Origin of the sequence: Actinoplanes xinjiangensis (assembly GCF_003148685.1) — a bacterium.
In the GTDB taxonomy this organism is placed as follows: domain Bacteria; phylum Actinomycetota; class Actinomycetes; order Mycobacteriales; family Micromonosporaceae; genus Actinoplanes; species Actinoplanes xinjiangensis.
Window position 1 is genome coordinate 70,434 of record NZ_QGGR01000030.1, and the last position, 46,098, is coordinate 116,531.

Consider the following 46,098-nt stretch of genomic DNA (forward strand, 5'->3'; position numbering starts at 1 on the left):
TCACCCCCGCCAACTACCGCCAGACGACGATCGAGCTCAAGAACGACGGCGCACCACTGGCCTTCGTCGTCAACTCGATGATGCCCGCCACCGACATCGACCAGATCCCCGACGTGATCGCGTCGATCACCGACGGCCTCGACAAGAACACCAAAGTCGCGTTCGTCCTCGGCATCAACACCACCAGCGAAACCCCCGACCAGAACTTCCACGACACCATCGCCGAAGCCACCGGCATCATCCAGAACCTCGACGTCCCCATCGCCATCAACGGCTACGCCGTCGGCACCAAGAACGACAGATTCCCCTACGGCCGTACGCGCAACCAAGTCATGCGCGACCCCGACACCACCGCCGCCATCCAAGGCCTCGCCGCCGACAACACCTACCCCTACCTCTCCATCCAGGACTTCGACACCGGCGCCCGCACCCTCACCAACGGCACCCACGTCTTCGACCACCTCAACACCACCACCCGCCGCGACACCGACTCCCCCACCCGCCCCCTGATGATCTCCGGCGGCTACCGCGTCGGCGACCCCCACAACCTCGTCGAACGCACCCGCGAACGCCTGGAGAAACGCGTTCTCGATCACGAGACGAAGATCGCCGAGCTGGAGGCGCAGGACGATCCGGAGTCCCGCAAGGAACTCACCGTCGAGCGGCAGAAGCTGCGCGGGGTCGAGAAGGGCATCGAGAAACTCGCCACCGACGCCGGACGGGAACAGTTCGTCCGGGACTTCACCACCGCCGTCGACGAGGACATGCGCTCCCGTGACCGGCAGGCCGCCACCCACCCCATGCTGCCCTACTCACCGGAACCCAACCTCTTCATCGACGGCCTGCTCACCCTCGGCCGCCCGAACATCCGCTTCGGCGACGCCGGAGCCGAGTTCCTGATGCTCAGCGAGACCCTGCACGACACGTACGGTCTCGAACTCGCCAACGCGCACGGCGCCGCGACCCTGGCCGACCTGAACGACGACGTGCTCACCACCGATGTCCAGGTCGACTCGCAGAACAACCGGCACCCCGACCGCGACCAGGCCTTCCGCACCGACTTCGTCGGCTCCGCCACCCCCACCGACCTGTCCCGCCTCGCCGCCGACTTCGCCGCCGGCAACTTCCTGCCCCAATCCCACGCCGTGCCCACCACCGTCAACCGGCAGCTGTTCAACACCGAGGGCACCGGATTCAAGGAGTACAAGGCCGAGCTGCGTAATCCGCGGAAGGCGCCCGCCACCCCGTTCACCACACCCGCGAGCGACTCCCGGACGTGGCAGCGGTCGCTCTCCGAACGTCAGCTCAAGCAGCTCGGCGCGCAACCGCACAACCGGATGCTCCGCACCATCTCGCAGCCCGCCACCGAGCCCGTCGGCACCGGGCCGCGGAAGAAGGGTTTCGCCGTCGATCCGGACCTGGATCCGGCGAAACCCGCCCGGACGATCGGTGTGCCGGACAGTCAGCGGCTGGTCGCCGCGCACCTGGTCGCCACCTCCAACGACTCCGGCACCATCCAGCAGGAATTCGACGCGGCGGCGGTGATGGCCGACCGTGGTGGGCTCAGCCTGCAACCGGACTCGCTCTACCACGCCATCACGACCGTCCGGCCCGGCACCGATCCGAGCGTCCTGCGCACCGACACGATCACCGCCGGCCGCGACCGGATGCCGTTGGAGACCGCTGTCGAGATGCGGCAGAGCGCCCCCTACGACAACGCGCACTTCGTCCGGGCGGTTCTGGCCCCGGACGTCCCGGTGAACAACCGGCGCGCCGGCCCGCTCGACGCGGCCGAGATCGCCCGGATCGCCGCCGCACACGACGTCGTCGAACTGGCCGCCGCCACCGGCACCAAGGTCCAGCTCACCATCCACGACGACAGCGGCAACCCGCCACGGACGTACCCGGTCAAGGGGGCCCGGCCGCTCGGCAGCCTGGAGCTCGAGCGCACTATCGACGCACAGGGGCGGGTCTCCTACTCACCGGTGTCCCCCGTGCCGAGCCCGGGCCCCGGACGGGATCTGCCCGACGGCGCCGCGGACCGCGATCCCGGCCGATACCGGTTCGCGCCGGACCCGGCCACCGAGACGCCCGCGGAGGTCTCGCCGCGACGGGTCGGCGCCGGCCTGCTGCTGGCCGGCCCGGACGACACCGCCACGCCGACGATCGCCGCGAAGTTCCCGGCCGCCGCGGACCGCTTCCACGTCTTCGCCCACGCCGACAGCACCAGCCTGCACGTCGGCGCCGAACGGGTGAGCCCGGAACAGCTCGCCGCGATGATCCGGGCGAACCCGGACTGGCGCGGGCAGCCGGTCGTCCTGGTCGCCTGCGACACCGGTGCGGACGCACGGGACGGTTTCGCGGCACGGCTGGCGAGACAGCTTCCGGGCACCCGGATCGTCGCGCCGCGAGGCACCGCCTTCGCCGGCGCCGGCGGCCACGTGGTGGTCTCGGACCCCGACACCTACGACGAGTTCGGCCTGCCGGCACCGGGTGCGGTCACCGCGGACAGCCGATGGCTGTCGCTGGTCGCCGGCACCGGCCCGGACACCGGGGTGACGGTCACCGAGCTCGGCCAGGTGCTGAGCCCGGCCACCCCGATCGGTGAGCCGGACCCGGACGGTCTCACCGCGGTGATCGACGAGTACGCCGCTCTGACCGTCGCCGACCTGGACGAGCTCTCCCCGGACGCCCAGCGGATCGTGGACCGCATCGGCCCGGTCCTGCCGTTGACCGAGAACGCCCGGCAGTGGCACGGCGAGGCGACCGAGATCGCCGCGTCGGCCGAGACGATGCTCTCCGACATCGGCACCGCCATCACCGGGATCGACCGGCCCGGCAACGCCCGCCGGGACCGGACGGTCCAGCGGTTCCTCACCGAGGCACGCCACGAGCGCGACGTGGTCGGCGGCTTCCGGGACAGCGCCGTCCAGGCCCGGACCATGACCGCACGGACGCTCGGCGTGCTGGAGTCGCTCGGTGAGGTCAGCCGGCGGTTCAGCCATCTGCTGACCCAGAGCCGCCGGTATGCGGCACAGGCCGCCGAGGCCGCCCGCACCGCGCAGCAGGCGCGCCGGGAACTCGCCTCCACCGCAGCCGACCAGACGCAGCAGCGTGCCCTGCTGCACCTGACCATGGCCGAGGCGTTCGCACGGTCCAATTTCGCCGCGGCCTCCGCCCGCCAGGCTCGCGACGAGGCCGTGGCGCTCGCCGTGCAGTTCCGGCACGGACCGCTCGCCGGGGCGGCGGACACCATCGCCGACCAGCTCGGGGACACCCGCGCCGTGGTCACCGGCACCGTGGAGCGCGAGTCCGCGGCCATCGGCGCCTACGAGCGCGCGGTCCACCGTATCGAGGACGCCGCCGACCGGCTGGCCGATCTGGACGCCCGCCCGCCGGCACCGGCCCCACAGCCGGAGACCGCCCCGGAACTTGAGACCGCCCCGGAGTCCACGCCGGCGCCCGCGGTAACCCCGCAGAAGGACACCAGCCTCCCCACACCGGCCGGGATCCGCGAGAAACTGCCGCAGTATCTGCTCGACAGCAGCACCCTCGGCATCGCCGAGCAACTGCGCGCCACCGAGAACCTGGCCCTGGACGCCGCGCTGCGTACCCTCGGCGCCCGCCTGCCCGACGACGTGATCCGCGACGTGCAGAACGACGCCGTCGACGACGTGGACCAGTTCCTCGGCGAGGGCCGGCCCTATCCGGTCACCGTCGACGGCCGCCCGGCCGAACTACGGGTGACGGCCGTCCTGGACTTCGACGCCATGAGCGTCGACCGGCTGCGGGACAAGCCCGGCAAGTTGAGCTCCAAGGTCCAGGAGACCGTCACCCACACGCTCAAACACAACCGCGACCGGCGGCTCGAACCGAAGGCGATCGTCAGCGCCGCCCCCGGCCTGGTCATCGGGGTGGGTGGGGCGGTGCCGCTCGCGCCGTCGGTCGACCACTCCACCGCCCACAAGAGCAAGTACACGTCCACCACCACGGTCAAGGTCGCCGACCTGGCCGAGGTCGAGGTGCCGGTCCGTTTCGTCGCGCGGTTGTCGGTGCCGGGACAGCCGGTGTCCGATCCGGTCGAAGCCACCGGCACCGTCGCTCTCGGCGTGCCGTCGGCGTTGACGAACCCGCCGCCGGACGGCCTGCCCGATCACACCGCGACGCTGAGCGCGCCGGTCCCGGCGCAGTTCGGCGTGGAGAGCGTGCAGAGCCGGCACAGCCTGCCCGGCGAGACCTTCTTCGACCAGGTCGAGGCGCTGCTCATCGCGGACGGCATGGGCGACCTCGTCCGCATCGGCGCGCCCGGCCGCCCGGCGATCCAGCAGCTGTTCAGCGCGGCCGGCTTCTCGGGCAACCTGCCGAAGATGGTGGTGACCGATCCGGACGACCGGCACGGCGGCTGGGTGCGCTCCGGTGCGCTGCCGCGGGCCGCGGAGAAGGGCTGGAGGCGGTACTTCCCGGGACGCAGCCAGCAGATCGAGGTACGGCTGGTCGCCCGCAGCCTGGACGAGGTGCAGGACACCGACGACGCCTCGCACACCGACACCTCCGCACTGTCCGGGGAGAGCACCGACACCAACGCCGCCAAGCGCCTGTGGAATCTGTGGGGCAGTGTCGGCGGCGGCGTCGACCTGCCGCCGCTCAGCCTCGTCATCGCCCCTCGGCTGGCCGGAACTCAGGAACGCGGTTTCACCCAGTCGATCGTCCAGCAGACCGGCGCGAAGCAGACCCTGACGGCCACCGCCCCCGGCGTGCGCTACCGGGGCCGGTACGGCGTGCAGGTACGCGTCCTCGGCCGCCGGCCGACGATGCTGTCGGGCGTGGTGGAGACGTTCCAGTGGACCACCAGGGACAGGCTGCGCGACACCGCCCTCGACCCGGACGTGCGCCGGCGGGCCGAGGCCTGGCACGGACGGACCGGAGAGAACCGCACCCACTACGCGCCCGCCCGCATCGAGCGGGGCGAGTCGTTCGGCGGCGCGTTCATCACCCGGCTCGGTGACGGCGGGCTCTACGACGCCGTCGTGGACGCCGTACGGTCACAGCCCGGCACTGGTGGCTTCCGGCTGCCCAGCCCGGACGAGTTGCTGCGCCACTTCGACGACCCGGAGTTCGCCCGCGGACTGAGTCCGGAGGTGCAGACGGCGCTGGCCCGGGACGCGGAGACCCGTACCCAGCTCTCCCCCGACCAGCTTCGTCATCTGGCGAACCGCATCGTCGGCCCCGGTCTGAAGATCCCGCTGATCCGTACCGGCACGTTCGTCGATCACACCACCGTGGTCACCATCCAGGGTCAGCTGACCAGCCTGTCCGACGGTGACGTGATCGATCGTGGCACGGCCGGGATGTCCGACAAGAAGCGCAGCAGGTCCACCGTCACCGGCGCCGTGGACACCAGCCGTTCGGTGGAGCTGAGCCTGGAGGCACGCGTGCTCGGCCCGCTCGGCCGGGCCGCCTCGACGCTGCTCGGCGGACCCCGCGCCGGTGTCAGCTGGGGTGACACCGACGAGCACGGGCTCACCGGCGGGTACGCGACGGAGAGCGGCCACGGCCCGGCACTGGACGACAAGGGCAAGCCCACCGGCATCCAGCTCCGCGAGTTCGCCGGCAGTCTCGACATCACCGTCACGACGCACACCTTCGCCCGGGCCAACCAGACCGGCCGGTTGCTCTCCGTCGGCTCGTACGGCCGTGGAGTGCCCACCACCATCGGCAGCATGCGGCAGGCGCCGCGAACCCGGCGGCTCGACGTCCGCATGCTCGTTCCGGAGAGCCAGGTCTCCCGGCGCCCACCGGAGGCCCGGCCCGCGTCGGCCTGGCGGGAGGCGGAGCGCATCGAGCACCCCCTGCCGATCGGCCTGCTGACCGGCGGCTATCCACACCGCCTCGACAACCGCCGGGTGGTGTCGTTCCTCGGCGCCGACCATCTGCAGGACGCCGTGATCGAGGCGCTCGCCGAGGCGAGCGAGGATCCGATCTACACGTTCGAGGACGGCCGGATCTCCACCGTCATCGCCGACGAGCTGTCGCCGGAGCGCCTGACCGGCGACGCCGAGCTGTTCAGCCGTCCACTGACGCTCAGCAACCTGTGGCACGGGCGCCGGGCCGAGGACGCCGGCGCCGAGGTGCGGATACGGCTGACGCCGACCAGACCCACGGTGCTGGACGAGACCGAGTTCGCCCGGATCAAACGGACCTTCGCCAGCGGCTCGTCCAGCAAGAGCAGGCACGGGCGCTCGATCGAGCTCAGCGCCTCGCTGTCCGGGACGGCCGTGGCGCGAGGCGGCCCCCTAAACCACGGCGGCAGCACCGGCACCCCCGGCGCCGTCGTCACGCTCGCGGTCACCCCGTGGCGACGGGTCTGGGGCACGGTCCGTGAGCACAGCCTCGCCGGCGTCTCCAAGCTGCGCGTCACCGGCCGGCCGGAGCGTGAGCTGTTGGTCCAGGTCGACGTGGACGCCGAGATCGTCGTCGAGGCGCGGCACGACAGCAACATGCCGCTGCGGCTGTGGCCGGCCTCACCGACCCGCCGGGCCGGTCGCCGGGTCACCCTGACCCGGTCGGCGATCATCCCGATGACCACCGCCGAGCTGACCGCGCTGCAGGACCACGACCGGCTACGGGACCAGCGGATCTCCGACGTGCGCCGGCAACTCCAGCACGCGGAGCGGGCGGAGGCTCAACGCGCGGAGCACCACGAGCAGCGCACGCGCCTGTCCGAGGCACAGACCCGGGAGCGCCGCAACCTGCTCCGGCGCCAGCGCGCCGAGGCCAACGACGCCACGGGGCACCCCGGGACCACCGACCTGCCCGCCCGTCACCGGCAGGAACTGACCCGGCAGGCCGCCGAGCACACCGAGGCCACCCAGCGCCTGTACGAGGCACAGGCGCGGGAACGCGACGTCCTCGCCACCCACCAGCAGGGCGAGCGGGACCTGGTCCGCCAGGCGCGGGAACAGCAACAGCAGGTCAGCGAGGCGGCTGCCGCGGACGCCCCGGCCGAGGCGGTCCAGCCGGAGTTCCGGCCGGGACCGCAGCGGTCGCTGGGCATCGGCGGTGTCGTCACCCCGGTCGACCTCAGTGGCCGTATCCCCCGGCTGCGGCGCCGGCTGGCCGAGGCCTCCAGCGAGGACCTGGCCACCGCCCTCTTCCCCGTCGAACTGGGGCGCAGCGCGTACGACAACGTCCGGGGCCTGACCGCCGGCAGCTTCATCGGCGCCGCGAACCTGCACCTGGGCAGCGCCCTCAACGGCGGCCGGACGCAGACGGTCCGGATGGAACGGCGCTTCCGCGGGGCGACCTACCGGGTGACGTTGACCGCCGAGCCGGTGCACGAGCCCCGGTTCACCGGCATCACCCTGGTCGACGAGCTGTCGATCACCGACCGCACCACGATCGGCGAGTCGGACACCGCATCCGGATCCCGGACCGTGGGGTCGGTGACGGTGGGCGTCCGCGCGCAGGGCACCGAGACCGACCGGGTCGACGGTGACGCCGCGAACACCACCGGGCACGGCCCGACCAGCGTCACCGTCGGGGGCGGCCTGACCGGCACCGCCAACCTGGACGAGCGTGCCACCAAACAGACCCGCGGACACGAGCGCACCGTCGAGCAGTCGCTGACCGTCACCGGGCCGGTGCCGACCTACCAGGGCGGCATGCGCTTCACCCTGACCGTCGAGGGCCCGGGCCTGCCACCGGAGGGCGTGTCGGTTCAGGACGTCCACGAGGTCACCTCGCTGTCGGCGTCCGAGGGCCGTCCGCTCGCGGTGTCCGACCCGGTCACGTCGATCCCGCTGACGCAGACCTCCGACCCGGCCCGGCGGATGTGGCGCGAGGCCCACGGCTTCGACCGGCTGCCCGAGCCCGGCCGTTTCGCGGTCGAGGACGTGCTGGTCAACCTGCCCGACCTGCATGAGGCCGCCGCACAGGCGCTGGCCGCCTCGGGCGTACGGGTGAACGACGAGATCCGCGCCGCCATCCGTAACGGCCTGACCGTCACCCAGGCCAAGGCCCTGCCGGCCATGCAGGGCGGTGTCCTGCACCTGCCGATGGCGGCGTCGCTGGGCCGTGATCTCTTCCTCGACGCCCGGCTGGTCGCCCGGCCGAAGGTGCTGCGCACCGACGCCGACGTGAAGATCGGCGGCACGGCGAAACGTGTCCGCGACGACAAGTTCGAGAACACCGCCGGGCACTCGTTCACGCTGCGGATGACCGGGCCGATGGTCACCGCCGGCGCCAACCACCCGGGCGGCGCGAGCCGGGTCGGTGAGCGGGAGACCTTCAACGCGGTCAGCGGCACCACCTTCATGGAGCAGCCGCTCTACCGCACCGACGCGGCCTCGGTGGTCAAGGACGAGGGCAAGCTCGATACGGCCAAGGCCACACAGCAGCCCGGCGAGCGTACGGACGACGACAACGACCTGACCCAGGTTCTGGAGTACGGGGTGGAGTTCCGCTTCGTCGCCCGCTCCCGGGACCGGGCCGGCAGGCATCGAGCCGGCACCGAGGTACGGGTCCCGGGTGGCTACGTGATCCGGATGGACGAGGCGTCCGCCACCGCCCGTACCGGCCGGGAGGTGCCTGCGGCCGTGCGCGCCACGGCGGGCGCGGTGGCCGCCGCGGGAAAGACGTGGACCGAGGCGGCCGCGAGACTCGACGCCGTCACCTCGCGCCGGGAGACGCCGACCGAGGCCGAACAGGCGTACCGGGAGGCCGAGCGGGCCTGGTGGGAGGCGTACCGGGCGCACGAGGCCGCGGTGGCCGGACCGGAAGACCCGGAGCTGCCCGCCGCGCTGAGCATCGACGACGTGGTGACCGTCCCGCTGATCAACGCACGCGGTGAGCTGGTCGGGCACGGCTTCCCCAGTCGCGACGGCGACACCACGACCATGCCCCGGTTCGCGGCCGCGGTGGACGACGCCGACCTGGGAACGTACCGCCGCTTCGAGGAGGGGCCCGGATCCGGGCACACCGACGAGGCGACCCCGTGGACCGGCCGGCCGGTCTACTTCGACGTGCACGGTGATCAGCGCGGCTTCACCGTCAGGCTGCACGACGGGCGCGAGCTCAGCCTCTCCGGCACGCAGTTCGCCCGGCTGGCGGCACAGACCACGTCGCTGCGGGACGCCCGCAACGGCCCCAGGTCGCCCGTGGTGCTGCTCTCCTGTGACGTGGCCGCGCTCCAGGAACAGGGTGGCGCCGCCTTCGACTTCCGGGAACAGCTGAGGGAAAGTCACCTGGGCGAGACGTACGCGTCCACCACCCGCACGTACACCAACCCGGTCGGGCAGGGCCAGGTGCACCTGGCCGTCGGCGACGGTGGCCGTTTCGTCCGGTTCGGCGACGCCCCGCGCCGACGGGTCGGATTCGCCGCCGAGGCTCCCCGGACGGCCACGTCCGCCGACCCCGCCGAGGACGTCTGGACCGATCGGGCCCGGCCGTCGATCCCGCCGGACCCACGACTGCCGATCGTCGACAACGTGTCGATCCACGATGTCATCCACGACAGCCGGCGCGACCGGTACGGCGACACCTTCGGCCTGTTCTTCCCCTTGGATGTGCCGACCGATCGATGGATGCGGCGGGCCGCCGGCTATGCGTACGCCGACGTCCACCACGTCCCGAACCCGTACTACCCGGGCACCTACGACCGGGTCACGGTGCCCTGGGTGGGTTTCACCGTGCCACCCCGGACGGTGAACGCGGTCAGCTCCGGCTCCGGCTTCGCCGTCATCCGTCTCCACAGTGGCCGTCTGGTGCAGGTCAGCGGCGCCACCCTGGCCCGGCTGGCGGTCGAGGCGGGACTCTACGACGGGCCGGGCGGCACCGACGCGTCGATCGTGCTGTGGGGTGGCTTCCAGGGCCGCGACCACTTCCCGGGCGGTCTCGCGAACGACTTCGCCCAGTACGTGTACGAGCAGGCCGGTCACGAGGCGCCGGTCTTCGCGCCGGACGCGATGACGGACTTCACCGGTTTCGCCGGCGTGGTGCTGCCGCAGGGCGGCTCGTTCCAGCGCTACCGGCCGGCCGCGTTCGACCTCGAGATCGAGAGCGTCACCGCGACCAGCGTCGTCTCCGACTCGCCCAGCGACGACACGATCGTCCCGGAGGTCCCGGTCGAGCCGACGCCGCCGTCGCGCGTGCTGTCCGGCCCGGCCGGGAACCCGGCGGTCTTCTCGGCCGTCACCGACCCGCAGCTGTCGCGCGAGGTCACCGCGTTCGCCGGGGACCTGCGGGACCCGGGGATGCGGCACATCGTCCTGGAGACGTCACTGGGCGGCGGGCAGGTCGACCGGCAGATGCTCGGCTCGCCGTGGGGCGCCGAGGCGCATCGCGAGGCCGGGCGCCCGGTCACGGTGTTCCTGCAACGCTCGGCGGACGGCACCGGTTTCTCGGTCAGCTCCCCGGACGGCACGCCCCGTACGGTCCGGCCCCGGGACCTGGCCCGGCATCTGGCAGGCGACCCCGGTTTCCGGTCCCTCGACGCCTCCGCCTTCAACCGGCCGCTGGTGCTGGTGGTGCTCGGCCGTAACGGCGGGCTGACCGGCACCGAGGCCGAGCAGATCCTCGAGGGCCAGATCGAGACCGGCGGCTACCGGCGGATCTTCTGTCCGCGCGGCGCCGACGTGACGGTGCGCGTGGGCGTACGGCCCTCCGACGGCACTGTCCTGACCCTCAGTGAAGGGGCGTTCGCCCTGGTCCGGCCCCCGAAGCTGCACGACTTCGAGGTCGCCACGATGCCCGGCGACCGGGGCATCGTGCTGCCGACCGGTCAACCCGGTGATGTCACGGCCGGCGCACTGCTGCACCCCGGGCCGCGCGGTGAGCGGGACTTCGGCATCGCGGTGAACGGCGACGGCACCCGGGTGTGGACCAGGCCGCCGCAGGGCCGTCCGGTCGAGCTGACCGGATCCGAGCTGGGCCGGATGCTGGCCACGCATCCGTCCGTCGAGCGGATCATCGCGACCGAGCCGGACACCGGTCTCGTCGTCCTCTCGCCGCGGGCCGGCCGCGTGGACCTGCCCGGCAACGTGGGCCGTGACGTCGCCGACGCGCTGCCGATCGACCCGGAGATCCGCGCGGTCTGGGCGGTTCCCGGTGACGTACGGTGGCACGCCGGCGGCCGTCTCGACGTCTCCGGTGACGCCCGCCCGGTCCGGGTGGCCGCGGGACGGTTCGGCAACGGCAGCGGTACGACGGACTTCGACTCCCGGCCGTCGTCGTCCGCGCCGCCGCCACCGGTGTCCCCGCCGACCCCGGTCGGCGGCGCGCCCGCCGTCGTCCCGTTCGGTGCCCGCCGGCTCAGTGACCGTTCCGGCACCACGTTCGGCTACTCGGCGGTCACCGCCGAGCGGCACGCCGAGGTGACGGCGTTCGCCGATCACCTGCGCCCCGGCGGGCTGAGCTCGATTCTGCCCGCCGGCACGCCGTGGGCGGCGGACACGGACCGGCCGGGCGCCCGGCCGCTCGCCGTCTTCGTCGAGCGCGCGCCGAACGGGCGGGACTTCCTGATCCCCGGCGCCGACGGCACTCCGCGGCGGGTCCGGCCGGCCGACCTGATGCGGCATCTGCACCGGGAGACCGGGTTCCCGGCGATCGACGACCCGGAATGGGCGGCGCCGATCCTGCTGGTAGTGCTCGGTTCCCCGGGCGGGGTCAATGACCGGGAGGCCGCCGAGATCAGCGACGGCCAGCTCGAGGAGGGCTACCGCCCGATCTACGCGCCCACCGGCGACCGGGCACGGATCACGCTGACGTCCTCGCCCGGCGGATCGCCATTGACCGTGACCGACGGCCGGTTCACCCTGCTGGCCGAGCCCGGGCTGCCCGACCTGGACATGCGCCGGCTGCCCGGCGGCCGTGGCCTGGCGATGCCCCTGCACCGGCACCCCGGCGACCTGGTGCCGCCGGCCATGGTGTCCGGCTCCGGGCGAGGACGCGCGCCGTTCGTGGTCGCGGTCAACGGTGACGGCGACCGGGTCTGGGCGATGACCTTCGGCAACCGCAAGCTGGAGCTGACCGGTGCGGCGCTCGGCCGGGTCGTGGCGCGGCACCCGGCACTGCGCCAGGCGCTCGCCGACGACCCCGGTCTGCGGGTCCTGCTCGCCTCACCGGACTCGGCGCAGGCCGGCCTGGGCCGCGACTTCAGCCTGGGCCTGGGGCTGGACCCCGCCCGCAATCAGGTGCTCGGCCTGCCCGGGCCGGTCGTCTGGAACGAGCACGGCCATCTGGAGGACGACACCGACCTGGCGCCGGTCCCGGTCGACGGCAGCACCCCGGCACCCGTACCGGCCCCCGCGCCCGAGCCCGCCGAGCCGGACACCACCCCGGGCGAGATCCTTCCGCCGGTCGAACTGCGGGACTCCACCGGCCGGGTCTTCGGGGTGAGCTACGCGAGAGACAGCGGGCCGGTCACGGCGTGGGCGGGCAGCAAGCCGCTGGAGTCCCACGGGACTGTCGACACCTACGAGGGCACCGCCGGCCGGGGCACGCCGGAACGCGGCGCCGCCGGCTGGGCGCCGAGCCGCGGGCGCAAGCCGTTCGTCGTCCACTTCGACCGCTCGGACGGCGTCGAGGCCTCGGTGCCCACGGCCGGTGGCGGTCGGCGCGCGCTCCGCGGCGAGGACGTCATCAAACTGGTCAACGGCACCGGCCTGCTCGACGTGCGGGGTGCCGCGCCGGCCACCTCCCTGGTCCTGCTGTCCGCCTTCCCGGGCTCGCACACCGAGCCGGGCAACCTGGGCTACGACCTGATGGCGGCGGCGCAGCGTGTCTACGACTACCGCGGTGACCTGTACGCCCCGCAGACCGCCCCGTCGTTCACCGGCGGCCGGCTGGCGCTGGACTTCGGCGGCGACTTCGCCCACTTCTTCGCGGCCCCGCCGGGCTTCTCGCCGGACTCTGCCGCAACCGACGAGGCGCCGGAGGCCGAACCCGAGTCGCGGCCCCGCGCCGACCAGGAGGCCGACCTCCGCGCCGGTCTGGAGATCCTGGACGAGGAGCGCCGTTACGACCCACCGCTGTACACACCGGCGGACTTCCAGCATCCGCTCCAGGGCCGTCCCCCGGCGCCGCCGTCCTCGTCGATGGTGGAGGCGCGGCCGGTCCTCGACCCGCTCGGCGAGGTCTTCGGCATCTCCCTGCTCACCCGCGCCGAGGACCGGGACAAGCTGCGCCTGTTCGCCCAGGACACCAGCTACTACGCGCTCGACACCGTGCGCGCGGCCGACAACAGCAAGGACAAGGCCGTCCTGGCGCCCTGGGCCCGGGACTCGCCCCGTGAGGGCAACCGGCCGCTCTTCGTCTTCGTGCGCAACGGCTACCTGAGCCAGGACTTCCAGATCCCCCGGCGCGACGGCACCGACGACCTGGTGGCGCCGCGCGATCTGGCTCGCGAGCTGGCCCGTGACCCGGACTGGCAGAAGGTCGACGCCGGGCCGTTCAACCGGCCGATCGTCCTGGTCCTCGTCGGTGCCCTGGGCGCCCCCTCTCCCAGGCAGGTCGCCGAGGAGTTCCTGGACGGCATGATCGCCGTCAGCGGATACCGCAAGGTCTACTACCCGACCGGTACGGCGTACCTGCCGAAGAACCACAGCGCCAGCCATCTCTATCTGGAGAGCGGCGAATACCGGATGGCCCGCGGCCCGCGCCCGGAGGACCTCACCGTGGAGACGCTGCCCGGCGGACGGGGCATCGTGCTGCCGCTGCCCGGTGACCCCGCCGACGTGGCCCCCGCGGTACGGTCCGCCTCCGCCTCGGCACAGGGCGGGGCCTTCCTGGTGGGCGTGGCCGGTGACGGTCACCGGGTCTGGGCGGCCACCGGCAACGGGCAACGCCGCGTCGAGCTGGATGGCGACGCCTTCGCCGAGGCGGTGGCCGGTCACCCCGCGCTGTCGCAGGCCCTGAGCCGGCCGCCTTCCGGAGGCATCCGGCTGGTCTCGCCGCTGGCCGGGGCCCGCAACGAACGGAGATACACCGGTTACGACTTCGCGATCGGGCTGAAGGCGCCGGGCGGCCCCGTCACGGTCACCGCCACCTCCGGCGTCCTGCCGGCCTCCGGACCGGCACCGCGGGTGGCCGAGGTCCGGTTCGAGGAGGTCCGGTCCATTCCCCTGGTCAGTGGGCAGTCCTACACCGGCCCGGTGGGCGCGTTCTTCCCGACCCCGGACGAGTACCACATCATCCTTCCGACCGAGACGGACAAGTGGCTGGCGAACGTCAGCGACTACTCCATGGAGGTGTGGGCGAACGAGGCCGGTTTCGCCTCGCCGGACAAGACCCCGTGGGGCAACGCGCTGCCCGCCGTGGTCCGGTTCGGCTCGGGCGACGACCAGACCATTCTGGTACGCGACGAGGACGGTCTGGGCCGGACGATCACGGTCGCCGCCGCCGACGCCGGCCGGCTGGCCCTGGCCTCCCAGGCGTTCCTCGACGCCGCGGCGGAGGACAACGGGCACCTGATCACCAGTGCCTCGGCCACCGGCGCCAACCTCCGGCAGGTCCTGGTGCTGCTCCCGGCCGGCTTCTCCGAGACCAGCGCGAACCAGGTGGCCGACAGTGTGCGCGACGACCTGCGGCGGCACGGCCTCTACCGTACGGTCCACACCGTCGTCGGCTCCCGGATGACCGAATGGGGCCGGCTGACCCCGCCGAGCTGGATCCGTACCGACCAGCCGGCACCGCTGATGCCACGCGACGTCGAGATGCGGCCGCTGTACTACGCGGACGGACAACTCGCCGGCGTCTCGCTGCCCGCGACGCTGGACGACCCCGCCCTGGACCGGCAGTTCGTCTACAACACCCGCCCCGGCGGACCGCTGACATACACCAGCTACATCGGCAAGAGCAGCGTCGGCGCACCCGAGTACGACCTGCGCCGCAAGGACGAGAAGTGGGACGCGCTGATCCTGACGCACGGCATGAAGGCCGCGTTCTGGATCCAGATGCGCAACGGGCGCAAACCCGACCGGTTCGGTGTCAACGGCGACGTGCTCGCCGACCTGCTGAACAACGGCCGCTACCTGGCCCGGTTCTCGCCGGACAAATTCCGGGGATACCTCGGCGTGGTCTGCCACATCGGCAACCAGCCGTGGCCCGACGGCCCCGCCTCGGCCTTCGGGCGGCGCCTGCACGAACTGGGCGACAAGCGCAGCATCACAGCCGGCAGCGACACCGTGTCGATGGGCTTCGTCCACGGCACCCTGGGCGTCTACCGCGACGGCAGGTACTCGGCGTTCCCGCCCGCCGGTGTGGTGCACCCAACCGATCCGGCACAGCCGGGCATCCTTCCGGTGCTGCCGCCGATGAAGCGGCTCGGCCCGGCACCGGAGAACCAGAACGAACAGATGCCGGGCGTACGGTGGCGCGACGGTCTCACCCTGGCCGATCTGCGGGTCATCGAGTACCTGGACGACGCCGGACGGGTCAACGCCCTCGGCTTCCCCATCGGTGACGACATGGCGCAACGGTTCCGGACCCTCTCCGAGGGGGCCAGCGCGCCGGCCTACCGGTCCTTCCCGGGACGCTTCGACGAGGGCTCGCCGGTGGTCCGCCCGGTTCCGTGGGCCGGGCAGCAGCCGCACTTCTCGCTGTTCGTGCCACCTTTGCGGACCGGCGCCGGCGTCCGGGTGCTGCACCGCCGGGACGGGATCATCGAGATCCCCCGTGCTCAGCTGGGCGCGGTTCTGGTGAAGGGCGGCCTGTTCCGGATGCCCGGCGTCAACGCGTACACGCCGTTCGTGGTCTGGACCTCGCTGGCCGGCGCCGACCCGGACTCCGGGCCGATCCAGGAGATCGGCGACGCCCTGCGCGAGGGCGGCCACCGGGGACAGGTCTTCGGCCCGGGCACCGCCCTGAAGATGAGCGGGACCGGTGCGGCGCTCAGCGACGGCGGACGGATGCGGGCGTACGGGCGACCGCCGGGCGACGAGGCGGTCCCCGGACCGGAAGCGGTCATGATGCCGCCGGTGGAGACGGCCGGCGACGACACGGAGGAGCAGGACTATCCGTGGCGTGCGGATGCCGCGTACCGGCCCACGCCGGTGCACACCCCGGAGACGTCCGACGACGAGACCGCCTCCGATGACGAGAGCGACGACGCATCCGCGGCCGGGCTGACCTACCCGGACGAGCCACCGGCCCAGTCGATCAACTACAACCCGCCACCCCGGCCCGCCACCCCCGCCGACGACAGCGAGCCCGAATCCGAGGACGAGGCGGACCAGAGCGAGCCTGAGGACAGCGACGAGGACGACAGCGAGGAGGATGCGGCGAGCAGCGCCGGCGAACCCGCGGCGCCGCCCGTCTTCCCGGACGAGCCCCCCGCTCAGTCGATCAACTACAACCCGGTTCCGCAGCCCGCCCCGCCCGCGGACGACGAGATCATCGTCGAGGTGGAGGACAGCGACGACGAAACCGGCGACGAGGAGGCCCCGTCCGTGGCGAGCGAGCCGGCGCCCGTCGCTCCCCCGGCGCCCCGGCACCAGGTCGTGCGGGTGGTCGACCGGCACGGCCGGGCGTACGGCTTCGGCATGCCCTACGGCGACCGTGACGCCGCACAGATCGGCGACGAGGTCGGCAAGATCGACAGCGAGCGGCTCCAGACGTACGCCCGTCTGGACCGGCGCGGACAGATGACCACGTCCCGGGTGGTCCCGTGGGCCGGCCGGAACACGACCCGGCCGTTCTGGGTGGACACCCGGAACATGCTGCGTGACAGCGACCCCGACATGGACGTGGTGGCCAACTCGGCGAGCGGCGCCCAGGTCGCCGACCTGCTCGTCAACACCGTCCCGGAGCTGGCCGCCGACTACCGGCGCAAGCCGATCGTGCTGCTCGTCGGCAACGCCGGGCACGGTGACGACGACCCGGGCGCCCCGGCGCGGCGGTTCATCCGGCGGCTGCGGGAGCTGGGCCATCTCGGCACGGTCTACGGTCCGACCGGTGATCTGCGGTTCAAGCCGTCGTCGCGGCACCCGGAGAACTGGCTGCGCATCCAGGACGGCAAGTTCGTACGCCTCGCGAAGGAGCCCGAGCCGCCGCGAGGGACAAGGAGGTAGGAAGGTGTGCCGTACGGGCAAGAGCCCGCGGTGAGCGACCGGGTCGGTGGCCCCGGTGTGGTCGAATACGTTTCCGACGGGTCAGGGCCGAGGGGTGAGGAGAACGATGGTCGACCACGATGACGCCGTGGCGCGGGCCCATCGGGCGCTTCTCGGGCTCGCCGGCCGGGTGCCGGACGAGGCGCTGGCCGCCGCCCGGTTCCGGCTGGCCGAGGGTGTGCTCCCGGACCTGCGGGAGTCGGTGGTCACCCCGTGCTCGTTCGCCGCTTCGACCGATCCGGGCGGTCCCGCGCTGCTCGACCTGTCCGCCGGTGACCTGGATCCGGTGGACCGGGCCGCCGCCGACGCAGCCGCCGGCGAACCCGCGGCACGCGCGTTGTGGCGGGCGTGGCGGATCCCGATGCCGGCCGCCCCGCCGGTCCGGGTCTACGTCCTCGAAGCGGGAGCCGACGAGGCCACGCTGCCACGGCTGACCGCGACGGTGATGACCGCGCTGCGCGACGTGGGACTGACCGCGCCGCAGGTGGAGACGTACCGCATCGGTGTTGATCCGCCGCCTTATCAGCACGCCGCGCGCGGAGCCTCCGCCCTGATCTGGACCCGTGGTGAACGGCCGCCGCTGCGGCTGGCGCGGGTCTTCGACCGGGGTGGCGCGGCCGGGGTGGGGTTCGACCCCGGACACGAGCGACTGTCCGGTGCCGAGAAGGACCGGGTCGCCGCCTATCTGGAGGGTGGTGAGCCGGTCCTGGTCACCACGAGAAGTGCCACCGACGTCGTCTCGCCGGAGCGGGGCACGGTCGTGCCCTTGAGCTTCCGCACCGACGGCCGATGGATCTGGACCGAGACCGTCACCTACTACCTGCGGGAATACTCGCTGGCCCCGGACCGCGAGCTGCTCGGCCACATCCGCGCCAACGAATACGCCGCCGTCGACGTGGACGCGGCCGCGGAGCACCGCGCGCTCGCCCTGCTGCTGACGCGCGCCTGATCGGAGAATCATGACTGACCAGCCGGAAGAGTCGTATTTCCTGCTGATGGATCCGGAGTGGGAGCGGCGCGAGGGTGACGAGACGCCGCCGATGCGGTCGGTGGTCGGCCTGTGGCCGATGCACGCGGACGGCTCGATGGGCCGGTTCCGCAGCAACCCGGAGTATGTTCCGCTGCGCCCGGAGTCGCCGACCGACCCGATCGACGCGCTGCTGCGCCTGGCGATGCGCGGCGACGCCCGGATGGAGCAGGTGCAGCTCGTGCTGCGGGACACCCTGATCGACCTGGCGATGAACGGTGACGGCCGCCCGCTGGTCGTCCGGTCCCCCGACGACGTGCCGTGCGTGGTCATCGCCACGTCGGGGCAGCACCAGCAGCGCGTGTTCGCGCCGGAGTGGCACCGGATCGAGCTGGAGACGCTCGTCGAGCGGCTCGCCGACGGCATCGACGTCATGATCAACCCGAACGGGCCGGCGCCGGTCCGCCTCACCGGCGGCTTCCTGCGGCACACCGCACAGCTCAGCGAGGAGCAGGTCGCCGAGTTGCAGGAGGTGTTCCGGGACTCCGAGGGCGTCACGGTGGTCCCCTGGGAGATGGGCGCCCGATGAGCACGGAGAACTACTTCCTCCTGATGGATCCGGACCGGGCGCCGGACGGGCCGGGGACGATCCCGGCGTTCGAGGCGGTCATCGGGGTCTGGCCGGTGTCCGGGGACGGCACCGTCGGCGCGTTCCGCGGCAACCCGGACTATCTTCCGCGCGACCCCGACGCGGTCGCCGACCCGCTGGACGCGCTGTTCCGGCTGGCCATTCAGGGCAGGGCCGGGGCCGAACAGATTCAGCTGGTCCTGCGCGACTCGCTCTTCGAGGCCGCCCTCAACGGCGACGGACGCCCCCTGATCATGCGCTCGCCGGACGACGTGCCGTGCATGGTGATCGCCACCAGCGGTCCCCGGCGGGACCAGGCCACCGCGCCGCAGTGGCGCCGGATCGATCTGACCGAGCTGGTGTCGCTGCTGCCGGACCGGGTGGACGTGCTGTTCAACCCGGGCAGCGCGGTGCCGTTCCGGCTGATCGGCGACTTCGTCCGCGAGGCGCTGCTGATGAGCGACGAGGAGATCACCGAGGCGTACGAGGCGGTCCGCGAGTCGCTGAGCGACCAGCGCCTGGAGGTGGTGCCGTGGAGTCTCTGAACGGCGGCTCCCCGGCCGGCGAATTCGTGCTGCTCGTCGATCCGGAGTGGGAGAGCGAGGAGGAGGGCGGCGAGCCGCCGTTCGAGGCGGTCGTCGGGATGTGGCCGATCGGCCCGGACGGTACGACCGGCCGGTTCCGCAGCAACCCGGAGTACCTGCCCTTCTTCGAGGAGTCTCCGTCCGATCCGATCGACGCGCTGCTGCGGCTCGCCCTGGACGGCGAGACGGAGATGGCGCGGTTGCGGGCGGTTCTGCGTGACTCGACGTTCGAGCTGGCGATGAACGGGGACGGTAATCCCCTGGTGGACCGCTCCCCCGACGACGTGCGCTGCGTGATCGTCGCGACCAGTGCGCCGCATCGGTCGCGGGTGGCCGCGCCGGACTGGAGGCTGACCGACCTCGATCAGCTGCTCGTCCTCACCGCCGGGGAGGGGTACGACGCGCTGTTCAACCCGGGCGGACCGGCCCCGGCCCGGCTGACCGTGGACTTCCTGCGGGAGACGGCCGGATGAGCGCCGGAATGCTGCACCTGCTCTGCCTGCGCGCCGCCGGCCGGATCCCCGACGACGAGCTGGCCGAGCTGCGCGTGATGGTCGCCGACGGTGACGAGGTCACCTGTGCCGCCCGTCTTCTCGGGGCCTTCCCGCAGGCGGCGGAGGAGATCACCGCACTGGCCGGGCTGCTGCCACCCGGCACGCCGCTGCCCGCCCCGGCCGCCGACGACGAACTGGACGCCGCCGTGGCGACGCCCTTCATCCCGTTCCCCCCGGCCGACCTGCCGTACTACGCGGTGTCGGCTCCCACTGTCGTCGACGAGACCACGGGCGGTGTGGTCGACGACCTCGACCACGCCCTGCTCGACGTGCTGGACCTCCGGCGTACGACGGGAGTGTGGCGCTGCTGGCGGATCACCGTCGGGCCGGGCGACGAGGCGAGCGCGGTCCGGGTCTACCTGGTCGAGACGATGGAGTCCGTCGAGGAACTGCCGGCGGTCGCCGTCCGGGGACAGCGGGCGCTCGCGGCCGCCGGTCATGCCGCGCTGGTCGAGGTCTTCCAACCGGGCCTGCCGCTGCCGTCCTACCAGTGGGCGGCCCGGTCCCGGGCCGCCCTGATCTGGGCCCCGTGGCCGGCCGGTGAGGTGCGGCTGGCCGCCGACGGCCCGGCCTCGGTGCCGGTGGACGACGACGACATCCTGCCGCTCGTCACCTATCTGCGGTCGGCGCCCGCCGTGGTGCCCGGCCTGCACACCGACGGCGAGTGGGTGTGGCCGGCGTCGGCGGCCGACCGGGTGCTCGACGAGGCCGCTCTGACCGATCCTGATCTGCTCAGCCACCTGCGGTCCCGCCTGCGCGAACCGCACGACCCGGCGGACGCGGTCGCCGTCCACCGGGCGCTGGCCTCGCTGATCCGGGCCGGAGTGGTCACCTGATGTCCCCCGGCGACCGGGTCCTGCCGCGCCTGCATCTGCTTCTGCTCCGGGTGGCGGGCTGGACCTCCGACGACGTCGTCTGCCTGCTGCGTGCCCGGCTCGCCGAGGGCCGGCTCTCCGAGGTCGCCCGCTCGCTGCTGGGCGCGGTGCTCGCCGACCGGATCCCGATCCGCCCCGAGGACGCCGGGCTGCTCGCCCGCATGCTGCCCGAGGTCCCCGAGATCGCGCTGCTCGCCGGCGCCGTGCCCGCGAACGGGGCGCTGCGCCCGGCGCACATGTTCGCGCCGGTGCTCGCCCCCGCCCGTACCCCGCCGACGGTTCTGGATCTGAGCGCCACCGACACGGTGAGCCGAGCGGATCGCGCCGCGCGGGAGGCGCTCGGCCAGGTGACCCACCCCCTCGGCCTGTGGCGTTCCTGGCGGTCCACCGCCGGCGGCCGGGACGTCCCGGTCTACCTGGTGCACACCGGTGCGGACGCCGCGAGCCTGCCCGGCGCGGCCGACTGGGTGCAGGGCGAGCTGGCCCGCGCCGGGGTCACCGACCCGCAGGTCGAGGTGTGGGGTCCCGGCGTCGGCCTGCCGCCGTACCAGCGTCTGGCTCTGGGCCGTTCGGCCCTGCTGTGGGCCGCCGAGCCGGCGCGGCCGGTGACCGTGGCACGGGTCTTCGACTCCTGGGATCCGGTTGCGGGCGGCCGGTTCGACGCCGGTCATCCGCTGCTCGGCGCCGGTGACGAGATGGCCCGGGTGCTGGATTATCTGCGGCAGGGGCGGGTGCTGACCACCACCGCCGTCACCGAGCCGGACGTGTTCGATCCCGGCGCCGGTGGGATGATCCCGATGACCTTCCGCACCGACGGCACGTGGATCTGGACGGACGCGGTCATCCACTATCTGAACGCCTACGCGCTCAGCCCCGACGAGGACCTTCTCACGCACATCCGCGAACGCGACCATGTCTTCACCGAGCCGTCTCCGGTCGCCGAGCACCGCGCCATGGTGGCGCTGACCGCGCCCTCTCCCTAGCCCCAGCCCTCACCCTCACTCGCGTGAGGCCGGGGCCGGGTACGAACGGGACCGCTTGCGGTCCGTAGGGGCACAGCGCCGCGCCCGGGTCCGCACGGTCGCGTACCGGCGTGGTCGAATGCCGGGATGACCGACCAGGACCAGCTCCACACCGCCTTGCTGAACCTCGGCGGCCGGGTCCCCGACGCGATGCTGGCCGAGGCCAGGCTGCGGCTGGCCGACACCGGCACGGTGTCGCTCCCCGAGCCGGAGAGCACCCTCGAACTGGCGTTCACCTTCTCCGTCTCCCAGCCGGGCAAACGTGCTTTCGGCGGGCAGGCGCCGCCGCTGACCGATCTGATCGGCCGGGCCGGCCTGATGGAGGAGCCCGACCGGGTGGCGGTACAGACCGTCGCGGGCCTGCCCGGGGCGGTGGCCCTGTGGCGCAGCTGGCGGATCGCCCCGGACTGGGCTGCGCAGGTGATCCCGCCAGCCGCGGTCTACGTCCTCGAGACGACCGGCTCACCGGCCACGGCGGCGGCCACGGTGATGCGTGCGCTGGCCACGGCCGGGATCACGGCGCCCCTGGTCGAGGTGTACGTCACCGGGGACAAGCTTCCGCCGTACCAGGCCGCGGCCCGCAACTCCAGCGCCCTGCTGTGGGCCGACCGGGACACCGAACCGCTCCGGATCGCCCGGGTCTTCGACGTCGTGGACGACGCCGGGGCCCGGTTCACCGACGGGCACGAGCGCCTGTCCGGTGAGGATCTCGCGCGGGTGGTCGCCTACCTGGACGCGGGCGCCCCGGTACTGGCCACCACGTCGCGTACGCCCGACGTGGTGCGACCGGATCGCGGCCCGGTCGTCCCGATGACCTATCGCACCGACGGCCGGTGGCTGTGGCCCGAGTCGGTCGCCTACTACGCCCGGGAGTACGGTCTGGCGCCGCAGCCGGAGCTCACCGAGCACATCCGGTCGCGGGGCCGCCTGCTCCCGGTGACCGACCCGGCCGACGAGCATCGCGCCCTGGCCGTGCTGTTCCAGTCGCACGCGATGGTGGCGGTGCCGTGACGATCTTCGTGGCCATCGCGTCGTACCGCGACCGGGAACTGGTCCCGACGGTGCTGGACTGTATCGCCAAGGCGGCGAGGCCGGACGAAATCCGCATCGCGGTCTGCTGGCAGCACCTCGGTGACGAGGACATCTCCGCGATCCGGGACCTGCCCCAGGTCGACATCCAGGAGTACGACGCCAGGGAGAGCCGGGGCGCCTGCTGGGCCCGCGACAAGACGTTCCAGCAGTACCGCGGCGAGGAGTGGCTGCTGCAGGTGGACAGCCACACCCGGTTCGCGCCGGGCTGGGACGCGCGGATGCTCCGGATGGCGGCCGAGACCGGTGCGGCGAAACCCGTCCTCACCGCGTACCCGGCCAGTTACGAACCGGATCAGGAGTTCACCGGCGAAGGGCAACCGGCCGAGATCATCGTCAACGACTGGACGGCTTTCGGGATACCCATGTTCGGTCAGCGCCTGATCGATGGCGCGGCACCGGGTGTGCCACCCAAACCCGCGAACTTCCTGGCCGCCGGTTTCCTCTTCGCACCGGGCTCCTTCACCGTCGAGGTCCCCTACGACCCGAACATCTACTTCCACGGCGAGGAGATCACCCTCGCGCTGCGGGCTTTCACCCGGGGTTATGACCTGTTCCACCCGACCGAGGTGCTGACCTGGCACTACTACATCCGCGAGGACAGGCCACGGCACTGGAGCGACCATGCCGCCGAGGACTGGGCCCGGCTCGAGGAGCTGAGCCGCCGGAGGGTGCTCTACATGCTGCACACGCCACCGGTCGATCGGCTCGGCATCGGCACGGTGCGCACCCTGCAGCAGTTCGTCGAACATTCCGGGTGCAACTTCGTCCGGCGTACGTGGACCGACACCCTCACACAGGAGCTGGTGCTGCTCTGACAAGGCACGGGTGATCGGCCGGCGCAGATTCCTGGGCCCCGATGGACGGACCGCCCGCACACAGGTCCGGCGACCGCTTCCAGGCCGGCGCCGTTCGTGAAGGCGATCCTGGTGGCGCAGGCATGCCAGGCGCATCCCGTCGTGGTGAAGCGCGTACTCATGCCGCTTGAACAGCCTGGATGACATTCTCGGCACCTGCAGGCCTGTCAGCCGATGAGTGCCCGGACGCCGGCCGGTGGCAGGACGAAGAAATAGCCGCCGCCGAACGGCAGCAGATACCGCTCCATCGCCTCGCCGGCGAGGCGGCGCTGGATCGTGGTGAAGCCCTTCTCCACGTCCCGCTGGTAGCAGATGAAGATCTGGCCGGTGTTCTCCGCGGACAGCCGGTAGGTGTAGCCGTGCCGCAGGATGCGGTGGGCCATGCTGTCCGGCGTTCTCGGGTTCGCCAGGCGGATGTGGGCGTCGACGGCGATCGCCTCGCCGTCGAGGTCGGGTTCGTCGGTCTGTCGTTGCCCGCTCAGGGGAGCTCCGGTGTCCTTGTACCGGCCGATCACGCGCTCCTGCTCGGCGACCGGATCGGAGTCCCAGGTCGGCATCGCCATCTGGATGAGCCGGACCACTTGATAGGTGCCGCCGGTGCACCAGGCGGGTTCGCCGTCGCCGGGCTGCACCCAGATCAGGTCTCCCATCAGCTGCCGGTCGGCGGCATCCGGGTTGCCGAGGCCTTCCTGGAAACCGAACGCGTTACGGATGCCGGGTCCGGGCGCGCTCGGGTGGGAGCCCTCGATGCTCCATCGCCGTCGCAGGCCCGGCACGGAGGGGCGGGCCGGCCCGCGCAGCTGCTCGAGGTCGTCGGCGACAGCCTGGACGAGCAGATCGCCGTGGCACCACTGTGGGTCGGGCACGTCGGCCCGGAAGGCCGGCATCTCGCTGAGCAGCCGGGGCCTGTCGATCGGGAACCGGCCGTCGAACAGCGACGCCCCTACCGCGATCGTGGCGGCCGTGCCGCGCAGGCGTTCCTCGAGGGCGGACAGTGGCGCCGCCAGTTCGGCGGCGGTGACGTCGTACGCGGTCAGGACCGCGGCCCGGCGGACGGGCGCGACCACGACGGGGTTGCCGGTGAGCACGCTGGGGGCGGTCTGCACGGGTGGAGGAGCGGGATCGGAGCAGCCGGTCAGGCCGGCCGCCGCGCTCGTGAGCCCGGCGGCCAGCACTGTCCGGCGACGGGGGCCGGTCATCGGCGGCGGAGGCTCTCGACCGGTGGATGCTCGACGTGGAGCAGCCGGTTCGGTGAGCCGAGAAGCGTGTCCGCGCGCAGCGCACCGGGAGTGGCGCCGGCGGTCAGCGCGGCGGCCACCTGGGCCGGCGTCAGTGTCGGCTGGTCGGCGAGCAGCAGTGCAGCAGCCCCGGCGACGTGCGGTGCCGCCATGGAAGTGCCTTTGAGGACGCGCGTGGCGTTGTCGGTGGCGTTGTGGGCCGACCGGATCTCCTGGCCGGGGGCGAACAGGTCGACGCACGTGCCGTAGTCCGAGCCGGACTGGGTGCCACCCCAGCCGGTCGCGCGCTCCCCGATCGAGTTGCTCGCCCCGACGGTGATCGCGCCGGGCACCGCCGCCGGGCTGTAGTCGCAGGCGTTGGCGTTCCAGTTGCCGGCCGCCACGACATAGGTGAAGCCGGCGTTGATCGAGTTGGTGACAGCGGTGTCCAGTGCGGTGGAACGCGAGCCGCCCAGGCTCATGTTGACCACCGCGGGGTGGACGCCGTTCTGCGTGATCCAGTCCACGCCGGCGATGATCTCGCTGTAGAGGCCCGCGTTGTTGCAGCCGAGCACCCGCACCGAGACCAGGGACACCCGTGAGGCGATGCCGAACGTGGCTCCGCCCACCGTGCCGGCCACGTGGGTGCCGTGCCCGTCGACGTTGCAGTCCTGGCCGTTCCAGCCGTCCTGCACGGTGTCCGCGCCGATGGTGGCGCGCCCGCCGAACTGGCTGTGCGTGGTGCGGATGCCGGTGTCCATGACGTAGGCGGTCACACCGCTGCCCGCCGAGTCCGGATAGCTGTACATGTCGTCCAGCACGGACGAGCGCTGGTCGACCAGGTCGAGGTTCCACAACGGGTACGGCCGCGACGTCGTCCCGTACGCGACGGCGTCGGCCTCGACCCGGGCCACCCGGGGGTCGGCCGCGAGCCGGCGGGCCTGCGTCTCGGTCGCCCGCAGCGCGAAGCCGTGCAGAGCCGTGCCGTACGAGTGGACGACCTCCCCGCCGTACCGGTCAGTGACCGAGTCCGACGCGAGGGCCGCGGGTCCCGCATCGTCCTTGAGCGTGACGATGTAGCGGTCCTTGACGGCCCCTCCGGCCGGCACGTACACCGGGCCGGTCAAGGGCGCCGCCGCCGCGCTGCCGGCAGCACCGGTCAGCGTGACGGCGACCGCGGCAGCGAGCACCGTTCCGGCGAGTCGCCGGGTACGTCTTCCCATCGTGTCCTCCCCCATGTGCGTACTCGTGGTCAGCGCTCGCCGACGGTGAAGCCGGCGCACCAGAAGGAGGCGATCCCGTACTCGGGGTCGGTGACCCGCCAGCGCAGGTCCTCCCAGCCGTCCGCGGCCATGTCGACGATCTGGAGCCCGAGCGGCAGGTCGCCGGCCTCCTGGTGGAACTCGAGCCCGGTGACTCCGGTGAAGCGGAGCACCGGTGCCTCTCCTGCCCCGGGGGCGGTGGCCCGCGCCTGGATGGACAGGCGCAGGCCGTCGGCGGCGTTGTCGATCTCGACCCGCCCGATCACCCACGCGGCGCGGGCGAGCAGGGCGTCGTAGGCCGCCAGTGGATCGATGGTCATGGCGTGAACTCTCCCGGTACGTGTTTCTCGATCTCGTGGCCGTTCTTTCCGGGGCCGTACACGAACCGGTGGTAATGGGTGTCCGGGATGCCCTGGCCCGGCAGTCCGGCGTTGTAGTCGGTGCGCCCGATGAGCCGGCCGTACTGATCGTAATGAGCGGTCCACGGTTCCTGCCGTTCCCCGCCGGGGCCACGGTTGTTGTTGTAGGTGCCCTCGATGATCCGGGTGCCCGGTGTCGTCTGTTTCGGCGCCTTGAAGCCCTTGTCCAGCAGGTAGTAGCCGGGGATGTAGCCGTCGTCGCCGGTGCCCCCGGAGCCACCGCCCGGGTTGGCCGGCTTCTCGCCGGTGGGGTCGGTCAGCAGGGTCGGCTGGTTGCTGACGTAGGCGTACAGGTTGAGGCCGCCGGCGAAACCGATCGGGTCCTCGCTGAGGAACCGTTGCAGAACCGGGCTGTAGTACCGCTCGCGGTAGAAGTAGAGTCCCGTGCCGTCGTCCTCGCGGCCGGTGTAGCGGTACGGGTTGCCGTTGTCGGTGCCGGTGACGGTGGTGGCGCCGAACGGCTCGTAGGAGTACGCCGCCCCGGCCCCGGTCGTGTCGACCAGGCCCACCGTGCTGCCCAGCGCGTCGGTGAGGTAGCGCCGGGTGGTGCCGCCGCTCTCGCGCAGCTGGAAGCCGTCGGTGCCCGCGCTGGTCATGGTGGCGGTGACGGCACCGTTCACGCTCTCCTGCAACGGGTTCGTGCCGTCGTAGAGATAGGTGGTGGTGGCACCGTCGACGGTTCGCCCGGTGCGGCGCCCGTCGGTGGCGTACGTGAAGGATGCGCTCCGGTCCGCGCCGGACAGGGCGGCGAGTTCGCCGCGCGCGTTCCAGGTGTAGGTGGTGACGCCGTCGGAGGTGATGTTGCCGTCGGCGTCGTGGGTGACCGCCGTGTCGGCGACCTTCTCGATCCGATTCGCGGCGTCGTAGGTGGCCGGGCCGAACTCCGGCGGCAGGGCGGTCCGCGAGTACGTGCCGGTGACGCGGATCGGCCGGCCGGCGGCGTCGTACTCGTAGCCCAGGTCGCCCAGCACGGTGGTGCCGTTGCGGTAGGTGATGGTCTTGACCTGGCCGGCGTCGGTGTACGCATAGGTCTGGCTGATGCCGGTGCTCGGTGCGCCGGCCCGCTCGGCGCGGCCGGTGACGTCGCGGCCGACGGTCGTCACCGCGGTGCCGCCCTGCTGGATCTCCTGCAGGGCACCGTTGGCGTCGTACAGGTGCCGGGTCGCGGTACGCCCGGCGACGGTGAGGGTCCGATCACGAACCGCGGCGGTGTAGCTGTAGGCCACGCTGCCCTGCGGTGTGCCCTCGCCGGTGATCCGGTCCAGATCGTCGTAGTCGGTGGTGACCACGCCGGACACGCTGTCCTCGGTGCGGCGCAGCCGGTTCCCCGCGTCGTAGCCGTAGGTGATCGTGCCGCCGCCGGTCACCGTGCGCTGTCGGAGCCGGTCGAGCTCGTCGTACGCGTTCTCGGTGACCACGCCGCGGCGGCTGGTGTGCTTGTCCGCGTTGCCGTTGAGGTCGTACTCGTAGGCCTCGGACTGCCCGGCCGGATCGGTCACCGTCTCGACCTGGTCGCGGGTGTTGTAGCCGAAGTGGGTGGTGCCGCCGCGGGCGTCGGTCACCTCGGTGCGGTTGCCGTTGGCGTCGTAGTCGAAGCGGGTGGTACGGCCGAGGCCGTCGGTGACGGCGCGGACCAGGCCGGCCGCGTCGACGGTGGTGTCGGTGCGCACACCGAGCCCGTCGGTGGCCCGGACCGGACGGCCGATCCCGTCGTACGCGGTGCGGCTGACGTTGCCGGCCTCGTCGGTCGTCTGCACCGCGTCGGAGCCGGCGTACACCGTGGTGACCGCCTTGCCGGCCGGGTCGGTGAGCCGGGTGACCTGGCCGGCCGCGTCCGTCGTGACCAGCGACTTGCGATTCTGCCGGTCGGTGACGCTCTTGAGGTATCCCTTGCCGTCGATCTCGTAGACGGTCGCCTTGCCGTAGCCGTCGGTGTGCCTGGTCAGCTCGGCGTAGGGCCCCGTCCAGTCGAACGTCTCGCTCCGGGCCTGGGCTGTGCCGTCCAGCACGGTGATCTTGTTGACCTGCCCGGCGGCGTTGTACGTGTAGGCGGTGCGCCGGTTCAGCGCGTCGACCGTGGCGGCGCGGCGGACGCCGGACGTGTCGTAGGTCGTGGTCGTGGTCTGGGCGAGGCCGGTGCCGTACGCCTTGGTGTCGGTGAGGACCTGGCCCTGCGCGTTGAAGGTGAAGCGCCGCTTGTTGCCCTCCGGGTCGGTCATCGTCGTCTCGGTGACCGAGGTGCCGGAGGTGACGTAGTCGAAGGTGATCAGACCGCCGTCCGGGCCCTTCTGGGTCTTCACCCGCTTGTTCGCGTCGTAGGTGTTGACCAGGTACTCGGTGCCGCGCGGGTCGGTGATGCTCTTGAGCAGGCCGTTCTCCCACGTGTAGCGGGTGACGCCGCCGCGGGTGTCGGTGACGGTGGACAGCCGGTTGCCGGTGTCGTAGGTGTAGCCGACCTTGCGGCCGATGTTGTCCTCGATGGACGTGATCTTCGGCGGATTGGCCTGGTCGTAGCTGAACTTCACCCATCGGCCGTTCGGCGAGGTGATCTGGGTGACCGCGCCGTTGAGGCGGACCTTGCCGTCGGTGCCGGGCGCGGCGGTGGCCCGGGTGATGGTGGTGGTGTTGCCGAACTTGTCACGGATCTCCTGCACCGGCGACTCGTCGCCGAGCACGTACACGGTGCCGTCACGAAGTTTGACGTCCCAGCCGTCGCCGTTCCAGGCCACGGTCGAGCCGTCGTACCGGGTCGGTGTGGGGTCGGCCTTGAAGATCGCGCCGGCGTAGTCGTTGCCGGGGGACGTCCGGGAGTAGTGGATCTTGCTGCCGTCCGGTTGGACGAGATCGAACTGCTGGAAGTCGAAGTTGCCGATCTGCCCCGGCGACCAGGGGAACAGCCCGTAGTCGAAGTTGGTGCCGACGCCGAACGCCCGGGTGTCCACGTCGCCCTGCTGATAGGTGCGCTTGATCTCGATCGGCACGATGTCGTCGACGGTCAGGTCGACGGCCTCGTCCACGAGCAGGCCGGTGGACGGGTCCACCGGGTCACCGACCCGGGCGCCGTTGGGCCGGGGTGCGTTCTGGGCGGGGTTCATGCCCGGCACCGCGGTCATCGCGCCGGTGAGCCGGTAGAACTTGACGTCCGGGTCGGGGACGATCTGCTTGCCGTCCGGGGTGACTGTGCCCAGGCCGTACAGGTGCCAGCCCTTGACGTCGGGGTCGTAGTTCCAGAACTGCGTCCGGGTGCCCGGCGCTTCCCTGGTGTAGTTCGGATAGACGATCCGCGCGCCCTCCGGGAAGAGGACCCCGCCACCGGGTTGGACGGAGAAGTACACCGGGACGCGGGTGGGCGGCAGGGGGAACGGCGGCCGGTCGATCGGGATCGGCGTCAGGCTCAGCTCGTGGGCGACGTTGCCGTCGGCGTCGCGGATCACGGTGCCCTTCGGGATGTGCACCTCGAGGCCGGGAATGGCCTTCGTGGTCAGCACGATCTCGCGGGTGGTCGGGCTCGGCACGGAGACCGTGGCCCGGACGTCGATCTTCGGCAGGAAGACCGTGTACGGCAGGACAAGCACCTCACCGTGGGTGACGTCCACGCCGATGTCGAAGACCCCGTACGTCCCGCGGGCGGTACCGGTGGTGCCCCGCCCGTCGACACGCAGCGCGAGATGCCCGGACGGGAGACCGGCGAGGGCGAACCGGCCGTCCGCACCTGTCGTCGTAGTCTTGCCGCGGGCGCTGACGGTGACACCGCCCAGGGGGTTGCCTCCGGTGGCGAGCACCCGGCCCACCACACCGGTCACGCCGGCGGGGAACTGCAGCGCCCGTTCCCGGGTGGGCGCCGGCGCACGGCGGGTGGACCAGTCCACGCCGGCCAGGTTCTTCGCGTCGGGCGTCCATCCGGTGTCCTCGCACGCCTGCGCGGTCGCCGGTGGCGGCGCGGGAGCCGCAGCGGGCTCACCGGGCTGCTGCAGGACGGGAGCGCTCAGCGCCGGTTTCTGCTCGGCGCCGGTGGCGCAGCTGGGCAGAACCGCCCCGGCCGTGCCCGGCTCCTCCTTGAAGGGCGCCTTGGTAGCCGCCGCGGCCGCCTTGCGGTGCACGGCCATGTCGAACGATCCGGTCGCGCCGTTGCCCGGGTCGAAGATCAGCGTGTACGTGCCGGTCGTCGGCAGGCTGGGCAGCAGCTCGGTGAAGTAGTACATGCGCCAGCGCCGCGCCAGCACCGCGCCGGCCGGGTCCAGGACCGTGAAGTAGATCGTGTTGCCGCCCAGGTTGAGGTTGGACAGCGTGATCTGGGTGGTGACTGCGGCCGTACCGTCGAAGGTCATCAGGCCGTTCTGGCCGGGCCGGGCGATCGGGAAGCTCTTGGCCGCGCCGCCGACCTCGGCCTTGCCGAGGTTGAGTTCCGAGGACAGCAGGAGGTTGTACGCGCCCGTGGCCGCGTTGTTCGGGGTCAGCTCGATGCGGTAGGTCCCGGCGGCCGGCAGCGCGGGCAGGTCGATGCCGTAGCGCAGATCGATGGTTCCCCAGAAGTCGAGCTGGGCGTTGTCCGGCTTGTAGATCCGGGTCAGCACGAAGTCGATGTCGCCCGTGGCGCCGAAGGACAGCCGCTGGCCGGCGGTCCCGGTGAACGTGGCCACGATGCGCTGACCCGGCAGGGCGACGTCCGCCTTGGTGGCGGGCGCGTCCGGAGTCAGCGCGCCCACGTTGCGCGGCTCGGCCGCAACCACGGCGAGTGTGCCCTTGCCGGCGGACTCGGGATCGACCTGCAGCCGGTACTTGCCGGTGACCGGCAGCGCCGCGATGTCGATGGAGCGGCCGCTGCCGAGCGACACCAGGAACCCGTCCGGCTTGTAGAGGCGCAGGTTCACCTCACCGGGCAGGGACCGGTCCGTCGTGCCGAGGTAGAGCGGCCGGCCCTGCACCCCGTTGAAGTCGAGCCACACGTCGCGGCCGGGCCGGTCGACGGTCACGGTCTTCATGGCGTTGACCGGCAGCTCGCCGCCCTCGGCCCGGGTGGACAGCCAGGCGTTGAGGCCGCCGACGGCGTGCCAGCCCGTGACGAAGATGCTGTGCTGCCCGGTCTTGCGCAGCGTGGGTATGTCCCGCGACTCGGCCCACCCGGTCTCGAGGGTCACCTGGACCTCGTCGGGCTCCACCATGATCGCCGCCGGGTACGCGGGCCGGTCGTTCTGCTGCAGCGTGTTGTCGGTGTAGCCGAGTTGCAGCACTTGACCGGTCGTGCCGGCGAACGGCAGTCGTACGGACTGCCCGGGACGCTGGATGGCGACCGGCACGGAGGAGCCGTTGACGGTCATCGTGGCGCCGTTGATGACGGTGGACAGCCAGACCCGGCCGAAGCCGAGCTCGTTCGCACCGAAGGTGATGGAGAGCTTGTAGGTGCCGGTCTGCTTGGGCTTGAACACCATCGTGGGCGTGTAACGGGTCAGCGACGCCTGCCACGTGAACACCGAGTTGTCGGGCGCGGTCACCTTGACCACGTACGTGTTGGCCGGCTCGCTGAGCTCGGTGAGGCCGAAGCTCATCCACTGGTTGGCGGTGGCCGCGAACGTGGTCTGGAACGGCTGTTGGGGCACGGTGATCTGGAACGGGACCCCGGAGCCGTCGGCGGTCAGTGCCGTTCCGCTCAGCGTGTTCGACGCGGTGATGCGCATGCTGCCCGACGCGCCGTCGTTGGGCTTGATGACCATGGCATAGGTGCCGGTCGCAGTCAGCTTCGGCAGGTCCTGGCTGAGCGGGCCGCCGGACCACAGGTCGAGGGGATCGCCGAGCACCCCGCGGGCGAAGTTGCCGCCGTAGGGCTGGTAGAGCCACAACGCCGAGCGCTTGGGGACGGTGTTGCCGTCGAACTTGAGGTTGAGGTTCTCGCCCGCGACGCCGTCGATCAGCACCAGCGCCGCCTTGCCGGCCGGCACGGTCACCGTCAGCGACGGGCTGCCTGCCTTGATCCGGCCGCTGGGCACCAGGTTGCTCATCACGAAGCCCCGCGGAGCGACGTAGAAGTCACCCGCGCTCTCCGCGGTGCCGCCGGCCGTACGCACCGACACTTTCCCGGACTGCGCCGCCGCGGGGACCCGCACCTTGAGCGTCGTGGCGCTCGCCTCCTGCACCCGGGCGGTGGTGCGGTGGAACATCACCACGTTGCGCGCCGGGTCGGTGTCGAAGCCGGTGCCGGTGATGGTCACCAGGTCGTTCTTGTTGCCCCGGTCGGTCGACAGGGCGGTGATGCCCGGCACCGGCGCGCCGTCCTCGACCCGGAACGGCCGGGGGCTCGTGGCGGAGTGGCCGCCGACGCTCACCTTCACCACGCCGTCCGTGGCGCCGCTCGGGATCTGGATGCGCAGCCGGCCGGTGGTCGCGCGGCTGACCGCGGCGGCGATGCCGTCGACGGTCACCTCGTTGGCGCTGGTCGTCGCGCTGAACCCGGCACCGCCGATCTCGATCGACGACCCCGCCGGGCCCCGCGCGGGGACCAGCGCGAACACAGCTACCGCGCCGGGTTCGATCCGCTCGGTGCGCAGCAGATTGCCGGCATCGTCGTAGCGGTAGGCCGCCGACCCGGTAGCGGGATCGGTGACTCCGGCCAGCTGTCCGGCGGCGTCGTAGAAGAACTCCCGAGGCCCGGGCGCCGCCGCCGCGTTCGCCGCCGCCGCGTTCGCCGTCGCCGCGTTCGCCGTCGCCGTCGCCGCGTTCGCCGCTGGCGGATGCTGCCCTGGCGGAGCGGTTTGAGCGGCCGCCGCGGCCGGAAGGCCGGCGACCGCAACGGTCACGGCGACCGCGACGTGGATCAGATGAGCAGGCAGACGGAACCGCATTGATCCCCCCGAAAGATCAGACCAATGGACCAACCCATCGATCGCCGTCAACGTAACCGAAACGATCCGCCCGCCGCCGCCCCCCTTTTCTCCGCCACCGGCGTCCGGCTGCCGACCCAGCTGCTGAAACCCTCAAACATCAGTAACCAAGGTTTAAAAATTGACACATGACGATGAAAATCTGACGGGTACGGGGCACCGGCCGGGAACGCGCCGGGCTACGCTGCGGCTGTGCCCGCACACCGCCGGATCGCTGCGTTGCTGATCTCGTCCTGCCTGTCGCCTCTGCTACTGTCGGCCGCCGCCTGCTCTTCAGACAGGCCCGACCGAGCCGCCGTGGTCGCAAAGATCCGGGCCGACCCCGACATGGCGGACGCCCCAGCAGCGGTGGTCGACTGCATCGCGGACTGGTACACGACCGACGCACCCGACAAGGCCCGCGAGGCGTTCCTGGCCGGAGAAGCCCCACCCGAAAGCGCCGGGCCCGAGATCCTCGAATGCCTCAAGAAAGCGACCTGACCCGGGCGTCATCCCATTCGCGATGAGGCGCACCTCGGCTCTCGAACGCTCCCCGCTACGCCCGGTTGACCTCGTCCGGCACCGGACCGCACGAACAGCACCTGGGCGACGTTCCTGCGCTCCCAAGCCCAGGCCGTCATCGCGGCGGACTTCTTCGAGACCGTGACGCTGACCGGCGCCCGCCTGTACGTGCTGGCCGTGATCGAGCACGCCACCCGCCGGGTCCGGGTTCTCGGTGTCACGCCCCATCCGACCGCCGCCTGGGTCGCGCAGGCTGCCCGGAACCTGGTCATGGACATCGAGGACCCCGGCGGCCAGGTGAAGTATCTGATCCGTGATCGAGACGGCAAAGACCCGGCCCTGCTCGACGCGATCCTGTCCGACGCCGGTATCGAGGTCGTGCTCACCGGGGTCCGGATGCCCCGGATGAACTCGATCATGGAGCGGTGGATCCAGTCCTGCCGCCATGAGCTACTCGACCGGACCCTGATCTTCAACCAGGCGCATCTGCTGTACGCCCTGCGCGAGCACGAACGCCACTACAACGACCACCGGCCGCACCGGGGCATCGCCAACGCCCGACCACACGCACCGCTACCCGAACCAACCACCGACCCGGCGACCCTCGGGCGGCTCCGCATCCACCGACATGATCGGCTCGGCGGACTCCTCCACGAATATGAGCATGCTGCCCGACCAGCACGGATGGCATTATCGGCACCCGCAGCGCTCGCCGGAGCTTCCGGCCAGCGCCTCCCAGAACCGTGGCGGCAGACGCCGAGCAGCTCGCCGGTGCGGTGCCCGAGGGGCTCGGGATACTCCTCATCGCCGGGGTCGGTCAGCGTGCCGGAGTAGCCGAAGATCACCGCGCGCATGGCCCACACACGGACGCGCCGGAGACCCCCATGGTGCGAGGGCCTCCGGCGAGGCGGTTACGTGCGGTGGATCAGGATCCGCGAAGGATCAGGTTGCCGTTGCCCGCGGCGCAGCTCTGCGAGCCGCTCACTTCGCTGGCGCGTTGTGCGGCGCCGCATTCGCCACGGCTTTATCCGGCTGGCGTTTCGTTCAATCCCAAACCACGCAGGATGTTATCGCGGTTCGCGTTTGCGCGCAGCGCGGTCAAGGAATTCAAGCGGCCCAGCAAAGTCGTGGAAGATGCAGGGCATTTCAAGTCTTGAATCGCGGACAAGGTTCTTTCGAAACGTTGGATGCGGCTTTCGAGGTCCGTTCCACTCGGAAGGTTCGCATTCTTGAGCGCTACCTGCGCGTTCACTTGGGCTTGAGTGGGTGGGCAGCGACCGGGAACGTTCACCCCGGTAGGGCCAACGCGGTCGGCCGTCGCGTTCGGATTGCCCGGGCTGAAACCCAGCGCCGGCACCAAAGCGTTGATGTCACCGGAGCCGGCTCCGGCGTTCCCCGTCGCTCCACTCGCGGCCGCGTCACCGGATCCTGTGGCGGCGGCTTTATCCGCTGGCGTTTCGTTCAAACCCAAACCACGCAGGATGTTATCGCGGTTCGCGTTTGCGCGCAGCGCGGTCAAGGAATTCAAGCGGCCCAGCAAAGTCGTGGAAGATGCAGGGCATTTCAAGTCTTGAATCGCGGACAAGGTTCTTTCGAAACGTTGAATGCGGCTTTCGAGGTCCGTTCCACTCGGAAGGTTCGCATTCTTGAGCGCTACCTGCGCGTTCACTTGGGCTTGAGTGGGTGGGCAGCGACCGGGAACGTTTACCCCGGTAGGGCCAACGCGGTCGGCCGTCGCGTTCGGATTGCCCGGGCTGAAACCCAGCGCCGGCACCAAAGCGTTAATGTTACCGGAGCCGGCTCCGGCGTTGCCCTGTTCGGCGGCCTGGCTCATCCCCGTGCCGACCGCGAGCGCCGAGCCGAGCAGCGCTGCGGCGGCACCTCCAATCACCAGCTTGCGCGTCCGGCTGCTGATTCCGCGTCGATACATGCACGGCTCCTCCTCGTCTCGGTACTGCTTGTGCCGAGATATACGAGCAGTGATGTGGCAGCAGTTCATGACGCTGAGCAAGCGTTCCTTAAAGTTTCTTTAACGTGACTCCCGGGGCGTGCAGCCGCCAGCATCGTCGCGCCCACGTCCGCGCGGCCCAGAAACGCCGCAGCGCCGAACCCCTACAACAGGGCGGCGATCTGCACGACCTCGGGGACGGCCTGTTCATCACCACCAAGAACGGCCGGATTGGTAGTTGCAGTGCCAACGCTTCTTCTACCGCCCCTCTCAAGAGCCCTCCACCAGCACCGATGCCAGGGGTCAAGGGCGGCCGCAGGCCATCGCGAAGCGACATGGAGCGTCCTTGACGCCTGGTACCGGTGCTGGACGGGCCATTGAGTCGAGAGGGAAGGCCGACCGAGTTGTCGCTCGTGCCTTCCGGGGTCCGCTGGACTGCCGCCGGCCGAAGTCCAGCTCCAGGAGCGAGGATGGATGCCATGGTGCGGCCCGCCGCGCCGGCCGATTCCAGCCGGTAGCGCAGCACACCCGACACCAGCGGCCCAGCACCGCGACGGCCGCCACCGCCGTACCGAGAAGGATCAGGCCGGCACCGAGCAGGCGGCTCCCCACCTGTACCGCCGCGGGTTGTTTCGGTTGTTGCACAGGATCGTGCGTTACGTGGAAGACCGGGTATTGCGCGGCCACATGGTCGAAGTCGGGCAGCGGCGCTCGCGGGTCGACGGCCATGTGCGGCCGGGCTCCGGGAGCGACGGCGAGATAGCGGCGCAGGATCGGGGCGCGCGCGTCGGGGTCGACGTCCGTGAGCAGGACGTTCTCGGATTTCCCGTGATGGATCACGGCGTGACCGCCGGCGGCTCGCACGTTGGCCACCCAGTTCGAGGTGGCCCCCAGCATGGACACGAGGTAGCGCTCGCCCTCGTGCTCGGCGACGACGAGGGGGAAGGTCACGGGCTTGCCGGTGCGGCGTCCGGGAACCTCCAGCGTCACCCAGTTGCGCGGCGCCAGCTTCCCACTACTGAATTGGAGGGCGGAGATCCGGTTCAGGGTGCGGGCCAGCCGGTTGGGGCGGCCGTGCTGGTACAGCCACCGGGTGAACTGAACGCGGATCGCAGTCACGGGCTCTCTCGTTTCTGTACGGCCGGCACGGGACGGCGCCGGGCGACCCAGCGTGCCGCTTCGTCGACGCCCCAGACGATGAACGGGAACGGGGCGACGATCGCGAGTTGAGTGGCGCTGAGCGCGGCGGTGCCGAAGATGTCCTGCAGCCACGGTGTGTAGATGACGGCGGCGGTGAAGACCAGCTCGAACAGGATTCCCCACAGCAGCAGGCGGTTGCTGAAAACGCCAACGGTGAACAGCGATGCCCGGTCGGTGCGGGCGGCGAACGCGGTGCCGATCTGGCAGGCGACGATCCCGGCGAACGTCATCGTCGTGGCCTGCAGGTAGGCCTGGTGCAGGGCGGTACCCGGCCCGGTCGGATCGCCCAGATGCCACCCGGCACGCATCAGCGTGTAGAGGTAGCCGCCCATCACCAGCACCGCGGACACCCCGCCGAGCAGCAACCACGCGCGCAGCAGCAGCTTGCGGTCGATCACCCCGGTCCGGCGCGGCCGGGGCGGGCGGTCCATCAGGCCCGGCTCGGCCGGTTCGCGGCCCAGCGCCAGGGCGGGCAGCGTCTCGGTGCCGAGGTCGATCGCGAGGATCTGCAACACCGTCAGCGGCAGCGGGATCGCCCCGCCGGACAGGGCGAAGACCAGGAACGGAACGACCTCGGGTACGGCGTGGGCGAAGATGTAGAGCACGAATTTGCGGACGTTGGCGAAGACCCGGCGCCCGGCGCTGACCGCGGTGACGATGGTGGCGAAGTTGTCGTCGGTGAGGACCATCGTCGCGGCTTCGCGGGCGACGTCCGTACCGGATCGGCCCATCGCCACGCCGATGTCGGCGTGACGCAGGGCGGGGGCGTCGTTGACGCCGTCGCCGGTCATCGCCACGATGTTCCCGCCGGCCCGCAGTGCCTCGCAGATCCGCAGTTTCGCCTCCGGTGACGCCCGGGCGAACACGATCTCGTCGTCGTCGGCGACGAGGTGGTCGAGGTCGGCGTCGCTGAGCCCGTCGAGTTCCTCGCCGGCCACGATGCGCCCGCCGGGCAGGCCGATGCCGACCTGGTGGGCGATCGCGGCGGCGGTGGGCCCGTAGTCACCGGTGATGACATGAATACGGATACCCGCCCGGTGGGCGCTGGCGACTGCCTCGGCCACTCCCGCACGGGCGGGGTCGACCATCGCGACCAGGCCGAGCAGCGTCAGACCGGCCTCCGCCTCGTCGCGGCGTACCGGGATAGGTTCACCGGCCGCGTAGATCCGGTACGCGACGGCGAGGACCCGCAGGCCGTCGGCCGCGTACCGGTCGATGGTGTGCTGCAACTCGCGACGGGTCGGCTCGTCCAACGTTTCGCAGCACGGCAGCACCGTCTCGGGCGCCCCTTTGGTGTGTACGGCGACGACGCCGTCGGTCTCGTCGACGCTGGTCATACGTTTGAGGTGGGCGTCGAAGTGGAAGATCGCCCGCCGGGCGGCGTCGCGATTCGCCGGGGTCACGTCCACGTCCTGGTGGGCGGCCAGACGCAGCAGGGCCAGTTCCGTGGGATCACCGCTGCCGGTGGGCTGGCCGCCGGCCGGTGGCTGCGCGCTGGTGCAGGCGGCGGCAGCGGCGGCGAGAACGGCGGCGCGCGGGTCGTCGATCTTGCCGGTGGCGTCGAGTTCAGCGCCGGGCAGCCACATCCGGGTGACGGTCATCCGGTTCTCGGTGAGGGTGCCGGTCTTGTCGGTGCAGATGACGGTGGTCGAGCCGAGGGTCTCGACGGCGGAGAGGCGTTTCACGACGGCGCCCTTGCGAGCGAGTTCGCGGACGCCGACGGCCAGGGCGAGGGTGATGATGGGCAGCAGGCCTTCGGGGACGTTCGCGACGATCAGGCCGATGGAGAAGCTGATCGCGGCGCTCCAGCCGAGGCCGGCCCCGACGCCGATGGGCAGGAACGCCACCCCGACGGCGACGGCGACGACCGCGATGATCCACGTCGCCCGGCGTACCTGTGTCTCCAGCGGGCTGGGCTGCGCGGAGCCTCGCTGGGACAGGGCGGCGATGCGGCCGAGTTCGGTGTGCATGCCGGTGCGGGTGACGACGGTGATGGCCTCGCCGCCGGTGCAGGTGGTGCCGCTGAAGACGAGGTCGTGGGCGTCCAGCATCGAACCGGTGTTCCCGGTGGGCCCGGCGCCGCGTGCGGCGGGCACTGATTCGCCGGTCAGCGCGGACAGGTCGACAGTGACGGCCCCACTGATGATGCGGGCGTCGGCGCTGATCCGTTCACCTTCGGCGATGATCAGGACATCGCCGGGTACCAGCTCCCGGGCGGGGATCTCCGTGCGGATGCCGTCGCGGATCACCTGGGCCGTGGCGGGCAGGAATGCGGCGAGGGCGTCGACGGCGTGTTCGGCCTGCATCTCCTGGACGAATGCGAACCCGGCGTTGAGCAGGATCACCGCCACCACGGCGAGCGCGAGCGCCGGGGTGCCGCCAGCCCAGGCGAGACCGGCGGCGACCGCCAGCAGGATGGCCAGCGGCTGGGTGAACTGCGCCAGCAATTCGGCGGGCCATCGCCGGCCGGTGCGCCGGGCCAGTTCGTTGGCGCCGTAGACGACCGTGCGCCGGGCGGCTTCGCGGCCGGCCAACCCTTGCGGTGATGTGTGCAGGTCCCGGAACAGGTCGGTCAGCGGCTCCCGCGCATTGACTTCGCGTTCGGCGCTGTCGTCGGTGATAGCGCCGCTGCCGGGAGTTTGCGTATCTGTGGTCATTGGTGGGGCCTCTTCGCATACCGGTGGCGCATGGTGCTGGTGTGTCCGGGGCCGCTGAGTTTGTAGCCGGCCGTCGGGCATGGGTCTATTTCGGGATGACGACCGTTGGGCAGGTGGCGTGCTCGACGCAGTGCTGGCTGACCGAGCCGAGCAGCATCCCGGCGAAGGCGCCGTGGCCGTGGCTGCCGAGGACCATCAGTTCGGCCCCCTTGCTGGCCTCGATCAGGACCTGAGCTGCTGGCCCTCCCAGGACGCGGGTCGTGACGGGCACAGGGTGGTCGTCCTCGCCCTGCACCTGTGCCACGGTCTCCGCCAGTGTCTTCTCGGCGTACCTGATGATGCCGGCGTCGTCGATGCCCGTGGGTGTCCAGCCGTAGGCGTAGGCGAACATGGGCGGGACCTGCCAGGCGGTGACGGCCTCTACAGTGGCACCGGTCAGCCGCGCGTGGGCGAGTGCCCAGCGCAGCGCTTCGGCTGAGCCCGCGGAACTGTCGACTCCGACGACGATGCGCTGGTCCGGTACCTGTTCCTGATCGATCATGACGAACTCCTGACATGAGGGCCCGCTCGCAGCAGCGGGGGTGATGGCGCGCTGGTTGACGGGACGACGTATCGCGCGGCGGGCACGGTCCGGGAGGCGGAACGCGCCCGCTGCGCGGTTCTACGTGAGCCAGGTGTTGCGCCGCACGAGCGGGGTCGCCGCCCATCGACGGCCGAGGCCCCACTTGTTTCCCGCGCCCAGCAGAGCCAGCAGGACGAGGACGGCGGCGTAGACGAGGTGGTCGTCCATGAACGGGTTGGTCGCCGGCGGCAGGACGGCGGTCCACATCAGGACGGTCAGCAGCGCCCCCGAGGCTGCGGCGATGCGCATGCCGATGCCGAGGATCAGCGCCAGGCCGATGCCCAGAAGCGCCGTCATGAACAGCACGTCGACGACGGCGTTCCCGGCGATCGCGTGGTAGAACCCGGAGAACGGGCCGGTGGTGGCTTTGCCGAGGAACCCGGCGGTGGGGCTGCCGCCGTCCAGCCACGCGTTGGCGGCGGGAGTACTGCGCCCCAGACCGAACAGTTTGTCGAGGAACGCCCACAGGAACACCCAGCCCAGGGCGATCCTGATTCCGGCTGACAGGTACCGCGTCGCGGTGGCGGTCCGCCCGGTCGTCGCGGTGGCGGAGTCCGGGGCGACGGTGGTGCCCGGATAGTGCCGTGTGTCCTTCGGCGGTTCGGTGGTGGTCACGGAGGATTCGTGCTCGTTGGCGATGTTGACCATCGCGCTCACATTCCTTCAAGTGTTCGTGACACATGTTCCGCGGCGCGTCCAAGCGCGCCAGCGGATGGTGCGGAGAGGGTGGTGCCACCCGCTCAGGGTGGCGGCCGTGCTCCTGTGCCAGCTCCGAGGCCGGTCGAGGATGCGTCAACCACAGCAGGATCCACGAAATGGTGGGAGATGTCGGCGGCGACGGCGAACTCGATGGCCACCGGGGTCCCGGGCGACACGTTGACCGTACGCGCATTTCGCCGAGACCGCCGACGGCGCCCCTGCCAGGTGCCCTGAGCAGGGGTAGGGTTGAGATGTCGCCCTGGACCCCGGTGGCCTGGTAGTTGGCCGTTGTGTGTGTCTCGGCGTTTCTTCGCCCGCCGCAGCGATCAGGTGCGTTTCGCACAACAGACTTTTCTCGGGCACGACTATCCGGCTGCGGCCGAAGTCAGGATCCCCTCATGTGGTCCCTGTGGATCGCCCTCATCATCCTGCTGCTCCTCGCTCTGGCGTTCCTCGCCGTGAAAGTCGTCAAGCAGTACGAGCAGGGCGTTCTGTTCCGGCTCGGCAAGGTCATCGCCGTCCGCAAGGCCGGCCTCACCGTGATCATCCCATTCGTCGACGTGCTGAACCGGGTGAGCCTGCGGATCGTCACCATGCCGATCCAGTCCCAGGGCATCATCACCCGCGACAACGTCAGCGTCGACGTGTCCGCCGTCGCCTACTACCGCATCGTCGACGCCGAGAAATCCGTCGTCGCGATCGAGAACGTCGGCGCCGCGATCAACCAGATCGCCCAGACCACCCTGCGCAAGGTGGTCGGCCAGCACACCCTCGACGAGACGCTGTCCGAGACCGACCGGATCAACATCGACATCAAGACGATCCTGGACGTCGCCACCGAGGAGTGGGGTGTCGAGGTCACCCTTGTCGAGCTCAAGGACATCCAGCTGCCCGACAGCATGAAACGGGCCATGGCCCGGCAGGCCGAGGCCGAGCGGGAGAAGCGAGCGAAGATCATCGCCGCCGAGGGTGAAGCCTTGGCCGCCGACTCGCTGGGCACCGCCGCCGACATCATGATGGCCCACCCGCTTGCGTTGCAGCTGCGTAACCTGCAGACCCTGGTCGAGCTGGGCGTCGACAAGAACAGCACCGTCGTGTTCCCCGCGCCGCTGATGAGCACCATCGGTGAACTCGGCACGTTCCTCGCCCGGGAGAACGCGGCGGCCGCCACTACCGCACCTGCCACCACGTCGCCGGCCAACGGCACACCGATGACGCCGATCTCCCGATGACCGCGATCCGCACCACCTCCGACGACCACACCGGCACGCTGCGGGTGGCCGCGGGTGAGCCGCTGGGCGCCGATGAGTTGCACCGTATCGACGGGTACTGGCGGGCCGCCAACTACCTGTCCGTCGGTCAGATCTACCTGATGGGCAATCCGCTGCTGCGCGAGCCGCTGCAACCCGACCAGGTCAAGCCGCGGCTGCTCGGCCACTGGGGCACCACCCCCGGCCTGAACCTGCTCTACGCCCACCTGTCACGGATCATCGCGGCCCGCGGCCGGGAAGTCATCTACGTGACCGGGCCGGGCCACGGCGGTCCCGGTCTGGTCGCGAACACCTGGCTGGAAGGCACCTACTCCGAGATCTACCCGCGGGTCTCCCAGGACCTCACCGGCATGCAGCGACTGTTCACCCAGTTCTCGTTCCCCGGCGGCATCCCGTCGCACGTCGCACCCGAGACGCCCGGCTCGATCCACGAGGGCGGGGAACTGGGCTATTCGCTGTCGCACGCCTATGGCGCCGCCCTCGACAACCCCGATCTGGTCGTCGCCTGCGTGATCGGCGACGGTGAGGCCGAAACCGGGCCCCTCGCCGCGTCGTGGCACTCCAACAAGTTCCTCGACCCGGTCGGCGACGGCGCGGTCCTGCCGATCCTGCACCTCAACGGCTACAAGATCGCCAACCCGACGGTTCTGGCACGCATCGGCGACGCCGACCTCAAAGCACTTCTCGAGGGGTACGGCCACAAGCCCTACCTCGTCGACGGTGACGACCCGGACACCGTCCACCAACTGCTCGCCGCCACCCTCGACACGGTCTTCGACGAGATCACCGAGATCCAGCGGGCCGCCCGCGAGGACGGCGTCACCGACCGCCCGCGCTGGCCGATGATCGTGCTCCGTACCCCCAAGGGCTGGACCGGCCCGAAGGTCGTCGCCGGCCAGCCGGTGGAGGGAACCTGGCGCGCCCACCAGGTGCCACTGACCGCGGCCCGCGACGACGCCGCGCACCTGGACGCGCTGTATGCCTGGATGACCTCGTATCGGCCCGGCGAACTGTTCGACGCCGGCGGCACCCCGCAGTCGTGGGTCGTCGACTGGCTGCCCCGCGGTGACCTGCGGATGTCGGCGAACCCGCACGCCAACGGCGGCCGATTCCCGCGTGACCTGGAGTTGCCCGCCTTCCGCGACCACGCGGTCAAGGCCGGCGAGACCGCCGAGGCGACCCGGGTGCTGGGAGGCTGGCTCCGTGACGTGATGACGGCCAACGCCGCGTACCGCAACTTCCGGCTGGTCGGGCCGGACGAGACCGAGTCGAACCGGCTCGGCGCGGTCCTCGACACCACCGGCAAAGCCTGGCAGGCCCGCATCGACGACGTGGACCAGCACCTGGACCGGCACGGCCGGGTCATGGAGATCCTGTCCGAGACCACCTGCCAGGGCTGGCTGGAAGGCTATCTGCTGACCGGCCGGCACGGCCTGTTCTCCTGCTACGAGGCGTTCATCCACATCGTCGACTCGATGTTCAACCAGCACGCCAAATGGTTGAAGACCACCCGGCACCTGGGCTGGCGCAAACCCGTGCCGTCGCTGAACTACCTGCTCACCTCGCACGTCTGGCGGCAGGACCACAACGGCACCTCGCACCAGGACCCCGGGTTCATCGACCACGTCGTCAACAAGAAGGCCGAAGTCGTCCGGGTCTACCTGCCGCCGGACGCCAACACTTTGCTGTCGGTCGCCGACCACTGCCTGCGCAGCCGCGACTACGTCAACGTCATCGTCGCCGGGAAACAACCCGCACCGACCTGGCTCGACATGGACGACGCCGTCCTGCACTGCGCCCGCGGCCTCGGTATCTGGGACTGGGCGGGCAACGACGACGGTGACCCCGACGTGGTGCTGGCCGCCGCCGGTGACGTACCGACGTGCGAGATCCTCGCCGCGACCGACCTGCTGCGGCGGCATCTGCCCGACCTCAAGGTACGGGTGGTCAACATCGTCGACCTGATGCGCCTGCAACCGGCCGCCGAACACCCGCACGGCCTGCCGGATGCCGAGTTCGACGCCATCTTCACCACCGACCGGCCGATCATCATGGCCTACCACGGCTACCCGTGGCTGATCCACCGCCTGACCTACCGCCGCACCAACCACCACAACCTGCACGTCCGCGGATACAAGGAGGAAGGCACCACGACCACACCGTTCGACATGCTCGTCGTCAACGACATGGACCGCTTCCACCTCGTCATGGACGTCATCGACCGGGTCCCCGGCCTCGCCCGCAAAGCCGCCGTACTGCGCCAACAGATGGTCGACAAACGCGCCGAACACCGCGCCTACGTACGGCGTACCGGCGAGGACCTACCCGAAATCCGCGATTGGACCTGGCCCACGGCATAACCCGGCACCGCCGGCTCGACGCACAGCACAGCACGGCACGAGGAGACCAAGATGCCTTCCGCTCAACTCGTAGACGCCCAGGCCGTGACCAGGGCGCTCGCGCACGCCATCACCGCGGCGAGCCACGCGCCGTCGATCCACAACACCCAACCGTGGCGGTGGCGGGCGCACGGCGATCACCTCGAGCTGTTCCTCGACGAGAGCCGGACCCTGGCCGTCACCGACCCGGACCTCCGTCTGGCGATCCTGAGCTGCGGCGCCGCACTGCACCACGCCCTGGTCAGCCTCGCCGCGGACGGCCGGCACGCCACCGTTACCCGGTTGCCCGACAAGGCGGAAACCACGCATCTCGCCACGGTATGTGTCGATGCCCGGATCCCGGTCGAGGCTTCGGCTGTCCGGCACCTGGAGACCATCGCGCTGCGGCACACCGACCGCCGGCCGGTGCAGAGCGCCGCGATCGACGCACAGAAACTCGGTTCGATCGCCGCCGCAGCCGAGTCGCAGAACACGTCGCTGCACGTGCTGCGCCCACGCCAACTCTTCGATCTGGTCGCCGCCACGGATCACGCCCAGACGATCGAGTCCGAGGACGAGGCCTGGCAGGCGGAGATGAACCACTGGACCGGCGATGACCACACTCTCGGCACCGGCATCCCGGACACCGTCATCGCCCGGGAGACGTCGCAGACGACGCCCGGACGCGAGTTCGGTCATCCCGGCAGGATGGCCATCGCGGACACACACCACCGGACGGCGGTCTTCGCGATCCTCTACGGCCCCGGTGACGATGATCTCGACTGGTTGCGGGCCGGGGAGGCCCTGTCCGCGGCTTGGCTCAAGGCCACCGAGCTCGGCCTCTCGGTCGTACCGTTGAGCGTCACCATCGAGGTCACCGTCACCCGCGAAGCCGTCCGGCAGCTGTTGTCCGGCCCCGGCCATCCGTACCTCGTCCTGCGGTTCGGTGTCCCCGACGGCGACGGCGCCTGCCCGCCGCGCACGCCTCGCCTGCCGGCCGAGCGAACCGTCGAACAGCCATGACACGGCGAGGACTGTCGCGGTCCGCCCGCCGGGGCGGGCGGACCGCGAACGCCGCCGGCAACAGCAGCAGGCGCACGCGATGACGCCGATCACCGAACCCGCGCACCCCAACGGGCCGATGGGCACCACCACCGTCGACGAACCGCCGCCGGTGGCGACGCCCGGAGGGCTCTCCTCCGCGCTAGCGGCGGACCTACTGGCGCGCGACGGCGGCAACGTGCTGCCGGTCCGCCGGCCTCCGCCGTTGTGGCGCCGGGTCGTGTCGCAACTGCGGGATCCGCTCGTGCTGGTCCTGCTGGCCGCCGCCGGTTTCACGCTGGCCACGGCCGACTTCACCGACGCGTCGGT

General features: G+C 71.3%; 24 protein-coding genes. 15 read left to right on the forward strand and 9 right to left on the reverse strand.

What is annotated here, in order from left to right; genetic code table 11:
- The first annotated feature begins 77 nt into the window (after positions 1–77).
- From BC793_RS40550 to BC793_RS40590, 9 genes are all read left to right on the forward strand, one after another.
- Entirely contained in the window at positions 78–17,063 is a 16,986-nt protein-coding gene (locus tag BC793_RS40550) for a hypothetical protein (RefSeq protein WP_146246688.1), read from the forward strand.
- A gap of 106 nt (positions 17,064–17,169) precedes the next feature.
- The gene (locus tag BC793_RS40555) at positions 17,170–18,051 is read left to right on the forward strand and encodes a hypothetical protein (protein WP_109601931.1); all 882 of its coding nucleotides are present in this window, start codon (positions 17,170–17,172) and stop codon (positions 18,049–18,051) included.
- Positions 18,052–18,061: 10 nt separating this feature from the next.
- Positions 18,062–18,658, forward strand: a complete 597-nt coding sequence (locus tag BC793_RS40560; protein ID WP_109601932.1) for a type VII secretion system-associated protein — start codon at positions 18,062–18,064, stop codon at positions 18,656–18,658.
- The gene (locus tag BC793_RS40565) at positions 18,655–19,242 is read left to right on the forward strand and encodes a type VII secretion system-associated protein (RefSeq protein WP_109601933.1); all 588 of its coding nucleotides are present in this window, start codon (positions 18,655–18,657) and stop codon (positions 19,240–19,242) included. The genes BC793_RS40560 and BC793_RS40565 overlap by 4 nt, the downstream gene beginning before the upstream one ends.
- Positions 19,230–19,754, forward strand: coding sequence for a type VII secretion system-associated protein (locus BC793_RS40570; protein WP_109601934.1), 525 nt, complete (start codon positions 19,230–19,232; stop codon positions 19,752–19,754). The genes BC793_RS40565 and BC793_RS40570 overlap by 13 nt, the downstream gene beginning before the upstream one ends.
- Positions 19,751–20,671 (forward strand): hypothetical protein, encoded by a 921-nt coding sequence (locus BC793_RS40575; RefSeq protein ID WP_109601935.1) that lies wholly within the window; start codon positions 19,751–19,753, stop codon positions 20,669–20,671. The genes BC793_RS40570 and BC793_RS40575 overlap by 4 nt, the downstream gene beginning before the upstream one ends.
- On the forward strand, positions 20,671–21,693 hold the full coding sequence (locus tag BC793_RS40580; protein ID WP_109601936.1) for a hypothetical protein: 1,023 nt from the start codon (positions 20,671–20,673) through the stop codon (positions 21,691–21,693). The genes BC793_RS40575 and BC793_RS40580 overlap by 1 nt, the downstream gene beginning before the upstream one ends.
- Before the next feature lie 126 nt (positions 21,694–21,819).
- Positions 21,820–22,743, forward strand: a complete 924-nt coding sequence (locus BC793_RS40585; protein WP_109601937.1) for a hypothetical protein — start codon at positions 21,820–21,822, stop codon at positions 22,741–22,743.
- Positions 22,740–23,639: a GlcNAc-transferase family protein gene (locus tag BC793_RS40590; RefSeq protein ID WP_109601938.1), complete on the forward strand. Its 900-nt coding sequence runs from the start codon at positions 22,740–22,742 to the stop codon at positions 23,637–23,639. The genes BC793_RS40585 and BC793_RS40590 overlap by 4 nt, the downstream gene beginning before the upstream one ends.
- A gap of 206 nt (positions 23,640–23,845) precedes the next feature.
- Here the strand turns inward: BC793_RS40590 and BC793_RS40595 are convergent, their stop codons facing one another.
- The 4 genes from BC793_RS40595 to BC793_RS40610 are packed head-to-tail and all read right to left on the reverse strand — an operon-like array spanning position 23,846 to position 33,412.
- Positions 23,846–24,877 carry a Dyp-type peroxidase gene (locus BC793_RS40595; RefSeq protein ID WP_109601939.1) on the reverse strand — a complete coding sequence of 344 codons (1,032 nt, stop codon included), beginning with the start codon at positions 24,875–24,877 and terminating at the stop codon, positions 23,846–23,848.
- Positions 24,874–26,118 (reverse strand): S8 family peptidase, encoded by a 1,245-nt coding sequence (locus BC793_RS40600; RefSeq protein ID WP_239170727.1) that lies wholly within the window; start codon positions 26,116–26,118, stop codon positions 24,874–24,876. The genes BC793_RS40595 and BC793_RS40600 overlap by 4 nt, the downstream gene beginning before the upstream one ends.
- Before the next feature lie 29 nt (positions 26,119–26,147).
- Positions 26,148–26,477, reverse strand: coding sequence for a hypothetical protein (locus BC793_RS40605; RefSeq protein WP_109601941.1), 330 nt, complete (start codon positions 26,475–26,477; stop codon positions 26,148–26,150).
- A complete protein-coding gene (locus BC793_RS40610; protein ID WP_109601942.1) occupies positions 26,474–33,412 on the reverse strand; it encodes an RHS repeat-associated core domain-containing protein in 6,939 nt (2,312 codons plus the stop codon). Before BC793_RS40610 ends, BC793_RS40605 begins: the two co-directional genes overlap by 4 nt.
- Before the next feature lie 231 nt (positions 33,413–33,643).
- Between BC793_RS40610 and BC793_RS49235 the strand changes: the two genes are divergently transcribed.
- A complete protein-coding gene (locus tag BC793_RS49235; protein WP_146246689.1) occupies positions 33,644–33,931 on the forward strand; it encodes a hypothetical protein in 288 nt (95 codons plus the stop codon).
- A 162-nt stretch (positions 33,932–34,093) separates the two neighbouring features.
- Positions 34,094–34,786, forward strand: coding sequence for an integrase core domain-containing protein (locus BC793_RS40620; protein ID WP_239170728.1), 693 nt, complete (start codon positions 34,094–34,096; stop codon positions 34,784–34,786).
- 190 nt (positions 34,787–34,976) lie between these two features.
- On the opposite strand, the gene BC793_RS40625 is transcribed toward BC793_RS40620, so the two are convergent.
- The 5 genes from BC793_RS40625 to BC793_RS40645 all read right to left on the reverse strand — a co-directional run bounded on the left by BC793_RS40625 (position 34,977) and on the right by BC793_RS40645 (position 41,027).
- Positions 34,977–35,882, reverse strand: coding sequence for a hypothetical protein (locus BC793_RS40625; protein ID WP_249037411.1), 906 nt, complete (start codon positions 35,880–35,882; stop codon positions 34,977–34,979).
- Between the two features lie 321 nt (positions 35,883–36,203).
- Positions 36,204–37,019, reverse strand: a complete 816-nt coding sequence (locus BC793_RS40630; protein ID WP_239170730.1) for a nitroreductase/quinone reductase family protein — start codon at positions 37,017–37,019, stop codon at positions 36,204–36,206.
- Positions 37,016–39,757 carry a cation-translocating P-type ATPase gene (locus tag BC793_RS40635; RefSeq protein ID WP_109601945.1) on the reverse strand — a complete coding sequence of 914 codons (2,742 nt, stop codon included), beginning with the start codon at positions 39,755–39,757 and terminating at the stop codon, positions 37,016–37,018. Before BC793_RS40635 ends, BC793_RS40630 begins: the two co-directional genes overlap by 4 nt.
- Positions 39,758–39,842: 85 nt before the next feature.
- On the reverse strand, positions 39,843–40,298 hold the full coding sequence (locus tag BC793_RS40640) for a universal stress protein (protein ID WP_109601946.1): 456 nt from the start codon (positions 40,296–40,298) through the stop codon (positions 39,843–39,845).
- Between the two features lie 120 nt (positions 40,299–40,418).
- Positions 40,419–41,027 carry a DoxX family membrane protein gene (locus BC793_RS40645; protein WP_109601947.1) on the reverse strand — a complete coding sequence of 203 codons (609 nt, stop codon included), beginning with the start codon at positions 41,025–41,027 and terminating at the stop codon, positions 40,419–40,421.
- Between the two features lie 449 nt (positions 41,028–41,476).
- Between BC793_RS40645 and BC793_RS40650 the strand changes: the two genes are divergently transcribed.
- The 4 genes from BC793_RS40650 to BC793_RS40665 all read left to right on the forward strand — a co-directional run.
- The gene (locus BC793_RS40650) at positions 41,477–42,310 is read left to right on the forward strand and encodes a slipin family protein (protein ID WP_109601948.1); all 834 of its coding nucleotides are present in this window, start codon (positions 41,477–41,479) and stop codon (positions 42,308–42,310) included.
- Complete coding sequence (locus BC793_RS40655) at positions 42,307–44,709, forward strand: phosphoketolase family protein (protein ID WP_109601949.1); 2,403 nt, start codon at positions 42,307–42,309, stop codon at positions 44,707–44,709. Before BC793_RS40650 ends, BC793_RS40655 begins: the two co-directional genes overlap by 4 nt.
- A 51-nt stretch (positions 44,710–44,760) precedes the next feature.
- Positions 44,761–45,750 carry an Acg family FMN-binding oxidoreductase gene (locus BC793_RS40660; protein WP_109601950.1) on the forward strand — a complete coding sequence of 330 codons (990 nt, stop codon included), beginning with the start codon at positions 44,761–44,763 and terminating at the stop codon, positions 45,748–45,750.
- Positions 45,751–45,829: 79 nt separating this feature from the next.
- On the forward strand, positions 45,830–46,098 hold a 269-nt coding region (locus tag BC793_RS40665), incomplete at its 3' end, for a cation-transporting P-type ATPase (protein ID WP_211340659.1).

Excerpts from the sequence above, each read along its gene's own strand:
- BC793_RS40565 (WP_109601933.1), top strand. The coding sequence starts at position 18,655 with ATGAGCACGGAGAACTACTTCCTCCTGATGGATCCGGACCGGGCGCCG.
- BC793_RS40660 (WP_109601950.1), top strand. The coding sequence starts at position 44,761 with ATGCCTTCCGCTCAACTCGTAGACGCCCAGGCCGTGACCAGGGCGCTC.
- BC793_RS40600 (WP_239170727.1), bottom strand. The coding sequence starts at position 26,118 with ATGGGAAGACGTACCCGGCGACTCGCCGGAACGGTGCTCGCTGCCGCG.
- BC793_RS40655 (WP_109601949.1), top strand. The coding sequence starts at position 42,307 with ATGACCGCGATCCGCACCACCTCCGACGACCACACCGGCACGCTGCGG.
- BC793_RS40595 (WP_109601939.1), bottom strand. The coding sequence starts at position 24,877 with ATGACCGGCCCCCGTCGCCGGACAGTGCTGGCCGCCGGGCTCACGAGC.
- BC793_RS40650 (WP_109601948.1), top strand. The coding sequence starts at position 41,477 with ATGTGGTCCCTGTGGATCGCCCTCATCATCCTGCTGCTCCTCGCTCTG.
- BC793_RS40550 (WP_146246688.1), top strand. The coding sequence starts at position 78 with ATGATGCCCGCCACCGACATCGACCAGATCCCCGACGTGATCGCGTCG.
- BC793_RS40575 (WP_109601935.1), top strand. The coding sequence starts at position 19,751 with ATGAGCGCCGGAATGCTGCACCTGCTCTGCCTGCGCGCCGCCGGCCGG.
- BC793_RS40640 (WP_109601946.1), bottom strand. The coding sequence starts at position 40,298 with ATGATCGATCAGGAACAGGTACCGGACCAGCGCATCGTCGTCGGAGTC.
- BC793_RS40610 (WP_109601942.1), bottom strand. The coding sequence starts at position 33,412 with ATGCGGTTCCGTCTGCCTGCTCATCTGATCCACGTCGCGGTCGCCGTG.
- BC793_RS40625 (WP_249037411.1), bottom strand. The coding sequence starts at position 35,882 with ATGTATCGACGCGGAATCAGCAGCCGGACGCGCAAGCTGGTGATTGGA.
- BC793_RS40645 (WP_109601947.1), bottom strand. The coding sequence starts at position 41,027 with ATGGTCAACATCGCCAACGAGCACGAATCCTCCGTGACCACCACCGAA.
- BC793_RS40555 (WP_109601931.1), top strand. The coding sequence starts at position 17,170 with ATGGTCGACCACGATGACGCCGTGGCGCGGGCCCATCGGGCGCTTCTC.
- BC793_RS40635 (WP_109601945.1), bottom strand. The coding sequence starts at position 39,757 with ATGACCACAGATACGCAAACTCCCGGCAGCGGCGCTATCACCGACGAC.
- BC793_RS40580 (WP_109601936.1), top strand. The coding sequence starts at position 20,671 with ATGTCCCCCGGCGACCGGGTCCTGCCGCGCCTGCATCTGCTTCTGCTC.
- BC793_RS40605 (WP_109601941.1), bottom strand. The coding sequence starts at position 26,477 with ATGACCATCGATCCACTGGCGGCCTACGACGCCCTGCTCGCCCGCGCC.
- BC793_RS40585 (WP_109601937.1), top strand. The coding sequence starts at position 21,820 with ATGACCGACCAGGACCAGCTCCACACCGCCTTGCTGAACCTCGGCGGC.
- BC793_RS40560 (WP_109601932.1), top strand. The coding sequence starts at position 18,062 with ATGACTGACCAGCCGGAAGAGTCGTATTTCCTGCTGATGGATCCGGAG.